This window comes from Frankia sp. BMG5.23 (assembly GCF_000685765.2).
Classification (GTDB): domain Bacteria; phylum Actinomycetota; class Actinomycetes; order Frankiales; family Frankiaceae; genus Frankia; species Frankia casuarinae.
Map to the genome: position 1 here is coordinate 20789 of NZ_JDWE01000012.1, position 57671 is coordinate 78459.

General features: G+C 70.9%; 45 protein-coding genes, 1 tRNA gene and 4 pseudogenes. 28 read left to right on the top strand and 22 right to left on the bottom strand.

Translation table 11 applies throughout. The features are described from left to right. The coding region (locus tag BMG523DRAFT_RS07985) for a type I polyketide synthase (RefSeq protein ID WP_083494767.1) at positions 1 to 5434 on the bottom strand (5434 nt) is incomplete at its 3' end. Between the two features lie 1476 nt (positions 5435 to 6910). Next, complete coding sequence (locus tag BMG523DRAFT_RS07990; RefSeq protein ID WP_235462948.1) at positions 6911 to 7990, bottom strand: LuxR C-terminal-related transcriptional regulator; 1080 nt, start codon at positions 7988 to 7990, stop codon at positions 6911 to 6913. 749 nt (positions 7991 to 8739) lie between these two features. On the opposite strand from BMG523DRAFT_RS07990, the gene BMG523DRAFT_RS24315 reads away from it, so the two are divergent. Next, positions 8740 to 9213, top strand: coding sequence for a hypothetical protein (locus BMG523DRAFT_RS24315; protein WP_011435376.1), 474 nt, complete (start codon positions 8740 to 8742; stop codon positions 9211 to 9213). Between the two features lie 72 nt (positions 9214 to 9285). On the opposite strand, the gene BMG523DRAFT_RS26340 is transcribed toward BMG523DRAFT_RS24315, so the two are convergent. The 3 genes from BMG523DRAFT_RS26340 to BMG523DRAFT_RS08010 all read right to left on the bottom strand — a co-directional run bounded on the left by BMG523DRAFT_RS26340 (position 9286) and on the right by BMG523DRAFT_RS08010 (position 14229). After that, positions 9286 to 12963 carry a LuxR family transcriptional regulator gene (locus tag BMG523DRAFT_RS26340; RefSeq protein WP_235462949.1) on the bottom strand — a complete coding sequence of 1226 codons (3678 nt, stop codon included), beginning with the start codon at positions 12961 to 12963 and terminating at the stop codon, positions 9286 to 9288. Positions 12964 to 13107: 144 nt separating this feature from the next. Beyond that, the gene (locus tag BMG523DRAFT_RS08005) at positions 13108 to 13407 is read right to left on the bottom strand and encodes a DUF4193 family protein (protein ID WP_011435374.1); all 300 of its coding nucleotides are present in this window, start codon (positions 13405 to 13407) and stop codon (positions 13108 to 13110) included. A gap of 432 nt (positions 13408 to 13839) precedes the next feature. Then, positions 13840 to 14229, bottom strand: coding sequence for a co-chaperone GroES (locus BMG523DRAFT_RS08010; RefSeq protein WP_035908101.1), 390 nt, complete (start codon positions 14227 to 14229; stop codon positions 13840 to 13842). Between the two features lie 422 nt (positions 14230 to 14651). On the opposite strand from BMG523DRAFT_RS08010, the gene BMG523DRAFT_RS08015 reads away from it, so the two are divergent. Beyond that, complete coding sequence (locus BMG523DRAFT_RS08015; RefSeq protein ID WP_043590791.1) at positions 14652 to 15317, top strand: hypothetical protein; 666 nt, start codon at positions 14652 to 14654, stop codon at positions 15315 to 15317. 879 nt (positions 15318 to 16196) lie between these two features. Here the strand turns inward: BMG523DRAFT_RS08015 and BMG523DRAFT_RS08020 are convergent. Continuing rightward, the gene (locus tag BMG523DRAFT_RS08020; RefSeq protein ID WP_023841029.1) at positions 16197 to 16454 is read right to left on the bottom strand and encodes a hypothetical protein; all 258 of its coding nucleotides are present in this window, start codon (positions 16452 to 16454) and stop codon (positions 16197 to 16199) included. A 376-nt stretch (positions 16455 to 16830) separates the two neighbouring features. Between BMG523DRAFT_RS08020 and BMG523DRAFT_RS26980 the strand changes: the two genes are divergently transcribed. The 3 genes from BMG523DRAFT_RS26980 to BMG523DRAFT_RS08030 all read left to right on the top strand — a co-directional run bounded on the left by BMG523DRAFT_RS26980 (position 16831) and on the right by BMG523DRAFT_RS08030 (position 19096). Next, complete coding sequence (locus BMG523DRAFT_RS26980; protein ID WP_023841030.1) at positions 16831 to 16959, top strand: hypothetical protein; 129 nt, start codon at positions 16831 to 16833, stop codon at positions 16957 to 16959. Positions 16960 to 17260: 301 nt separating this feature from the next. Next, complete coding sequence (locus BMG523DRAFT_RS08025; RefSeq protein ID WP_011435370.1) at positions 17261 to 17689, top strand: ATP-binding protein; 429 nt, start codon at positions 17261 to 17263, stop codon at positions 17687 to 17689. Between the two features lie 63 nt (positions 17690 to 17752). Next, positions 17753 to 19096, top strand: a complete 1344-nt coding sequence (locus tag BMG523DRAFT_RS08030) for a YbhN family protein (RefSeq protein ID WP_011435369.1) — start codon at positions 17753 to 17755, stop codon at positions 19094 to 19096. Between the two features lie 60 nt (positions 19097 to 19156). On the opposite strand, the gene BMG523DRAFT_RS08035 is transcribed toward BMG523DRAFT_RS08030, so the two are convergent. After that, complete coding sequence (locus tag BMG523DRAFT_RS08035) at positions 19157 to 19582, bottom strand: DUF3618 domain-containing protein (RefSeq protein WP_011435368.1); 426 nt, start codon at positions 19580 to 19582, stop codon at positions 19157 to 19159. Positions 19583 to 20035: 453 nt separating this feature from the next. Between BMG523DRAFT_RS08035 and BMG523DRAFT_RS08040 the strand changes: the two genes are divergently transcribed. The 4 genes from BMG523DRAFT_RS08040 (at position 20036) to bcp (ending at position 22784) form a co-directional block, all read left to right on the top strand. Continuing rightward, complete coding sequence (locus BMG523DRAFT_RS08040) at positions 20036 to 20806, top strand: SCO family protein (RefSeq protein ID WP_011435367.1); 771 nt, start codon at positions 20036 to 20038, stop codon at positions 20804 to 20806. Next, positions 20803 to 21369, top strand: coding sequence for a MauE/DoxX family redox-associated membrane protein (locus BMG523DRAFT_RS08045; RefSeq protein WP_011435366.1), 567 nt, complete (start codon positions 20803 to 20805; stop codon positions 21367 to 21369). The genes BMG523DRAFT_RS08040 and BMG523DRAFT_RS08045 overlap by 4 nt, the downstream gene beginning before the upstream one ends. Next, positions 21326 to 22138: a thioredoxin domain-containing protein gene (locus BMG523DRAFT_RS08050; RefSeq protein WP_043590792.1), complete on the top strand. Its 813-nt coding sequence runs from the start codon at positions 21326 to 21328 to the stop codon at positions 22136 to 22138. Before BMG523DRAFT_RS08045 ends, BMG523DRAFT_RS08050 begins: the two co-directional genes overlap by 44 nt. A 154-nt stretch (positions 22139 to 22292) precedes the next feature. Continuing rightward, positions 22293 to 22784 (top strand): thioredoxin-dependent thiol peroxidase, encoded by a 492-nt coding sequence (gene bcp / locus BMG523DRAFT_RS08055; RefSeq protein ID WP_011435364.1) that lies wholly within the window; start codon positions 22293 to 22295, stop codon positions 22782 to 22784. A 71-nt stretch (positions 22785 to 22855) separates the two neighbouring features. Here the strand turns inward: bcp and BMG523DRAFT_RS08060 are convergent, their stop codons facing one another. Further along, entirely contained in the window at positions 22856 to 23368 is a 513-nt protein-coding gene (locus tag BMG523DRAFT_RS08060) for a hypothetical protein (protein WP_011435363.1), read from the bottom strand. 427 nt (positions 23369 to 23795) lie between these two features. Here BMG523DRAFT_RS08060 and BMG523DRAFT_RS08065 point away from each other — a divergent pair. Beyond that, positions 23796 to 23876: transfer RNA gene (locus BMG523DRAFT_RS08065), tRNA-Leu, on the top strand. Between the two features lie 355 nt (positions 23877 to 24231). On the opposite strand, the pseudogene BMG523DRAFT_RS27285 reads toward BMG523DRAFT_RS08065, so the two are convergent. From BMG523DRAFT_RS27285 to BMG523DRAFT_RS27290, 3 genes and pseudogenes are all read right to left on the bottom strand, one after another. Further along, positions 24232 to 24846: pseudogene (locus tag BMG523DRAFT_RS27285) on the bottom strand (site-specific integrase); the annotation flags it as partial. Between the two features lie 113 nt (positions 24847 to 24959). Continuing rightward, complete coding sequence (locus tag BMG523DRAFT_RS08080) at positions 24960 to 25322, bottom strand: Arm DNA-binding domain-containing protein (RefSeq protein ID WP_011435330.1); 363 nt, start codon at positions 25320 to 25322, stop codon at positions 24960 to 24962. 10 nt (positions 25323 to 25332) lie between these two features. Then, positions 25333 to 25566: pseudogene (locus BMG523DRAFT_RS27290) on the bottom strand (IS256 family transposase); the annotation flags it as partial. Positions 25567 to 25691: 125 nt separating this feature from the next. Here BMG523DRAFT_RS27290 and fxsT point away from each other — a divergent pair. The 3 genes from fxsT to BMG523DRAFT_RS08095 all read left to right on the top strand — a co-directional run bounded on the left by fxsT (position 25692) and on the right by BMG523DRAFT_RS08095 (position 30447). After that, complete coding sequence (gene fxsT / locus BMG523DRAFT_RS08085; protein ID WP_023842100.1) at positions 25692 to 28469, top strand: FxSxx-COOH system tetratricopeptide repeat protein; 2778 nt, start codon at positions 25692 to 25694, stop codon at positions 28467 to 28469. A gap of 654 nt (positions 28470 to 29123) precedes the next feature. After that, complete coding sequence (locus BMG523DRAFT_RS08090; protein ID WP_011435328.1) at positions 29124 to 29444, top strand: putative quinol monooxygenase; 321 nt, start codon at positions 29124 to 29126, stop codon at positions 29442 to 29444. A 130-nt stretch (positions 29445 to 29574) separates the two neighbouring features. Further along, entirely contained in the window at positions 29575 to 30447 is an 873-nt protein-coding gene (locus tag BMG523DRAFT_RS08095) for an NAD(P)-dependent oxidoreductase (protein WP_011435327.1), read from the top strand. A 132-nt stretch (positions 30448 to 30579) separates the two neighbouring features. Here BMG523DRAFT_RS08095 and BMG523DRAFT_RS25870 read toward each other — a convergent pair whose 3' ends face one another. Continuing rightward, positions 30580 to 31149 (bottom strand): hypothetical protein, encoded by a 570-nt coding sequence (locus tag BMG523DRAFT_RS25870; protein WP_011435326.1) that lies wholly within the window; start codon positions 31147 to 31149, stop codon positions 30580 to 30582. An 831-nt stretch (positions 31150 to 31980) separates the two neighbouring features. On the opposite strand from BMG523DRAFT_RS25870, the gene murI reads away from it, so the two are divergent. The 4 genes from murI to rdgB all read left to right on the top strand — a co-directional run bounded on the left by murI (position 31981) and on the right by rdgB (position 35111). Beyond that, positions 31981 to 32883: a glutamate racemase gene (gene murI, locus BMG523DRAFT_RS08105; protein ID WP_023842099.1), complete on the top strand. Its 903-nt coding sequence runs from the start codon at positions 31981 to 31983 to the stop codon at positions 32881 to 32883. Then, positions 32880 to 33629 carry an MBL fold metallo-hydrolase gene (locus tag BMG523DRAFT_RS08110; protein WP_023842098.1) on the top strand — a complete coding sequence of 250 codons (750 nt, stop codon included), beginning with the start codon at positions 32880 to 32882 and terminating at the stop codon, positions 33627 to 33629. The genes murI and BMG523DRAFT_RS08110 overlap by 4 nt, the downstream gene beginning before the upstream one ends. A 79-nt stretch (positions 33630 to 33708) precedes the next feature. Beyond that, a complete protein-coding gene (rph, locus tag BMG523DRAFT_RS08115; RefSeq protein WP_011435323.1) occupies positions 33709 to 34452 on the top strand; it encodes a ribonuclease PH in 744 nt (247 codons plus the stop codon). Further along, positions 34449 to 35111, top strand: a complete 663-nt coding sequence (gene rdgB / locus BMG523DRAFT_RS08120) for an RdgB/HAM1 family non-canonical purine NTP pyrophosphatase (RefSeq protein ID WP_023842096.1) — start codon at positions 34449 to 34451, stop codon at positions 35109 to 35111. Before rph ends, rdgB begins: the two co-directional genes overlap by 4 nt. Before the next feature lie 163 nt (positions 35112 to 35274). Here the strand turns inward: rdgB and BMG523DRAFT_RS08125 are convergent, their stop codons facing one another. The 5 genes from BMG523DRAFT_RS08125 to clpS all read right to left on the bottom strand — a co-directional run bounded on the left by BMG523DRAFT_RS08125 (position 35275) and on the right by clpS (position 38377). After that, positions 35275 to 36222, bottom strand: coding sequence for a PLP-dependent cysteine synthase family protein (locus BMG523DRAFT_RS08125; protein ID WP_011435321.1), 948 nt, complete (start codon positions 36220 to 36222; stop codon positions 35275 to 35277). 22 nt (positions 36223 to 36244) lie between these two features. Beyond that, positions 36245 to 36655, bottom strand: coding sequence for a MoaD/ThiS family protein (locus tag BMG523DRAFT_RS08130; RefSeq protein WP_043590796.1), 411 nt, complete (start codon positions 36653 to 36655; stop codon positions 36245 to 36247). Positions 36656 to 36895: 240 nt separating this feature from the next. Next, positions 36896 to 37300 carry a Mov34/MPN/PAD-1 family protein gene (locus BMG523DRAFT_RS08135; RefSeq protein WP_011435319.1) on the bottom strand — a complete coding sequence of 135 codons (405 nt, stop codon included), beginning with the start codon at positions 37298 to 37300 and terminating at the stop codon, positions 36896 to 36898. A 52-nt stretch (positions 37301 to 37352) separates the two neighbouring features. Beyond that, positions 37353 to 37889, bottom strand: a complete 537-nt coding sequence (locus BMG523DRAFT_RS08140) for a DUF2017 domain-containing protein (RefSeq protein ID WP_232235102.1) — start codon at positions 37887 to 37889, stop codon at positions 37353 to 37355. Positions 37890 to 38086: 197 nt separating this feature from the next. Next, complete coding sequence (gene clpS / locus BMG523DRAFT_RS08145) at positions 38087 to 38377, bottom strand: ATP-dependent Clp protease adapter ClpS (RefSeq protein WP_023841213.1); 291 nt, start codon at positions 38375 to 38377, stop codon at positions 38087 to 38089. 258 nt (positions 38378 to 38635) lie between these two features. Between clpS and BMG523DRAFT_RS08150 the strand changes: the two genes are divergently transcribed. Together BMG523DRAFT_RS08150 and BMG523DRAFT_RS08155 are read left to right on the top strand one after the other, a co-directional pair. Beyond that, complete coding sequence (locus tag BMG523DRAFT_RS08150) at positions 38636 to 40921, top strand: molybdopterin oxidoreductase family protein (protein WP_011435316.1); 2286 nt, start codon at positions 38636 to 38638, stop codon at positions 40919 to 40921. Positions 40922 to 40944: 23 nt separating this feature from the next. After that, a pseudogene (locus BMG523DRAFT_RS08155) lies at positions 40945 to 42417 on the top strand (FAD-dependent oxidoreductase); the annotation flags it as partial. An 86-nt stretch (positions 42418 to 42503) separates the two neighbouring features. Here BMG523DRAFT_RS08155 and BMG523DRAFT_RS22830 read toward each other — a convergent pair. Then, positions 42504 to 43199: an NUDIX domain-containing protein gene (locus BMG523DRAFT_RS22830; protein ID WP_011435314.1), complete on the bottom strand. Its 696-nt coding sequence runs from the start codon at positions 43197 to 43199 to the stop codon at positions 42504 to 42506. Positions 43200 to 43402: 203 nt separating this feature from the next. After that, entirely contained in the window at positions 43403 to 44812 is a 1410-nt protein-coding gene (locus BMG523DRAFT_RS08165) for a nicotinate phosphoribosyltransferase (protein ID WP_083494768.1), read from the bottom strand. A gap of 358 nt (positions 44813 to 45170) precedes the next feature. Here BMG523DRAFT_RS08165 and BMG523DRAFT_RS08170 point away from each other — a divergent pair, with 358 nt between their 5' ends. The 7 genes from BMG523DRAFT_RS08170 to BMG523DRAFT_RS08200 all read left to right on the top strand — a co-directional run bounded on the left by BMG523DRAFT_RS08170 (position 45171) and on the right by BMG523DRAFT_RS08200 (position 52891). Continuing rightward, positions 45171 to 45365: a hypothetical protein gene (locus BMG523DRAFT_RS08170; RefSeq protein ID WP_035732600.1), complete on the top strand. Its 195-nt coding sequence runs from the start codon at positions 45171 to 45173 to the stop codon at positions 45363 to 45365. 169 nt (positions 45366 to 45534) lie between these two features. Next, positions 45535 to 47028, top strand: coding sequence for a helix-turn-helix domain-containing protein (locus BMG523DRAFT_RS08175; protein WP_011435311.1), 1494 nt, complete (start codon positions 45535 to 45537; stop codon positions 47026 to 47028). A gap of 8 nt (positions 47029 to 47036) precedes the next feature. Beyond that, positions 47037 to 48041, top strand: a complete 1005-nt coding sequence (locus BMG523DRAFT_RS08180; protein ID WP_011435310.1) for an NAD-dependent epimerase/dehydratase family protein — start codon at positions 47037 to 47039, stop codon at positions 48039 to 48041. A gap of 439 nt (positions 48042 to 48480) precedes the next feature. Further along, on the top strand, positions 48481 to 48981 hold the full coding sequence (locus BMG523DRAFT_RS08185; protein ID WP_011435309.1) for a hypothetical protein: 501 nt from the start codon (positions 48481 to 48483) through the stop codon (positions 48979 to 48981). 120 nt (positions 48982 to 49101) lie between these two features. Further along, the gene (locus BMG523DRAFT_RS08190) at positions 49102 to 51420 is read left to right on the top strand and encodes an ABC transporter permease (protein WP_043590798.1); all 2319 of its coding nucleotides are present in this window, start codon (positions 49102 to 49104) and stop codon (positions 51418 to 51420) included. Then, positions 51417 to 52220 carry an ABC transporter ATP-binding protein gene (locus BMG523DRAFT_RS08195; RefSeq protein WP_011435307.1) on the top strand — a complete coding sequence of 268 codons (804 nt, stop codon included), beginning with the start codon at positions 51417 to 51419 and terminating at the stop codon, positions 52218 to 52220. The genes BMG523DRAFT_RS08190 and BMG523DRAFT_RS08195 overlap by 4 nt, the downstream gene beginning before the upstream one ends. Next, positions 52217 to 52891, top strand: a complete 675-nt coding sequence (locus BMG523DRAFT_RS08200) for an ABC transporter ATP-binding protein (protein ID WP_011435306.1) — start codon at positions 52217 to 52219, stop codon at positions 52889 to 52891. Before BMG523DRAFT_RS08195 ends, BMG523DRAFT_RS08200 begins: the two co-directional genes overlap by 4 nt. Positions 52892 to 53015: 124 nt before the next feature. Here the strand turns inward: BMG523DRAFT_RS08200 and BMG523DRAFT_RS08205 are convergent, their stop codons facing one another. Both BMG523DRAFT_RS08205 and BMG523DRAFT_RS08210 read right to left on the bottom strand, forming a co-directional pair. Beyond that, a complete protein-coding gene (locus BMG523DRAFT_RS08205; RefSeq protein WP_011435305.1) occupies positions 53016 to 54371 on the bottom strand; it encodes an ABC transporter substrate-binding protein in 1356 nt (451 codons plus the stop codon). A 116-nt stretch (positions 54372 to 54487) separates the two neighbouring features. Next, positions 54488 to 55483, bottom strand: a complete 996-nt coding sequence (locus BMG523DRAFT_RS08210; protein ID WP_023841206.1) for a hypothetical protein — start codon at positions 55481 to 55483, stop codon at positions 54488 to 54490. Positions 55484 to 55633: 150 nt separating this feature from the next. Here BMG523DRAFT_RS08210 and BMG523DRAFT_RS27295 point away from each other — a divergent pair. After that, positions 55634 to 55830 (top strand): annotated as a pseudogene (locus BMG523DRAFT_RS27295) (transposase); the annotation flags it as partial. Between the two features lie 202 nt (positions 55831 to 56032). Further along, positions 56033 to 56485 carry a hypothetical protein gene (locus tag BMG523DRAFT_RS08215; protein WP_023841205.1) on the top strand — a complete coding sequence of 151 codons (453 nt, stop codon included), beginning with the start codon at positions 56033 to 56035 and terminating at the stop codon, positions 56483 to 56485. 117 nt (positions 56486 to 56602) lie between these two features. Here the strand turns inward: BMG523DRAFT_RS08215 and speB are convergent, their stop codons facing one another. After that, a complete protein-coding gene (gene speB, locus BMG523DRAFT_RS08220; protein WP_011435301.1) occupies positions 56603 to 57625 on the bottom strand; it encodes an agmatinase in 1023 nt (340 codons plus the stop codon). Positions 57626 to 57671 lie beyond the last annotated feature (46 nt).

The following is a 57671-nucleotide window of genomic DNA, read 5'->3' on the forward strand; positions in this document are numbered from 1 at the left end:
CCGGCACGTCGTCAGACACGACCCCCGGCCGCGGCCGCACAAGGTCCGCCGGCCGCCCCTCGGGGAGCTGGCCGGGCCGGGCCAGGCCGGTCGGGTCGATGCCCAGGTAGCCCAGTACGACGTCACGTTGCGCCGCGACCAGTTCCCGGGTGGTTCGCAGAAACTCCAGCACCACGGCGTCCACCGGTCCGTCACCTCCAAGTTCGGCCAGTCCGGCGGGCCCCGCCGCAGGGTCGTCGGTCGTCTCGCTGTGGTCGGTCACGCCGGCGCGGTCGAACGGGGGAGCCGGCGCCACGGTGTCCTCGACGAACCCGCGCACGCCGACGATCTCGGGCACGGATGCGGCCCCGGGCACGGAGGCGACCCCGGGTGACGTCGTCCGCACCGTCAGCCGGGTCGGCGGCCGCAGCCCACCAGGAAGGAACCGGCCGTCGGGCGTGCGCACATAGGCCCCGTCGATGAGCCAGCCGGGACGGCGCGGCAGGTCCGTCGCGCTGACCACCCGGGCGTCGCGGCCGGTGAACAGCGCGGAGGGGTCGAGCTCGACACCGACGGCGGCGAGCTCGGCGAGGGCCAGCAGCAACCGGCGCAGCCCCGGCTCGCCGGCGACGTCGGTGGCCACCACCCGGTGCGGTCGACCGGCCAGAATTCTGCCGACGAGTTGCGCCAAGACGCGGCCGGGCCCGGCCTCGACGAAGGTCCGCACCCCCGCGGCGTACATCGCCTCGATCTGCTCGACGAACCTGACCGGCGCCGCCACCTGACCGGCGAGCGTCGCCCGCACCTCGTCCGGGCTGCCGGGGTAGGGCCCGGCGGTCGTGTTGGACCAGACCGGCAGGGTCGGCGCCTCGACCTCGACCTCATCGAGCCGGGCGGCCAGCGCCGTCGCCGCTTCCGTCACCACCGGGCTGTGGAAGGCGCACGCGACCGGGATCGGCTTGGCGCTGATGCCGGCCCGGCCGAGAGCCGCCACGGCGGCGGCAACGGCGTCCGTCGGCCCGGAGATCACGCTCTGCCGCGGGGCGTTGTGGTTGGCCACGACGACCCGGCCCGGTCCGGCCTCCCCACCCGTAACGGCCCCGTCGAGCGCGGCGCGGACCTGCTCGACCGACGCGGAGACCGCCGCCATCGTGCCCGGGTCGTCGCCAGCGGCTGCCAGGATCGCCGCGGCACGGGCCTCGCTCAGGCCGATGAGGTCCCGCCGGTCCAGCGCCCCGGCGGCGCACAGCGCGACCAGTTCGCCGTAGGAGTGCCCGGCGACGTGGTCCGGGCGCACCCCGAGGCTGGTCAGCAGGTCGTGGACGGCAAGCCCGGCGAGCCCCAGCGTCGGCTGGGCCGCACGGGTGTCGGTGATCGCGGCCGCCTGGGCGGCCTTCTGCTCCCGGGAGAAGGCCGCCGGCGGGAACATCGTGTCCGCCCACCGGGGGGCGAGGTCCAGCACGGACCGCAGCCGTGGGAAGGCGATGAACAGGTCGGCGAGCATGCCGGGCCGCTGACTGCCCTGACCGGGGAAGAGGAACGCGGTGGCACCCGGATCCGCGTCCTGGTCCCGGACGAACAGACCCGCCCGAGGGTTCGACGTGAACGTGCGCGCCTGGTCGATGGCGGTGGGCAGCGCGTCGAGGTCGCCGGCGACGAACGCGAGCTGGACCGGGCCGCCGCGTTCCGCGCAGACGGTGGAGGCGAGGTCACGCAGACGGAACGGCCGTCCGGCCGCGTCGTTCGCGACGATCAGCTCGGCCAGCCGGTCCAGCGCCCGGGTGGCCGCCACCCGGTCGGTGCCGCGGACGACGAACAACTCCGCGGGCCAGCTGTCGAGGCCGTGGGCGGGCTCGGGCCCGCCGTCATAGGCGGACAGCACGACGTGGAAGTTGGTGCCGCCGAATCCGAAGGCCGACACGCCGGCGTGGCGCCGCTCGGCCGGGGCAACCCACGGCTTGGCGACGTCGTCAAAGTAGAACGGGCTGCTCTCGGCGTCCCAATAGGCGTTCGGCGTGTCGATGTGCAGGGTCGGCGGCCGTACCCCGGTCTCGACGGCCTTGGCCATTTTGATCAGACCGGCCAGGCCCGCCGCACACTTCGTGTGCCCGATCTGCGACTTCACCGAACCCACCGCGCACTGGCCCGGCGTCGCACCGTGGTTGGTGAAGACCTCGGTGAGGGTGGCGAGCTCGGTGCGGTCCCCCACGACCGTTCCGGTCGCGTGCGCCTCCAGCAGACCGATCTCGCTGGGCGAGATCCCCGCCCGCCCGTAGGCCCGTTCCAGGGAGAGCACCTGGCCGGCCTTGCGCGGCGCGGTCAGCCCCAGGGCCCGCCCGTCGGAGGAACCGGCGACGGCCCGGATGACGGCGTGGATCCGGTCGCCGTCCCGTTCGGCGTCCGCGAGCCGCTTGAGCACGACGACGGCCACCCCCTCACCGAGGCTGGTGCCGTCGGCGCCCGCGTCGAAGCTGCGGCACCGACCGCCCGGAGACAGCGCATGGACGGAGGAGAACAGCAGAAAGTCGTGGGCGCCCGCGTGGGTGTCCACGCCGCCGCACAGCACCATGTCCGAGGTGCCCGCGACGAGCTCCTTGCAGGCGGCGTCGAGGGCGGCGAGCGACGACGCGCAGGCCGCGTCCACGGTGAAGTTCACCCCGCCGAGGTCCAGCCGGTTGGCGACCCGGCCAGCGATGACGTTCGCGAGCATGCCCGGGAACGAGTCCTCGTCCAGCTCCGGCAGGAACTCCTCCAGCTCGGCCGGCAGGTCCCCGAGCAGCGCCGGCCACAGGGAGCGGAAGCTGTAGGCACCGGAGAGATCCGTCCCGGCCTCCGTGCCGAAGACCACCGACGTGCGGGAGCGGTCGAACGCCCGACTCTCGCCGGCGGTCTTCTGGCCCACGTCCTTCTGGCCCGCGTCGTACCCGGCGCCGCGCAGCGCGCGGGCGGCGACCTCCAGCGCGAGGAGCTGGCTGGTCTCGATACTGCGCAGCGACTTCGGCGGGATACCGTAGGCCAGCGCGTCGAACGGCACCTGCGGGAGGAAACCGCCCCATCTCGACGGCGTCCTGCGGCCAGCGTCCCTGAGCACCGCGTCCGGGTGGTAGTAGACCTCGGCATCCCAGCGATCGGCCGGGACCTCGCGGATGGCGTCGTTGCCGGCGACGATGTTCGCCCAGAAGCTGGCCAGGTCCGGGGCGTCCGGGAAGATCGCGGACATCCCGACGATCGCGATGTCGAGCGGCCGGGCGGCCGGGCGGCCGGGCGCCGCGCTCCTGTCGGCGGGCCGCGGCTCGGCGGAGCGCAGCTCGGCGGAGCGGGCGGCGAGCCCGGCCGTGGCCTGCGCGGTGACCTCGTCATGCAGCTCGGCGATGCTCGTCCGCCGCGAACGCAGGGCGGCGACCTGTCCGATCATGTACATGCCGTCCCGGGCCTGGGTCGCGGGATCGACCGTGACGACCTCGCTGCCCTCACGGCGCAGGCCCTTGCTCGCGACCCGCAGCCGGCCGAGGTTGAGCGCCTCGAGCTCCTCCCACATCTGCTGGCGGGAGTTGCCGGCGGCGATCAGCTCACGGCGACGGCCCAGAAAGGTGTGGACGTACGCGGACTCCACGCACCGGGTGGCATGACCGGGAGAGGTCTCGAGCAGCACGGTGCGCTCGCAGTCGAGAGCGGCCTGCTGGAAACCCGGCAGGATCGCCCCGGACGCGACGGCCTCGGCGGTGAACAGGTACGCGGTGCCCATCAGCACGCCGACGCTCGCGCCCCGCTCGGCGAGCGGCCCGGCCGCCGCGGCGACCATCGCAGCGGAACGGGCGTCATGCACGCCCCCGGCGAACAGCAGATGCAGGCCCGCGAAGAAGTCCGGACCGGCCTGATCGGTCGTGCCGAACTCCAGCAGGCCGGCGATCTGCGCCTCCCACAGCGGGAAGCTCGCCCGCGGCCCGACGTGCCCGCCGCATTCACGCCCCTCGAAGACGAACTTGCGCGCGCCGTCGGCCAGGAAACGGTTCAGCAGCCCCGGGGACGGGACATGCAGGAACGTGTCGATGCCGGCGGCCTCCAGCGGGGCCGCCTGTGCCGGGCGACCTCCGGCGACGATCGCGCAGGCAGGACGCACGTCATGCACGGCGGCGAGTTGGGCGGCCCGCAGCGGCGCCGGGGCGAACCCGAGGACCCCGACCCCCCAGGGCGCGTCCCCGAGCAGGTCCGCGGTCTCCTCCAGCAGGGCGCGGCTGTCCTCGCCGCTCATCAGCGCCAGGGCGAGGAAAGGCAGCCCGCCCTCGTCGGCGACGGCATGAGCGAACGCCGCCCGGTCGCTGACCCGCGTCATCGGTCCCTGCGCGACCGGGTGGCGCAGGCCGCGGGCAGCGGCGAAGGGCGCACCGGGGGCGAGGGGACGGGTACGGGCGGCGGCAGCGATGCCCTCGCGGATGCCCTGACGCACGGCCCGTACGACACCGCCCGCGGTCACGTGGCGGTCGGCGAGATCGGCGGCGAACGCTCCGTCCTGGCCGACCGGGAGAAACTGGTTACGCAGATCACGCGCACCCAGCCGGAACGGGATCGCCGTGGCAGCGCCGGCCATGGCGGCGCCCGTCATGGCGGCGCCCGTCATGGCGGCGACGGGCAGATCGGGGCGGGTGTACACCCGGTAGCCGGCGAGGAGGGTGGTCTCGCTGCCGTCCATCGCGCGGATCGCCGCCGCGACCTGTGCCGGCAGCTCCATCTCACGCACCAGGGCGAGCTGGGAGTCCAGGACCACACCGGCCGCGCCGCCGGCCACCGCGGCCGCCGCGGTGGCCGGACCGATCCCGCCAGCGGCAAACACGGGCAGCGGCGCGCCCTCGGTGGTGACGAACGCCTGCGCGAGCAGATGTTGCAGGAGGGTGAAGGTGGTGAGGTCGCCCACAGGCCCCCCGGACTCGTTGCCTCGCGCGATCAGTCCCTCGACCCCCGCCGCCACCGCGTCGCGCGCCTGCGCAACCGAGGTGACCTCCGCCCAGACCCGGCGCCGCGCCTCTCCACGCGGCCCGCTCGTCCGCCACCGGCTCGTCAGCGCGCCGATGTCCCAGCGGCTCCCCGGGCCCGGCCCGGCATCCGCCCACGCGACGGGGCCGGATCGGGGATCCGGACCGGATCGGGCGACGAGTACGACGGTCCCGACGCTCGCGGGCAGCTCGTCGGGATCGAGGGGGCAGCCGGGGGCAGCCCGCACCCCGAACCGGCCCGGCGCCCACCGCGCGGCGTCCCGCAGCGCATCACGCGCCGGTCCGGCCAGCAGCCCGAGATCCAGCACCCCGAGCCCTCCGGCCCGCTGCACCGCGGCGACCAGGGACGCGGACGGTTCGGCGAACGGCGTGATCACCACGACCAGCTCGCGGGCGTCGAGCGGATCGCGGTCGGCGGGATTGGCCGGCGAGGCCACGGGTGACGCGCTGGGTGCAGTGGTCATCGGCTGGTCCTCCCGACCGGTCCCCGCCTGAGGCAGGGCGCTGAGGGGGCAGAGGCTGAGGGAGCTGTGCTGGTCCGCATGGGCGGGCAATCGCTGGTCCGGATGGGCGGGTAATCGCTGGTCCGCGTGGGCGGGCACCTCAAGGGCAGGCGGGCAGCCGGCAGACCCGTGGCCGGCAGCGCGTCCGCTGCCGCACGATCGTCGCGGCGGCGCATCGAGGCCATGGAACTCACCCACCGAACCAGCATGATCGACTTGTTTCGGACGACAGGACCGCCCGCACCATCCAGACCTCCTGGTCAGTGCCGTCGGGACGGCAGACATCCGGGAAGCCGCATCCGCCCTGAGTATGCGAAAAACGAACCAACCCCCAACAGGCTGTCGCGGAACTGGTGTCCCCCGGTCCCACGGCGGCCGCATCCGATTAGCCGACACGGGATTGCCAACGTGCGCGGAATACTAGCCGGCTCGGTTGGGATCATTGCGCGGTGCCGGACCACAGCGGTGATCGTGGGCCCATCGGACCACTGGCGCGGTCGCCGTGACCAGGTTCGGACGACATCCAGTCGCCGGCTCGCCCACCGCCGGACATCGATGACGATGTCGCGGATCGGGATTACACAGAGCCCGCAGGGGTGTGCACCGGGCGACGTCATCAATCGCTGCGGCCATCGATGGAGGTTACGAATGAGTATCACGCAGGTCGCTATCCCGGTCGCCGGTCGCGGCGGTTTCTCTTCAGAATCGATCATCTAATGCGGCGATGAACAGATGTGGCTACTTTCCGGCAACACACGCCCGCACGCGCAGGGCCTGGAGAAATCGGATGCGAGGACGACGCCCCGGGAGGTATGGAACCACGGGCGGACACCGTCCTGAAAATCGATCGTGGTCGCCGCCGGCCGGGTCAGGCGCTGACGGACGGAGACTGACTCCTTCAGACCCCATGCGGACCAGAAGGGACATCGGCCAACCTAGTCACAGCGCGCCGTCGATCGCAAGCTTATCCGATCAACTTTCCGGCAACGACCTCAATAGGGATGCCAATGGCAACATTTCAGCCACAATAAGCGACAGTCGTCGCGGGGCGTGCAGGACATGACCCTCGGGACCGGTCAGGCGAGGCCAGATCGATTACCACGGACCGGCTTTGTCACCCGGGTGGGATCATCGGCACGCGGCCGTCGGCACCGGGAACGGACACGCAGGGTGTCCGTTCCCGCCACTGCTCGATCATCGGGACCGGCCTCTCGCCTCATCCCTTCGCGCCGAAATGCCGGCGGCCCCGATGGAGAGGTCGATCATGATCGCCGTCATCGGAGGATCAGGTGCCGGCGACCGCGTCCCGCGCGGTGGCGCACCGGGGTTCGCGGCTCGAATCTGAGGTCGTAGATCATCGGCACCGCCGCGGATCCCACGGATCCCACCGATCGAACATCCACGGCAGCGGCCTCATGACCTTATGACGTCACAGTTTCAGGGCCGCGGGTTGCCGGGGGCCGCGAACGCGCTCGTCTCCCGCTGCCACGCGATCGCCAGCTGGGTCCGGTTCGTGCACCCCGTCGCCACGAGCGCATGGGTGAGATGGTGCTTGACCGTGTCGATGCTGATGCACAGCGCCTCGGCGACCTGGCGGTTGGAACGGCCTTCGGCGACGAGACGGACGACGTCGCGCTCGCGCGCCGACAGCTTGCCCGCGACCGACGGGCCCGGGTCCGCCCGGATGTAGAAACGCAGGAGATTACCGAGATGCCGCCCGAGAACTGCCCCGACGGCGCGGTCCCGCGGTCCGAACGCGCCCGGCCGAGAATCCAGCAGGGACACCACGGCGCCCACGTTCGACGGACCGAACAGGCGGATGAGCAGCTTCGCGTGGATGCCGTGTGCCCGCAGAAACCGCTCCAGGCGCATCCGCACCTCCGGGCGTTCCGGGACGCCGAGATCGTCAAGGGTGGCGAGCCCCCGCTCGCGGACCGAACGCAGGCTGTCCGGATTGCTGAGGGCCTCCAGCTCCCGGTAACGCTCCAGGTAGGGGCCCGCGAGTCGAAGCGCCAGCCCGCGACCGGTGGGCCGGGCGTCCTGGAAGGCGGTCTCGAGCGAGGAGCCCAGGAAGAAGGCGGAATGCCGGTAACCGAGATGCCGGGCCATGCCGTCCAGGGCGAGCTCGCGGAAGGATGCCAGCGACGACGCCCGCTCGCAGTCCTCCACCACGCGCAGGATGCCGCGCAGCTCGGCCGCGCCGAGAGCCAGGTCCCGCGGCATCGGCGCGGTACGCGCCACCGGAGCGGACCGGACGGGCGGGCCACCGGCCGGGACCGCGCGGCCGGTGGCGCTCGGCACGTCGCCGCGGCCCATCGGCGAGCCGCCCATCGGCACGCCGCTCCCCGGCGGGCCGGAGCGCTGGTGCAGCGGTCGCCCCGCACCGGCGCCGGTGGCGGCGGAATGCCGGGTGGCCGGCGAGCGGTGCGGCGGGGTCAGCGGTGCGGGTGAGCTCGCGGAGACACGCCTCGCGACCCGGCCCGCCGCAGCGGCCTCGGCGGATGTGTCGACGGTCACGCCAATTCGCGGCCGATGTAGTGCGTCCTCACCGATAACATCATGCGGGCGGGAAACTCGGTCGGTCACACGTGCCTCCGGGGGGGTCAGAACTCAGAACCGACGCCAGGCCTCGTCCGCTAGGGACGATGCCGCCAGGTTGATTTCCGGCGAAGTTGGACAGGTTCGGCAAGCGTAGGGCCCACCTCCCTCGCTACGCCAGCAGTCGCCCACGCCCCCCCGATCACACTCACCCCGCATCTTCGGCTCAGCCGGGGAAAACGCGACCTTAACGCACGTAAACGTTTGGGATGACGGCGTCCGGCGGCCCCCCGGCAGTGGCTCGAGGTGATTTTTCCCTCCCGCTGGCACCGCCCGTCGGGGCTACCTCACAAGTACGAGATTGGCTCCCCCGGCCTCGATCGCGGCCGCGAAAGAAGCCGGAAAACGTCCTCCGGCGCGGGTGAGCCCTGGATCCCGACCGACATCGACAGCATGAACATTGGTCACGCAGGGTATCCACGGCGGCAGTGCACGGTTTCGCCAGCGGTCCGCGGCCCGCCCCGGAGGGGTGGAGTTCTCCGCTCCCCGCACGGACCACCCATCCCATGGTGCCGCTCCACGACGACGACACATCGAGCGCGGACACCATCGAGCGCGGCCGGGGCGCGATGTGGCCATGCACCGATCATCGACCGGCCGAAGCCACAGGTCGAAGCCACAGCAGGAGACCAAAGCCACGGTAGGAGAGAGGCGGAGGTACGAAGGCGATGACCTTGGGGCGGTCGGTCTTCCTGGTCGTGGTGGGTGCCATCCTGCGCTACGCGCTCACCTGGCACACCACCGGAGTGGATCTCCAGGTTCTGGGTCTGATCCTGATGATCACGGGGATCGTGACATCGATGATCTGCCTGCTCCGCGCCTTCCTGCCGGCACCGGCACGGGCCACCGCACGTACCCGCGGAGCGGGGCGGACACCGATCGGGCCTGGTCCCGGCCCGATCGGGCGGCGCATCGAACGAACGGCGGCGTTCGGCACATACCGGTACGGCCCACCGCAGCCCGGGTCCAACAGGATCCAGAGGGATGCCGGCTACCTCGATGCCGGTCACACGGGCCCCGGTCACACGGAGAGCGACCGCACCGATGCCGGCTATGCGGACGCAGTGGACGACGGACCCGGCTCGGGGGGAGGGTACCCACCCCCGTGCCCGCCGCGATTCACTGAATCACCGTCATCCTGATCGCGGCGCCCCGACCACCGGACCGTTGACCTCCCACCTAAAATTTATTTTTACGATAAACGGTATGACTATTTACAATAGACGCAATTCGCGCGCGCGATGTACAGCGTCGCGACGCCGTGGCACGTCGAGCTTGCGGTAGATGCTCTTCAGGTGCGTCTTCACCGTGTTCACGGAGACGAAGAGCTCGGCGGCGATCTCGGTGGTCGTCAACATCGTCGGCAGATAGCTGAGGACCGCGAGTTCCCGGTCGCTGAGCCGGCCACCCGCACCGGGTCCCCGCCCGTCCCTGGAACCGGGTGAGCGCTCACGCGCCCCCGGCTGCCCTAGGGAGATCGGACTTGTTCCCGTCCCAAGGCCGTAGCCCGCCGGACCGGAGGGGCCGGAGGGGCCGGAGGGGCCGCGCGGGACGTCGGCCCCCTGCCTGTCACGGTCAGGCGGCGCCGAGCGCGCCGCGGGGGTCATGAGGGCCGGACGTGCCATTCGCCCGCTCATGACGGATCGACGTGGGGTGGCCGGCCACGCGGGCGCGGGCACCGCCACCTCTCCGCTCGGCATCCCCCCGCTCGGCGTCCCCCCGTTCGGCACCTCCAGGCCGGCCGCCCCCAGAGGCGGCACCCCCAGAGGCGGCACCCCCGCCCCGGATACGGCCATGACCGGTCCGCCGTTGGTCGGCGTCCGCGGGTTCACCGCGGCGGCGGACTCCGTCGTGGCCATGGCCCGCAAAGTCGACACGAAGAACGGATGTGCGGCGGAGAGGCCGGGATGGGCATCCAAGATCGCCAACGGTTCGCCGCCGAATTCGAGGAACGGGCCAGCGAGTCCCTCGTCCTCGGCGAGCGCGAGGGCACGCGCCAGCAGGTCGGTGGCCCGCGCATGGTCATCACGCCGCGCGGCCGCCACCGCTGCCACCACACATGCCGACACCACCGAACCGCCTCCGCCACCGTCCGCCCGCAGCAGAGCCGCCACCGCGTGCTCCGCTCCCTCTAGATCAGCGCACGCGAGGTTCGCCCGGGCCGCCGCGAGCGCGAGAGCATGGTCCGGCCGGCGGGTGTCGGCCAGCTGGCCCAGCAGCTGCCGGGCAGCCTGGGCGTTCCCGACGGCGATCAGCAGGTCGGTCTCGGCGGCGCGCCACAGCGACAGACACAGCGGCGGTCCGGCCGGCCGTCCTCGCGACGCCAGGAGACGGCGGGCAGCCCGCACATCGTCCGCCTCCCCACGCCGGCATCGCGCCCTCGCCTCCAGCACGACGATCAGATCGAGCAGGTAGGGAGGATGCGCCGGGGTGAAGGCCATCCGCGCGAGGTCGAGATGGTGCGTGACACGCACGTCGTCGACCCGGGCTGCCGCCACCATCGCATGGGCGAGATGCGCCTCGACCAGGCCTGCCGGCATGTCGGTCCGACCATCCGAGGATGCGGGGACGGCCGTGGGATCGACCGGGCTGGCAGTGATCACAGCGGCGGTGGCGACCGCCGCTGCCGCGCTGGACTCGGCCTGCCGCAACCGACCCCGTAGCACGTAGGCGAGAGCCATCGCCCCGGACGCCGATGCCTCGACCGTCCGCAGACCGGTATCCCGGGCCGCCGTCATCGCCTCCCGCAACGCCTCCAGCGCCAGGTCGGGACGGCCGAGCCAGAGCTCCGCCCGCCCGCGCGCACACCAGGCCACGGCTGCCGCGATCCTGTCGGAACCATCCACGCCCCCATCCACGCCACCACCGGTCGATCGCGCGACGATCCCGGCCGGGCGGTCCGGCGGGGCCCCACCGACGACGGAGCCGGGGCGGGCCACGTCTCCCCCGACGTGATCACGTCGAACACCGCCCGGCTCCCGTCCGGGACCTTCGGCGCCCCCGACGGGGCCGGCGGGCAGGAACCGGGGATCTCCCGGCGGCCGCATGTCGGCGGGCGGTCGTGGCCGGCCCTTCCCCGCAGCCTCCGCCCGCCCCGTCACACCGGCAACCACCGGACCAACCGGCTGCGGCACGGCGCCCGGCCTGCCCGGGGACCGTAGCAACCGGCGGGTGATGCTCAGCATCTCCTCGCACGCCCCGGCGAGCTCCGCCCGGCGCAGGTCGACGAGATCGGCCCGGACCGCGAGCGCGCGACGACGGGACACGACCGCCGCGGCGATGCTCCCCCGGGCCACCTGCAGGTATCTGGTGGCCGCCCCCACCTGTCCCCGGCCCAGCCGGCCCACGGCGGCGACCAGTGCGCACTCCGGCGACCACGAGGCCGGGGAGTCCGGCATCCCCGTCATGATCGGGCTGAACCCCGCGACGCCGCCATGCAGGGCGTCCACCATCTCGGTCCCATCGACGAGCAGGCAGGCCGCGTACCACCAATCCCCGGCATGCGCGGCGTGATGTACCGCGTCCGTCGTCCGACGGTGCGCGGCGAACCAGATCGCGGCTCGCAAGTGGAGCTCAGCGGTGTCCTCGTCGCCGTCCGCGGCCAACGCGGAACGCAGCACCGCGGCAAGCAGCCGGTGAAAGCGGAACCATCCGCCGTCGTGGTCGAGCTCGACCACGAAGCCGTCGGCATGCGCGAGTGCCGCCAGAACTTCCTTCCCGCTCACCCGTGCGCCCACCGTGGGTGCCGGCGCGGCACGCGAGCCGGTAGCCGCCGCCAGGACGCCCGCGTCCATCCGCTCGGCCGCGACGGCGTCCGCCAGCGGCCCGGTCATGCGCTCCAGGACACTGGTCCGCAGGAGGAAGCGGCGTACCGGCGACGGCTTACCGGCTAGCACCTCGGCCCGCAGGAAATCGGCGATCGCGGGATGGCCGGCCACGGCGCCGGAGAAACCAGCCGTGTCACCGAGGCCACCGGACGGGGATGCGACGGCCGCTTCCCACCGCCCATCCGCCCCCGGCAGTGGTCGTCGTTCCCGTGCGGCGAGCGCCCCGGCCGCCAGCCGCAGCCCGGCCGCCCAGCCCTCGGTGACGTGCACGAGACCGCTCACCGTCGCGGGCGACGCCGTGATCTCCTGCCGGCCCGTGATCTCCTGCCGGCCCAGGAGCGCGGCGGCCTCCGCCCGGGTGAAGGCGAGATCTGCCGGACCGATCTCGGTGATCCACCCGGCGGCCCGCAGCCGGTGCAGCGCCACGGGCACCGTCCGGCCCATCAGAATGATCCGGGCCCGATCCGCGGCCCCGTCGATCAGCAGTTCGAGGCCGTCGAGGTCCGAACGCCGGGTGATCAGATGCACGTCGTCGAGGATCAGTATGAAGGACGTCGGGAGGTCGGCGAGGATGTTGGCGAGCCGTCGGTAACGCCGATCATAAAGATCGTCGGCCGCGGGACCGTACCGGCTCCCAAAGCCCTCACCGGCCGGGAGCAGACCGTGTCGTCCCAGCCCGTGCAGCAGCTGCGGCCACAGTGGGAGGCCCGGCCCCCCGCCACGCGGGCCGGGGACGACCGCCGGATCGACCCGCACCCACACGATCGGCGTCTCCCCCCGCCGGGCCGCGGCCCAGGCCGCGACCAGCACCGTCTTGCCCGAGCCGGCCGGAGCCCGCACCACCGTGAGGGGCAGGACGGTGGCGGCGTCGAGTGCGTCGAGCAGCCGTGGTCGATCGACATGACCCGGCGGGGCCGGCGGGGGGACGAACCGGTTCAGGAGCAGCGGCAGGCTTTCGGGACCGTCCGCGGGATCCTCCTCCCCGGGACGGGGAGCGGCATCCTCCGGGCGGAGGGGCCGTCGACCCTCAAATGCGGCGGGACGGGACCGGACGGAACCGGACATCGGTGACTGTTCGTCGAGCATCCGCACCACCCCCAGCGACAAACTCGCGCTAGGTAGTGGTACGCCTACTCAGACGACCGGGCAACCGGGCAACCGGTCCGCACCGCCCGCCGTCGAGGGACACCCCGCCCCGGGACCCGGCCCTCAGGCCGCGCAGTCCGAACAGACGACGTGACGGACGTCTGCGAGCTGGCTGCGGTGCTGCACCAGGAAGCATCGAGTGCAGGTGAACTCGTCGGCCTGCCGGGGAAGTACCCGCAGCGACAGTTCCTCGTCGCGCACCTCCGCATCCGGAAGGTCCAGCTCGGCCTCGAGGGCGTCCATGTCGTCCCCCAGGTCCGCCGCCGCACCGGCGCGCTGCGCCTTGAGCGTCTCCAGGCTCTGTTCCTGGAGCTCGTCCTCCTCGACATCCGTGCTTCGCCGAGCGTCGAAGTCACGAGCCATGCGTCTCCTTCCTTTCCCTGCCGTCGTTCACCCAATGGGTATGCCAACCCATCGGTCTTGGGTTCGACCGAGCGTGAGGAGCCATGAAACACTGCACCTCAGGACATCGGCTGGTTACAGTACGCAGTGACCCCAAAGATTGAGGTGACGCGATGCCCTGTGTCCGCATTTCCGGGTGCCTCCACCACATCCAAGGGTCCCGGCCGGAACGCGGATCTCCAGAGCCGAGCGAAGGATACGGGGCGGAACCGCGTCAGGCCAGGCAGCGCCTGGCTGGCGCGGTGTCACTCCCGCCACAGCCATGATCAAACATCACGACTCCGGTGGACCGCCCGCATCTCGATCGATGCGGCACCGTACACCACCTGGACGCCGCGCCGTCATCGGATGGTCGGAAAGGGCCACGCAAGCCTGGGGGCCGACCGGCCGGATCTAGAGATACAGACCCGTCAGGCCGTCGTCCAACCGCTCCGCCGCGACGGCGTGCACGTCCCGCTCCCGCAGCAGAACGTAGGTGGTCGAGTGCAGCTCCACCTCGGCCCGGTCCTCGGGGTCGAACAACACCCGATCGCCAACCTGGATGGTCCGCACGGCCGTCCCCACCGCGACGACGTCCGCCCAGGACAGGCGCTTCCCCATATGCGCGGTCGGGGGGATGACGATGCCCGCCTTCGACCGCCGGTCCACGGAATCCTCACGCGGCTCGACCAGCACGCGGTCGTGCAGGAGCCTGATTGGCAGCGCGCCGGACTGCATGACACCCGATTGCGTGCCCACCCCAGCCGCGCCGACCCCGTTGACACCGCCGGACACAACGTTCACAGGGTCGGACACTACCCGCCTTCCAATCACCGGTGACACCCCAGGCGGCATTTCACGACCGCCCGATCGACCGACCACGTCCGCCGGCCGAGACTTTCCACGCCTCCCGGCCGGCATCCACGCACCCCACACCTCCTCACCGGAGGGGCCAGCCCGGCCGCCCTGATTCCCCGCCAACGTTCCGCCCGGGAATGCCCTCGGGTGACGGGACGCGACGAAGAACGCGATACCCCCACTTCGCCTTATCGGAGCAGAGCCAGCCGAACCTCCCCGGATGGGGAATGGTCTCCCAACGCGGTATAAGCTGCCGCCCATCGCCGCCCGGGCTGGCGCTGACGGGGGCGAGCCGGTCACCCCTCGATCGTCCGTTGGCGCCCAGGTAACCGTCGGCACGTAACGAACCTCAGGGATGGGGCACGATCATGGCACTGCGTATCAGCGTCGACCTCGATGGGCTACGGTGGGCCGATCTGTTCCGCTTCGTCGATCTCGCCCGCAGCGGCGGCATCAGCGCGGAGGACCAGGTTGACGTCATCACCTACGGCAGTGACCCGATGTCGGTCAGCCTGTCGGCCCGCATCTACCCGGCATCCGAGGGGTTCCTCTCCACGGAGCAGCCGGACACCTCCGGCGACAGCATGCGCGGCGCCCCGCTCTCGATCAGCCCCGGGGCCGGCAGTCCCAACGGCTCGGGGTTCGCCTACGACGGTCCCACCGACCGCGCGGCCTCGGCCAACGGTGCCCACTACCCGGCGTTCGACAACGCCGCGGACCGTGCGGTCCCGCAGAGCAGCAACGGCCTGCCGTCCTCCTACGGACCCGGGTACGACGGACCCGCCGAGCGGGGCGCTCAGGCGGCGGGGGGTGGGCACTATCCCGCGTTCGACGGCCAGCCCGACCGCATGCCGCCGGGTGCCGGCGGGCAGTTCGCGAGTTTCGAGCCGTTCGACCGGTCCGCGCCGGGCAAGGAGCCCGGAGGTGCCCCCGGGCAGGTCGAAAGTCCCTACATCGAGGAGTTCGCCAGGCTTCAGGAGGGTCTGATGCGGCAGGTCCGCCGCACGGACGAGGTCCGGCCGGACCGGTCCTGATCTGCGATCAGCGCCTCCCCGCGGCCACGCCGTCCGGACTCCGGCTCGGCATGACCATGCGGCCCGTCCCGGCGAACCCACTTCCCGCCCTCACCGCACGTAAGGGAGAGGGAACCATCAGCGGCGTCTGGCACCGCGAGTCAGAAACGGAACGTGAGTCAGCGGTGACGGTGAACCCGAACGGGCTACACCCTTCGTGCCCGCTGGCCCGCTATGGTGCATGCTGCCGGTGATGGAGGATCCGCGCCTTGCTGACGTCGAGCAGTATCACGGGCGACTGCGCTCGGAGCTCGACGTCATCGCCCGTGGGCCGGTCCTGGTCGGCCCGAAGATCGTCGAGCATATTCACTCGCTGATCACCCTCATCGACCTTCATCAGCCGAATGAGTTCGACCTCTGCCTGAGCTGCGACCGTCTCTGGCCCTGCGCGTCGATCATCGCGATCACCGGCATGTCGCCGGGCGCCGCACCGGACAGCCGGGCGGTTGACGAGGCCAGGATGTTCCCTCCGGCTCGCCCCGCGGCCAGACCGCCCGCACCGCAGTCACCCCCGCCACCACAGTCACCCCCGCCACCACAGTCACCGGTCAGGCCGCCTGTCCCGGTTCCTGGACAGTTCCCCGAGCCGATGCCCGGGGCGGCTGCCCACCTGCCCATGGGGTCCCCGGCAGACTCCGACCACCCGCCGTCCGGCGGATACTCCGACCGTTCGGGCTACCCGCCCCCGGCTGCCCATCCCGCCCAGCGGGGTGCTCCGCGGCCAACCGGTGCCCGGCCACGACTGCCCGGCGGGCGGCAACATGCTCCCAACGGATACTCCTCGGACCGGTATCCGACGGGCGGGTACCCCACGGACCGGGACCGGTCCGCCGCGGACGGCTACCCGCCGGCCGTAAACCCGTCGGTGGCCCGGGACGATGTCGTCGTGCCGTCATCCCGGCCCGCTCCCTCGATCTCCGGTCCGGTCGAGATGGCCACGGCCAGGGTCGAGACGCCGCGCTCGATGACCGGCACCGGAACCGGGCCAGGCGGCCCGTCGGACCCCGGTCCCGCGCTGCCGGGGCCCGGACGCCACCAGGGCCGGCCATCACCCCAGCCGGGGCCGACGCCGCCGGAATCCACCCGGTCGGGATCCATGCAGCCGGGATCCACACACCGCGGACAGCCCGACCGCGGACGGCCGGGCCCGGCCGAGTCCCCGGGACGCCCCGCGGGGAACGGGGCGAGAGCCTGGGCAGACCGTCCCCGAGCACCGCAGCGGCGCGCGGAACCGGGTGGGCAGCCGACGAGGGACCAGCCCGGCCCACGGCCCATCGGCCGTCCCGACCACCCCGGGCCGGCCTTCGATCGGAACCCGACCCCGCCCGACGGGCGCGCCCCGGACGGAACCGGTGGTGTACCGCATGGCTCCGGTAGCCGGTACGCGCAACCTGGGATCGACCCGCCGAACTCGTCACACCCCGGTCGGGCTGCCATGCCGCGAACAGCCGCGCGAGCGGATGCGGATGCGGACATGGTGCCGTCCCCCCGCAGCGATCTGTCGGCGGCGGCGGCCCGCATCGACCAGACCGCGGTCGACGAGGTCACGCGGGCCTGGATGGCTCGCCGCGAGTCGGTGCTGGACGGCATCGACGTCATCTGACGCCATCCCCGACGCGGTCACCCGCCCGGCCGTCCCAGCGGGGCAGGCCGACCCGCCCCGCTGGGACGGCCTGCCACCCCGGCCCGGCACCCCGGCGGGGGAAGCGCCGATGCCGTCCTCGGCGCGTCGCGTCGCCCGGACGTCCCGGTCGCGGTATCCAGATGCGTCGCGTGGCCGTTGCCCGGCTCGACGACCACAGAGGGTCAGGTTTGGGGGGGCGGTCATGGTGGCAGTAACGCGACGCGGCAGACCCCCGCACCGGAACGACGACCGTGACTGACAACCCCCCGGAAGGTGAGGCGTGGCCGAAGCTCTCAGCGCACGCTTCGACCTGCCCGCCGATCCCCGCGCCGCCAGCCGAGCCCGCCGGCTGGTCACCGAGCTGCTCGCCGCTTGGGGCCGCCCGGAGACCGTCGAGGTCGCGCAGCTACTCGTCAGTGAGGTCGTGACGAACGCGGTGCGCTTCGTCGGCGCCCGCGCCGCCCTGTGCCTCACACTGTCCCTGCGCGACGACCGGATCCGCATCGCGGTCGACGACGGAAGCTCGCTGTGGCCGGTGCTGAAGCCCGCCCACGACGACGACGAGTCGGGCCGGGGCCTGCATCTGGTCGCCGCGCTGGCAATGCAGTGGGGTGTCGTCGAGGTACCGGACACCCGGGGGTCAGGCAAGCAGGTCTGGTTCGACCTGCCACGCCAACAGGATCCGATCGAGGCGGTCTGCGGCTCCTGACCAGGGCCGCCGACCGATTCCTCCCGAAGCGTCGTCGCGCGACTTCCGGTGGCCAGGTTGGCAATGAGACTGCTTCAGCTGCTGTTCAGCCAAGCCGCATACCGTCAAGCCGCGTACCGTGACGTACGTCTCCTCTGCATCACGACCGTGATCGCGCCTGTCGATCCTACGGGGGTAGTCATCGAGACTCCGGTCCTGCTCGGCGCTGTCAGCGCCGAGAGCGCCGCCGCGCCCGCGCCCCCGCTTCCACCGCCGGTGGTGCTGACCCGGCAGCTACTACGACGCCCCGGTGCCCACCCGGACGACAACTCCGACGACGTGGCTGCAACGACACCGAGCTCTACAACGAAACCGAGCTCTACAACGACACCGAGGGGCGAGCTCGTCGCATCCCCGGCCGGTGACGTCCACGTCTTCGCCGAACCGCTCGCGCTCCGTCTCGGACCGGTTCGATCGTCCCGGTCCCGGCGGCGCAACGTCCTGCTCGCCGGCGTGCTCGCCGTGCCCCTCACCATCCTGGCCGTGCGCTTCCGCGGCGACATGGCCTCACGGCTGGCCGGCGTTCCCACGCCCCGCTGGCACTGGCTCGTCATCTGCGCGCTCTCCTCGGTCCTGTTCTACTTCGCCAACGGCCTGTCCACGCGGGCGGCCAGCGGCCTGCGGATCGAGCTACGCACCGTGACCGGCCTGCAGGTCGCGGCAGCGGCGGCGAACCGGATCGTGCCCGCGGGTCTCGGGGCCATCGCGATCCATCTGCGTTTCCTGGAACGGCGCGGGATGACGCGTCCCGCGGCCCTGGCGGCCATCACGTCGATCAAGGTGGCCGGCGGGGTGGCGCACCTCGGGGGCATCGTCCTGGTCGCCGGCACCCTCAGCGACTCGGGCATCGGGGCTGCCGTGGCCAACCCGCTGCGGTCCACTGTCCAGGGGCTCGGGCCGGGGCCGTTCGTGCTCGGCTGTGGGGCGGTCTGCGCGCTCGTGACGGGCACCGTGGCCCATCCACGGATCCGGTCGAAGGCCCGGCCGGCGGTGCGGGCCTTCGACACCCATCTGAAGATCCTCGCCCGTTCCCCGTGCCGGGCTCTGCTGCTGCTGCTGTCCCAAACAGGGACACGCTTCTTCCAGATCCTCGCGCTCGCCTGCACGGTCTGGGCATTCGGCACCAGCATGACGTTGCTGTCCGTTGCCGCGGTCTACCTCATCGGCTCGATGGTAGCCGGCGCGGCGCCGACAGCCGGCGGCATCGGCGCGATCGAACCGGCACTGGCCTTCGGGCTCGCGGCCGCGGGCGGTACGGCGGCGTCCATGTTCACCGCGGTCCTCGTCTACCGCCTGATCAGCTTCTGGCTGCCGGTGCTGCCGGGGATCCTCATGCTGGCCTGGCTGCGCCGCACCGGCGACCTGTAGGCGGGGGCAGGGAGTCGGCGCGACCGGCCCGGGAGCGGCCCAGGCGGGCGGGCGGGCCGCTCACCCGCGCCGGGACGACCGGCGACGACGGCGATGACGGATCCCACCCACCAGGAGCAGCACACCTCCACCCACGAGAACGACCCGCTCCCAGCGCACCACCCGGACCACGGTGGCGCCGCCAGAGGGGCCGGGCACCGCCCTGCCGTCCAGCGCACCCCCGGTCAGCGTGCCCGCATCCCCCCGCCGGTCCACGCCATCGGCTCCGACGCCGGCTTCCAGTTCGGGAAGCGCCGGCCCCGGGCCGATCCCGAGGGCCGGACCGTACCTGTGGCGCAGTTCGGCGGTCTTCACCCGCAGCTGCATCTGGGCCCGCTCGGCGACGCGGCGCGGGCTGACGATCTCCGTGATGGAATCGATCGTCTCCGCCAGTTCGGCGCGGGTCTCTTCGATCTGTTGCTGGATCACGGCCGGGTCCTGCGGCACCGATGTCGCCCTCTCGTCCGTTGCGAATGGCGGACGCGCTCCCGCGGCTGGCGTCGATCGGCGTCGATGGACGCCACGGACATCTCCGTCGGGTGCGACCGGCCTGCAACGATCGTGCCAGACACATCACCGCCCGGCGAGACCAAACCGCCAGTGGCGCGACACGTCACGCGGGCGCCCTGACGCGCGGCGTCTCGCCCCGTCCGGTCCCGGTCTCCGTACCGCGCAGCTGGCGCCGCAGACACCGCGCAGCTGGCGCCGCAGGCGGAAGCAACCGCACACCGGAATCCGTCCGGCGGGACATTACGCTGAACGCTGTGCGCGACGGCCAGCGGTGCTCTGGCCCGGGTGGGAGTCGCCCCGGGCGACTCCCACCGTCAGCACCTGCCGCAGTCAGGCGGACACGTTTTCCGTGGCCCCGATCCGTCCTGCCCGGCCCTGCCCTGGAGCGTCATGTCCCCAGTCCACCATCCTCGTCACGACACGGGTTCCCGTCACGACGCCGGTTCCCCGCCTGGACAGTTCCCCCCGTCGCGCTCCCGGCGGCGCCGTCCGGCGCTGGCCGGAACCATTGCCACGGTCCTGGTCGCTTCCTCGATGGCGCTGCTCACCGCCTGCGCCGGCTCGGGAACCGACACCGGAGTGAAGATCGTCGATGTGGGCAACGGCGGCGACGGCAGCCTGCACGGCACCGTCCCGGCCAGGCGGCTGGCCAAGCCGGCCCTCAACCTCACCGACGCCGACGGCCGTCCCTTCGACCTGCGCACACGCACGCAGGGGAAGATCACTATGCTGTTCTTCGGCTACACCCACTGTCCGGACGTCTGCCCGACCACGATGGCGGACCTCGCGTCGGCACTCGGCGAGGTGAAACCGGACGTGCGTGACCAGGTGACGGTCGTCTTCGTGACGACCGACCCTGATCGGGATACGGGGGCGGTCCTCAGCCGTTGGCTTAAACAGTTCAACGCAACCTTCATCGGCGTCCGCGGCCCGTTCGACCGGATCCGTACCGAGGCCGAGGCCTTGGGCGTTCCCCTGGAGAAACCGGAGGTCCAGGCCGACGGCTCCGTTCTGGTCACCCATGGCGCCCAGGTCATCGTCTTCTCTCGGGATGACAGGATCCGCGCGCTGTACCTGGCGGGGACCAGCGTCCAGGAATACATCGACGACCTGCCCAAACTGACCGCCGAGCGGTCCGGATCAGAAGAAGCACGGTCTTGAATCCGATCACCTACAGCCTTGTCACCCCCATGCAGCCGGCCAGTCGCGCCGTCTCCACAGTGTTGCGCCTCGGCCTCGGCGTGGTCTGGCTGGTCGCCGGGCTGTTGAAGGTCAACGACCCGGACGGGATGGTGCGCTCCGTGCGGGCGTTCCGCATCCTGCCCGATGCCCTCGTGCAGCCGATCGCGTACGGCGTCCCGTTCCTGGAGATCGCCTTGGGGATGCTGCTCGTCGTGGGGCTCGCCGTGCGGCTGTCCGCCGTCGTGTCCGCGGTGATGTTCGCCGTCTACATCGCAGCGATCGCGTCGGCCGCCACCCGGGGGCTGCGGATCGACTGCGGCTGCTTCTCCTCTGGGGGTGATCTCACTGCCGACGCCCCGACGCACTACACCTCCGAGCTGATCCGCGACAGCCTGCTGCTCGCCGCCGCCGGGCTGCTGGCCTGGCGGCCGAGCGGCTACCTGGCGGTGGACCGTCTCCTCGACCAACCAGTGAACGATCTTTCCGGGAGTACCGCTGATGGCTGCGAAGTCGAAGAAGGCACCGTTGACGACCGGCGGTAGGGCCCCTGGCGGCGGCGCAAGGCCCGACGCGACCCCCCCGGCAAGTGGAGGCAAGACGGTCAGCGGACAGGAGCGACGGGCCAAAGCCGCGGCGGCGCGGGCCGCGGCGGCAGCGCGGGAACGGCGACGGCGGCGCGGCATCATCACCGGCGTGGTGCTGGCCGTTCTCGTCCTGGTCGGCGTGATTGGCTTCGCCGTCCAGAACTCCCGCGAGGAGTCGAAGCCGGTGGTCCTGCCAGCGAGCGCCACCGGCACCGATCACGGCATCGTCGTCGCCAAGGCGTCCGCACCGGTCACCGTCGACCTGTACGAGGATTTCCAGTGCCCCATCTGCGGGACGCTGGAGAAGACAACCGGGCCGACCATCGGCAAGCTCCTTGACGACGGCAAAATCAAGATCGATTACCACATGATGTCGTTCATCGGGCCGGAGTCGAAGCGGGCAGCGAACGCGGCGGCGGCAGCCGCCAACGAGGGCAGGTTCCGGCAGTTGCACGATGTGCTGTACGCGAACCAGCCCGAGGAGCGCACCGGCGGCTTCACCAACGACACGCTCATCACGCTCGGAGCGAAAGCGGGGCTGACCTCGCAGGCGTACCGGAAAGCGGTCAACGAGGGGACCTACGACGGGTACGTCGCCAAGGTTGACGAGGACGCATCGAAGGCCGGCGTCACCGGCACGCCGACCGTCTTCGTCAACGGCAAGCGGCTGTCCGGGGAGCAGCTCACCCCGGAGGGCTTCCGCGCGGCGGTCGACGCGGCAGCCTGACCGGGCTCCTGAGCAGGGCAGCCTGAGCAGATGGGGGACCTGGGCACGGTCCACGGTGCACAGACCGTGCCCAGGTCCCCCGAACCTCGCCACGTTGGGGATCTGTCCGCCGGGGGTTTGCCGTCCCGCGCGGGCCACGGCTACTTTTCGGGCCATGACTGAGACCGCCAACGCCGCCCGTCTGGTCCCCGGCGACATCGCACCCGACTTCACCCTGCCCGACTCCGAGGGGAACGAGGTGTCCCTGGCGTCCTACCGGGGACGGCGGGTCGTCGTCTACTTCTATCCGGCCGCGTCGACCCCGGGGTGCACGAAGCAGGCCTGCGACTTCCGGGACAGCCTCGCCCAGCTCGACAACGCCGGCATCGACGTGCTCGGGATCTCTCCCGACAAGCCCGCCAAGCTGGTGAAGTTCCGCGACGCGGAAGCCCTGACGTTCCCGCTGCTTTCCGACCCGGAGCGGAAGGTGCTCGCCGCGTACGGCGCCTTCGGCGAGAAGACAATGTACGGGAAGAAGACCATCGGCGTGATCCGCTCGACGTTCGTGATCGGCACGGACGGCACGATCGAGGTGGCGCAGTACAACGTCCGCGCGACCGGTCATGTCGCCAAGCTGCTGCGCGACCTGGGCCTCGCAGCCGCCTGACCGGGACCGTCCCTGAGGCGCCTGGCCGACCCATCCCGCAGGCTTCGTCGGCCGCTTCGTTGACGGCTTCGTCAGCTCGCCGGCCGCAGATCCCAGCCCAGCAGCACGTTCTCCGGACGGTGCGGATCGACCAGCACGGGGATACGACGCGGGCGGCCCGACGAAGCCGTCGCCGCCTCGCTCAGGTCGACGTCCGGGTCGGGAAGGACCGTGCTGCGCACCACCGGATACACGTTGCCCCACGCGCCGGGGCGTTCGATGAGCAGATGAACCTCGGCGACCGGCCTGCCGTTCACCCGCAGGCCCGTGTCACGGACCGCGCAGACGGCCGCGGTCGTCGCCCGACCGGTGTCGATGAGCTTCAACGCCCGGTTCCGTTCGAGGAGGGCACGCTGGGCGGCGTGGCGGGGGCCGGGGCCGACCAGCCGTTGGGCCTCGTTCCCGGTCTCGTTCCCGGCCCTGACGTTGGCCTCGGCCCTGATCTTGGCCCTGATCTTGGCCGGCGGGCTCTCGACCTGTGCCGGTGCCTCGCCGGTGGGCGGAACATCGGCGGGGGCGGAGCGCGGGACCTCGGTGAGGGTCATATGAATCGTCTCCCAGTCGTCCTGGCCAAACCGGCGCGAAACAACCCTGCCGCCGGTCGGATAGCCGTGCGAGTCAGGCTGACGACAACGGCCCTCTCACGGTTGTCGTCCCGACGACCGCGGGACGAGCCTCGGCGACCGGCGGCGTGAGCCCTCTGGACTGTCGATATCTGTCCGCCCTGGCGTCCACCAAACCCGGCCGATACCGGTAAACCTCGTGAATGGCTCACTACGAAGGTTCGTGGCCGGACTGGGGCAGCCTCCATGGCTACCCGCGGCTGCCCACGGTCGTCCACGGCTGCCCACTGTTGTCCGCGGTTGTCCACTGTTGTCCGCGGTTGTCCGCGGTCCTGGTGAGGATGCGGGGCATAACCCGGCGGGAGGCGGAGCGCCCCCCAGGTGAGGCGATCGCTACTCTGGAGGTGACGCGGGAGTGGCGGAATGGCAGACGCAGCAGACTTAGGATCTGCCGCCTTCGGGCGTGGGGGTTCAAGTCCCCCCTCCCGCACCCGTTGAACGGCAGCGTTCTCGCAGGTCAGATGCTCGCCCACCGTTCCTCCTCTGATCGTTTGGGCCCGTTTGGTCACAGATTGGTCACGACCGGGCCGTGACCGAAGTGGACGGACGAGGAGTCCGCGGGCCGGTGGCCGGGCAGTCTGACGCAGGCGCACCCGGTTCCGCATCGTCATCACCCAGGCCATCGGAGTCGTCCGAGTCGGTCGCGTCGCCACCGCCGTCGGGCCGGTCCGCCTGGTCCTCGTCGGCCTGCCCGCCAGTGCCGAGGATGAGCCCGGCGACGACTTCCGCGGCATCGGAGTGCATGCCGGGCAGAACGTGGCTGTAGATCTCCAGGTGATCGTGATGCTGGCGTGCCCCAGCCGCTCGGAGACGACCTTGGGATGCACGTTGCTCGCGAGCGCGAGGGTTGCCCAGGTGTGCCGCAGGTTGTGCAGCCGGATGACCGGCAGGCCGAGGCGCCTCACCCGCCGGAGGAACGCGCGGGAGTTCCGTTCCGGGTGCATGGCCCGGCCGTCCCAGTGGGTGAAGACAAGATCGGCCTCTGGCTCCCTGCCGAGCAACGCCAGCTCCTTCAGCTTGCTCTCGCGCAGGTCACGCAGCGCCGTTACGGTGGCCGTGTCCAGGGCGATGACCCGCGTGCCGCGTACGGTCTTCGGGTCGCTGAACACCGGCACCCGGCCGGTGTCAGACGTGGTGACGTTGACGAGCGTCCGGCGGATCGAGATGCGCCCCGCGTCCAGATCCACCGCCGACCAGGCGAGCCCCAGCGCCTCACCTCGCCGCACGCCGGTGGTGGCGAGGTGAGGCGCTGGGCGTAGGTCGGTTCGTCGCGGGTGGCGTCGAGGAAGGTCCGGAGTTCGGCGTTCGTCCAGGTGCGGATCTTCGTGTGCCGCTCGGCCTGGGCCTTCCGCCGCGGCGGCTTGGTCCGGTCCGCCGGGTTGCGTGGGATCAGGTCCCATTCGACTGCCGTCTTCAGCGCATCCCGAAGGATCGTGTGGATGTAGAGCACGGTCCGCGGCGACAGTCCGTGCCCCCGGGCATGGTCAGCCCGGCCAGCCCGGAGCAACTCGGCCTAGAGGGCTTGCAGGGTAGCCGTGTCAAGGAGCTGGAGCCGCACCCCGCCGAGCCGGGACAGGACATGCAGCCGCAGGTTCCGCCGGCATGACGCCAGGGTCGACGGCCGCAGCTCACCTTCCACTGCCGGGAGCCAGCGCGTCTCGATGAACTCCCGAACGGTCAGCCGGGACGGCTCGACGTACGTGCCGGCCGCGAGCTTGCCGAGAAACCCCGTCAGCGCCGCCTGTGCCGCCTTCTTGGTCGCGAACCCACGCCGTCTCGCCTGCCGACGCGGCCCACCCGCTGCGGTGATGTCGACGACGAAGAACCACCTGCCGGAAGCGTCCTTCCGGACGCTGCCCTGACGGCCGGCACTCACGAGGCCGCCCGGTGATCTCGCCCTCGAGGGCGGACTCCAGCACGACCTTCGTCAGCTGCTGGAGCAGGCCACCCTCGCCGGACAGCCGCACCCCCTGCTCACGGGCCTGGGTCACCAGCTGCGCGACCAACGCGGGATCGATCCCCGCTGGCGCAGCCTTCGCCTTCGACGCGCGGGGCCGTCCAGCGGCCGACTCCTCCAGGGACACCACAGCAGTGTCCGCTGCGTCTGTGGTGATCGTCATCAGGTGTCACTCCTTGATCGGGGTTACACCGTTGTTCTTACACACCCCGGGTGTCAGCCCGTTCGGCTGTCCGGTACGCGCCTGGGTTGTGACGATCCGTGGCTACTGTGGCAGGCTGTGCGGCTATGGGCACGAGGGTCCCGGCGTCAGGCGGCGGCGCGGTGCAGGGTGCGGCAAGGTCGCCATCGTCGGGGGTGGATTTCTTCGTCTCCTACACCGGGGCCGATCAGGGATGGGCGGAGTGGATCGCCTGGGTGTTGGAGGACGCCGGCTACCGGGTGCGGATCCAGACCTGGGACTTCAACGCGGGTAGTCATTTCGTCACCGAGATGCATCAGGCGGCACAGGTCGCGGCCCGCACGATCGCGGTGCTGTCGACGGCGTACCTGTCCTCGGCGTTCGCGGAGGCGGAGTGGCAGGCCGCCTGGGCCGCCGACCCGTCCGGGCGGGCGCGCAAGCTGCTGGTGTTCCGAGTGGAGGAATGTGATCGGCCGGGGCTGCTGGGTCAGCTGGTCAGCGTGGACCTGTTCGGCCTCGACCGGGACATCGCGGCCGGGCGGCTGGTGGCCGCGGCACGTGGGGAGCGGAGTAAGCCGGCGGTGGAGCCGGTCTTTCCCGGCGGGCCCGCCCAACCGATGGTCACCGCGACGGGGATGGAGCCGACGTTCCCCGGGCGGCTGCCCGATGTGTGGAACGTGCCGAGTCGCAACCGGCATTTCACCGGCCGCCAGTCCCAGCTCGACCAGATCCGCACCGAGCTGGGGTCGGGGCCGGTGGCGGTGACCACCCTGCACGGCATGGGCGGGGTGGGCAAGACCCAGTTGGCCGTCGAGTACGCCCATCGGCACGCCGCCGAGTACACATTGGTCTGGTGGATCGACGCGGAACAGACCCTCCTGGTCGGCGAGAAGTTCGCCGCGCTCGCGGGCCCGCTGGGTCTGTCGACCGATGGAGCGGTATCCGACATCGCGGCCATCGTGCTCGCAGCCCTAGGCCGTCGGGTGGGGTGGCTGGTGGTGTTCGACAACGCCGAGGATCCCGTCGCCTTGCGGGACTGGCTGCCAAGCGGACCGGGCCATGTGCTGATCACGTCCCGGAATCCGGGCTGGGAGGCACTCGCCGCCGCGGTCGACGTGGACGTGTTTGAACGGGCTGAGGCGGTGGCGTTCCTGACCCGCCGTCTTCCCGGCCTGAACGCGGCGGTAGCCGACGCGCTGGCTGCCGAGTTGGGTGACCTGCCTCTGGCGTTGGCGCAGGCCGCCGGCTACCTCACCACGACCCGGACGGATCCGGCCAGTTACCTTGCGAAGTTCCGTACCCGGCGTACGACGCTGCTGGGCAAAGGGGGCGATCCCCTCTATGCCGGCACCATCGCCACCGCTTGGTCCATGGCTCTGGAACGGCTGCGGGCCGACGCCCCGGCCACCGTGCAGCTGCTGACGCTGTGCGCGCTGCTGGCTCCCGAACCGATCCCGTTGGCCCTGTTCGATGACCATCCCGATCTTCTCGACGGCCCGTTGGCGCAGGCGTGCGCCGGTACCCATCCCCGGCTCGACCTCGACGATGTGGTCGGTGACGCGCTGGCCTACTCCCTGGCCCGCCGGAGCGGGAACACGATTCAGCTGCACCGCCTCGTCGGGGCAGTCATCGCCGGTCAGCTGCCCGAGGAACGTCGCGACGTCCTGCGCGGCGTGGTGGTGGCCCTGGTGGAGGCCGCACTGCCGGATGAACCCCACCGGTCCGGGACGTGGCCTGTCTACGCCATGCTGGTCCCCCACGCACGTATCGTGTTCCGTCCGGACCGTCCCGGCGTCCTGAAACTGCTCGAGTATCTCGACGCCAGTGGTGACTACCGGACGGCGAAGATCGTGCAGGAGGACGTCCACAACGACACCGTGGCACGGCTGGGCGCCGAGCATCCCGCGGCTCTGCGTACGCGTGCCGCCGTCGCCAACTGGACCGGGGAGGCGGGGGATCCGGGAGGCGCGCGCGACATGCTCGCGGCGTTGCTGCCCGTCTGCGACCGAGCCCTGGGCGCCGACGACCGGCAGACCCTGCTGGTCGCGGCCCGTCTCGCGGACTGGACCGGGCAGGCCGGCGACTGGCCCGGCGCGCGCGACCTGTGCCTGTCCATCCTGCCCCGGTGGCGACGCGTCGCGGGTGAGGATGATCCGGAGACCCTGTATGTCTGGGCGAATCTCGGGTTCTGGACCGGGCAGGCCGGCGACGTGGCGGGCGCGTGCGCTCACTACGCCGCGTTTCTGCCGATCAGGGAACGGGTGCTGGGACCGGAACACCCGGATGTTCTCGAATCCCGTGACCAGTACGCCCGTTGGATCGGGGAGGCCGGGGATCCCGCGGCCGCGCGCGACCTGTGCTCGGCGCTGCTCACCGTCCATGAGCGGGTGTCCGGCGCGGAGCATCACGGCACGCTGTGGGTCCGCACCAACCTCGCCTGGTGGACCGGCAAGGCGGGTGACCCGGCCGCCGCCCGCGACCAGTACGCACAGTTACTGCCGATCCGTGAGCGGGTCTCGGGTCCCGAGCATCCCGCGACCTTGGTCGCCCGGGGTAACTTCGCCTACTGGGTGGGTCAGGCGGGAGACCCCGCGATGGCCCGTGACCAGTACGCCGCCCTGCTCCTGATCCACCGGCGGGTCCTCGGCCCCGACCATCCGGACACGTTGCTCGACCAGCGCAACCTCGCCCACTGGACCGGGGAGGCGGGGGATCCCGCGGGTGCCCGAGACCAGTTTGCCGCGGTACTGGCGCTGTTCGAACGGGCGTTGGGACCCGAGCACCGCGAGACCGTGGCCGCCCGCACCGAGCTCGCCGTCTGGACGGCCGCCGCACCCGACTGGGCTGCCGCGCCACCCGGATCCGCGACCGCCGGAAGGCCGTAGCCAAGCCCGACGGTCAGGGCTGTCGCGGCCACAAGCGCAGCCGAACGGGACCATGTGAGACGAGATTTCACTCCGCGCCATCCTCGATTCCGCATTGTCGGTCCGACGCCGTATCGAACCGCGAAGAGACCACGCCCGGCGGAGTCGACAGCATACGGCTGGACGTAGACCATGCAAGTCTCCTGAATCATCAGAGCAACAGGGCGCCGACCTTGCCTACATCCCGCCGGAGTGCGGTGCAGCGGCCAGCCGTCAAGGGATTTCCATTCACAGGTCGGTGAACACGAGTCGTCTCGAATTTGAACCACGAGTCGATGGAAGAAATCAGGCTGTGGCCCGCCGGCCGCGAATCGCTAGGCCGGCCGGGAGACCATGCCCGTCATCCACCAGATCCAGCCTTGAAGGAATACCATCGGGTACCGTTCATGACGTCCATATCGTCTTTGGTCGACAGAATCTGCTGTACATCGGCCTCCTGCCGTCAAGGTCCGGATGGCCCGTCCCGGACTACACAAGGCGGCCGATCTCAGGCCGCATCGATGTGGCCGGGCTCTCAGGCCACCATTAGAGTGATCTCCCGGATACGGTGACAGTACGTCGCGAAGCGACAGCGCCCCGCCATGTCCCTGTCGCAACACCCTGAGGAGGAGATCCATGTTCGGTCTGACGGTGCGGTTCGAGGTACGCCCGGACACGGCGGACGCGTTCGACGCGTTGGTGGCCGAGACGGTGCCGCTGATCGCCGCCCACGAACCCGGGACCTTGATCTACACTACCCATCGGGTGGTCGGCGACGACAATGCCCGGCTCTTCTACGAGCTCTACCGCGACCGCGAGGCGTTCGAGGATCATGAGAACCAGCCGCACATCCACCATTTCGTCGCCGAGCGGCAGGATCTGCTCACCGGTCCCCCGCGTATCGAGTTCATCACACTGACCTCGGGCACCGGGCTTCCTACGATGACAGGCGCCTGAGGACCCGGCACCTGCCGGTCCGTTCTTCACCCGCCCTGGGCTGGAGCGGCCGATGCCACTTGGCCCAGCCCAGCCGGGCAGGAAACCCGCGTCGGCGGACCGTCCGCCGACCAGGCCAGGAGGGTGACGCATGAAAATCGGTTTCATCGGACTTGGCGGAATGGGCAGCGCCATGGCGCGCAATCTGATCGACGCCGGCCACACCGTACTGGCCTGGAACCGCTCACCGGATCCCGTCACCGAGCTGGCCGCCGCCGGTGCGGTGCCCGCCAGCATCTCCGAGGCGTTCGCCACCGGAATCGTCCTCAGCATGTTGGCGGACGACCAGGCCGTCACCGACCGCCTGCTCGATCCGCGGGTACTGACCGCCGCGCCGGCCGGAGCACTGCATGTGAATATGGCCACCGTCAGCACCGCGCTGGCGATCCAGGCCCGGCGTGAGCACGCCGAGCACGGGCTGCGCTACCTCGCGGCTCCCGTCTTCGGCCGGACCGACGCCGCCCGCGCCGGCAACCTCACCATCGTGACCAGCGGCGATCCGGACACGATCGCCGAGGTTCAGCCCCTGTTCGACGTCCTCGGCCGGCGAACCTGGACGGTCGGCGATGCGCCGGAGCACGCCAACCTGGTGAAGATCCTGGGTAACTATCTGATCGCCTGCAGCATCGAGGCGATGGCGGAGGCGAGCGCCGTCATCGAGGCCGGCGGGATGAACCCGGCCACGTTCATCGAAGTGCTCACCGACAACCTGTTTACCGGCCCGGTCTTCACCGGCTATGGCCGCATGATCGGAAACCGGGACTACGAGCCCGTCAACTTCCGTCTCCCGCTCGGGTTGAAGGACGTCCAGCTCGCGCTGGCCTCAGGGCTGGAACGGAACGTTCCGCTGCCCTTCGGCGGCGTGCTGCGGGACGCCTTCGTCGACGCGCTGGCGCATGGCCAGACCGACCAGGACTGGGCCGCGGTGACCGAGACGGCCCGCCGGCGCGCCGGGCTCGCCTGATCCACGGTGCCGGGCCGCCACCGCACCGCGCTGCACCGTACCGACCTCAACGACCGTACCGAGCACAGCACGGACGGGATGTGCCCGGCCGGAGGAACGCCGCCCTGGCCGGTCAGTCCCCACTGGGCATCGCTACGGCTGGCGGCTGTCGTCGTGGTGCTTCTCTGGCTCCGCCGGCACCGGGCCGGACTGCGTGGCCCGGTGATGCTGTCCGGTGTCGGCGGACAGCAGGCCGGACATGGATACTCCGGTAAGAGCGGGCGGCGGGAAACCCGCGCCACGGCGGACCGCGGAGCCATACCAGCGGTCGTCGTCGAAACCGCTCTCGTCGTCGCTGCCGTCCGGACCGTCCCCGCCGGCGTAGTCCCAGCTCGACGACCAGTTGTCCGACGAGGACTCGACGGAGGCATCGGATGCGTCCGAACGCGCCCAGTCGAACTCACCACGACCGAACACGAACGAGCCACCCATCGGACGATTCTCCGGTATCGAGCGGTGCACGGACGCCGACGCCGACGCCGACGCCGGGCCGACGACACGCGGGATCACAAGCCAGGCAGTGATGTTGACCCCCACGACAACGAGGATAATGACAATCGGAACCAGATAGCCGTACTCGGGCGGCAGCATGACGGCAAGCGCCGTCAACCCTCCCACCAGGAGGGCGACGCCCGTGGAGATCGCCGCGAGGAGCCGGGCCATGGACATGTTCCTATCGCCGTACGGCCAGCGATGCCCCCGATCGACGTCAACCCGACAAGGCAGAGGACAGTTTGGTGCCGTGTATCCCGCTTACACCGTCCGTCCTCACGCCATGGGACGATCTTGAGTGCTCGAAGAGCCACCCGACCGCGACCCTCCGTGCGTGGTCACGTGCTGACGTCCCCTGATCTCCCTGGATGACTGCACGGCCGGACGATGGCAAGACCACCGCGTGACGTCATCGTAGAAGCGCGGGGAGACGTCGGGAACCACGTTGCGTCGACACCCCGGGGACGGCTTGGAGGCGGCCTGGAAGACGCCTGGAGACATCGAGGATGCGACTGGGGTGCCTCGAATCGGGGACGGATGGGAACGACCCGGACACCTCAGCCGCGTCCTCAACATACCTGTTCGATAGCTAGTAGTCACTGATCGATTACAGGCAGTTCTAGCCTACACTCCGTTTGGCGTGCCTGTACCCGTATGGCATACCCACCCGGGCACGGCTCCTCGTGGACGATCGACAGACGGACCACGCATTTCCCGCGATACATCGATGAAAGATCGCGTTCCGGACCAGGCGAAGGTCATCGGATGATCCAGCAGACCGGGACGATCCCCGGATGTCGAGCCGGCCACACCTCGGCCCCTCGCGGCACGCGGACGCCTTCACCTGGGTAAACAACGAGGTATGACGCACAGCGATGCGCCCAGCTCAGCGAGGCGAGATGGTCCTATGTCGGACGCGCGAGGACTGTCCGGGACCGGACAATGGTTCCGTGACAACAGCCACAGGGTGAGCATCGGGTTTCCGGCTTAGTCTGATCGCTCATGAGCGGCGCGCCGATCGGGGTGTTCGACAGCGGGGTGGGCGGTCTGACTGTGGCGCGCGCCATTTTGGACCAGCTTCCGCATGAGCCCCTGATGTATCTCGGGGACACCGCTCGGGCACCCTACGGTCCGCGGCGGATCGCCGAGGTGCGTCGCTACGCCCTCGATGCCCTCGACCGGCTCGTGGACGAGGGCGTGAAGCTGCTGGTCATCGCCTGCAACACGGCAAGTGCCGCCTGTCTGCGCGACGCCCGGGAGCGTTACGACATACCAGTCATCGAAGTGATCATGCCGGCGACCCGCCGAGCGGCCGCGGCGACCCGCAGCGGGCGGGTAGGCGTCATCGGCACGCTGGCGACGATTGCCAGCCGCGCCTACGACGACGCGTTCACCGCCGCCGCGGGCGTGGAGTTGACCGGTGCGGCCTGCCCGGCGTTCGTGGACTTCGTTGAGCGGGGTATCACCTGCGGGCGGCAGTTGCTCGGTCTGACCGAGGCGTACCTCGCACCATTGCAGGAAGCCAACGTGGACACGGTGATACTCGGATGTACACATTACCCACTGCTGACGGGGGTCATCGGCCTCGTGATGGGAGAGGGCGTCACTCTGGTGAGTAGTGCCGAGGAGACGGCCAAGGACACCTACCGGGTACTTGTCCGGCATGGACTCTTCCGCGATCCGGACCTTCCGCCGCCCACCCACCGGTTCCTCACCACGGGTGATCCAACCTTGTTCAGCCGGGTGGGACGCAGGTTCCTCGGCCCCGAACTCGTCGGCGTCGCGGCGGTGTCCCCGCCCGTTCCCGCCGCGCGGGCCACAGTCACGCCTCCAGCCGTATGGGCCGCCCGAACCGGGGCGGACCAGGAACCCTCCTCCCAGCAGAGCCCGGTGGTGCCACGGTGAAACTGACGATCCTCGGCTGTTCAGGCACGTATCCCGGCCCGACGTCGGCCTGTTCGTCCTACCTCGTCGAGTCGGACGACGGGTTCCGGCTCGTCCTCGACGCGGGCAACGGGTCCATGGGCGAACTGCAACGGCACTGCGACCTGCGTGAGATCGACGCGGTGCTGCTCAGCCACCTGCACGGCGACCACTGCCTGGACCTGGTGGCCAACTCCTATGCGCGGCGGTACCACCCGGAGGGCATGCCGCCCAAGCTCCCGGTCTACGGCCCGATCAACACCCAGGAACGGCTGTGCGGAGCGTTCGAGAAATGGCCGGACGACAGCCTGGCCGACATCTACGACTTCCGGACCATCGGCGCCGGCCGCCTGCACATCGGGCCGTTCCGGATCGATCTCACCCGGGTGGCCCATCCGGTGGAGGCCTATGGCATCCGCCTCACCGCCGACGATCGGGTACTGACCTACTCGGGCGACACCGGGGCGTGTGACCGGCTGGTCCGCCTCGCTACCGACAGCGATCTCTTCCTCTGCGAGGCGTCGTTCCTCGATGAGGAGGACAACCCCCCTGACCTGCATCTGACCGGCCGGGAGGCCGGCGAGCACGCCCGGCGAGCCGGCGTGGGTCAGCTCGTGCTCACGCATCTTGTCCCGTGGGGGAACGCCGCCCGTTCCGAGGAGGAGGCGGCTGGCGTCTACGACGGCCCGCTGACCCTCGCGAGCCCCGGCACCGTCTATGAACTCTGAGAGCTCTGGGAGCTCTGACGGACCGCACCTCCGCACCTCGGCGCGCGGCCGGGTCACCCTGGGCCGATAGTGTCGCGACGTGATACGAGCGGATGGCAGGAGACCGGACGAACTCCGGCAGGTGACGATCCTGCGGGGATGGCAGGAGCACGCGGAGGGATCCGCGCTGATCAGTGCGGGCCGGACCAGGGTGCTGTGCGCGGCCTCGGTGACCACGGGGGTCCCGCGCTGGCGCAAGGGCAGCGGCCTGGGCTGGGTGACCGCCGAGTACTCCATGCTTCCACGGGCCACCGACACCCGTAACGATCGCGAGTCCGTGCGCGGCCGCATCTCCGGGCGGACCCATGAGATCTCCCGACTGATTGGCCGCAGCCTGCGTGCCTGCATCGACCTGAAGGCCCTCGGCGAGAACACCATTGCGATCGACTGCGACGTGCTGCTCGCCGACGGCGGCACGCGCACCGCCGCGATCACCGGCGCCTACGTCGCGCTGGTCGACGCCGCCCGCTGGCTCGGCCGGCCCGATGCGATCATCACGAGCGTCAGTGCGGTCAGCGTCGGCGTGGTCAAGGGTGAGGCGATGCTCGACCTGGCCTACAGCGAGGATTCCACCGCGGACACCGACATGAACGTGGTGTGCACCGGGGCGGACGGTTTCGTCGAGGTCCAGGGCACCGCCGAGGGCACCCCGTTCGACCGGACGATGCTCGACAGCCTGCTCGACCTCGCAGTGCGTGGATGCGCTCAGCTCACCGCGATCCAGACCGAGGCGTTGCGCGGCCCGGTCCCGGCGGGGCCTCCCCGCCCGGGAGGTGCTCGATGAGCGCCGAACACCACGGATCGGCCCGGACGACGAAGGTGGTCCTCGCCAGTCGCAACGAGGCGAAGCTCGCGGAGCTGCGCCGCATCCTGGCGGCCAGCGGCCTGGCCGTGGAGCTGGTGGGCCTGCCGCCAGGCGAGGAGGTGCCCGAGACCGGGACGACCTTCGCCGAGAACGCTCTGATCAAGGCGCGGGCGGCGGTCGCGGAGACCGGGCTGCCCGCGGTCGCCGACGACTCCGGGCTCGCCGTCGACGAGCTGGCCGGGATGCCGGGGGTGCGCTCGGCTCGATGGTCGGGCTGGCGCGACGGCACCCGGGTCGAACGGGACACCGCCAACAACACCCTGCTGCTCGCGCAGCTTGACGACGTCCCGGCCGACCGGCGCGGCGCCGCCTTCGTCTGCGCGGCGGCCCTGGTCACCCCGGACGGCGTCGAACAGGTCGCCCACGGCGAGCTACGTGGCACCCTGCTGACCGAACCTCGCGGCGTGGGCGGCTTCGGCTACGACCCACTGTTCCTGGCCGACGGTCAGACCCGGACGAACGCCGAACTGTCCGCGGCGGAGAAGGATGCGATCAGCCACCGCGGCCGAGCCTTCGGCGAACTGGCCCTGGTCCTCGGCGAGGTCCTCGCCGCCCCACCCACCCCCGCCACCGACTGAACCGCCGCATCGCGGCGAAGCCCCGGGGTCCCCGCATTGCGGCGAAGCCGCCAACCACCCCCGACGGCTCCCCCAGGAAGCTCGCCGAAGGCGAGCTGACGGAAACCCCGAACGGCGCCCAAGGCCAGGGGTCCCCGCATTGCGGCGAAGCCGCCATGCGGGGCTAGGCCCACAGCTGCCCTTCCAGGGCGGCTTCGGCTTCTTCGAGGGTGCCGGCGTAGGCGCCGGTGGACAGATACTTCCAGCCACCGTCACAGACGATCAGGACTATATCGGCCGACTTGCCCTCCTTGACCGCCCGCTCGGCCTGCGCAAGCGCCGCGTGCAGGATGGCCCCGGTGGAGATCCCGGCGAAGATGCCCTCCTCCTGCACCAGCTCGCGGGTACGGCGCAGCGCCTCCCGCGGACCGACCGAGTATCGCGAGGTGAGCACCGACGGGTCGTACAGTTCGGGAACGAACCCCTCGTCGATGTTGCGCAGCCCGTACACCAGCTCGCCGTAGCGCGGTTCGGCCGCGACGATCGAGATGTCCGGCACCCGTTCCTTGAGGTAACGACCGGTTCCCATGAGGGTTCCGGTCGTGCCGAGGCCCGCCACGAAGTGCGTGATTTCGGGCAGGTCCTCGAGAATCTCCGGCCCGGTCGTCTCATAGTGCGCCTGGGCGTTCGCCGGATTGCCGTACTGGTAGAGCATCACCCAGTCGGGATTCTCAGCGGCCAGCCGCTTCGCGACGGCGACCGCCTCATTCGATCCGCCGGCGGCGGGCGAGAACCTGATCTCGGCGCCCCACATCTGCAGGAGCTGACGGCGCTCGATCGAGGTGTTCTCCGGCATCACACAGATCAGCCGGTAGCCCCGCTGACGGCAGGCCATGGCCAGCGAGATCCCGGTATTACCGGACGTCGGTTCGAGCACGGTCGCGCCCGGAGTGAGCAGACCGCGCTTCTCGCCGTCGGCGATCATCCACAGCGCCGCCCGGTCCTTGATCGAACCGGTCGGGTTGTCCTGTTCCAGCTTCGCCCACAGCCGGGCATCCGGCGACGGCGACAGTCGCGGAAGCCCGACCAGCGGGGTCCGGCCGACGGAGTCGGCCAGGGAGGAGAAGCGCATGAGTCGGGACCCGTCGCTCGCGTCAGTGCCGCCCGGGCGACATGCCAGGCGACAGCACGGCCAGCCCCTCGCTGCCCGGAACTTCGGCGCTGCCCGGAACTTCGGCGCTGCCCGGAACTTCGGCGCTGCCCGGAAACTCCCCGACGTCGACGGAGCCGCCGGCGACGGCGGGAAGGATGGTGACCTCGTCGCCGTCGCTGAGCTTGGCGTCGAGACCGCCGAGGAAACGAACGTCCTCGTCGTTGACGTAGATGTTGACAAAGCGGTGCAGCTCGGAACCGTTGTCACCGGTCACCAGCCGGCCCCGCAGCCCGGCGTACCGGGAGTCGAGATCGAGGAAGAGCGCGGCGACCGTGTCGCCCGTGCCCTCGACCAGCTTCGAACCTCCCGTGTAGGTACGCAGGATCGTCGGCACACGGACCTGGACTGCCATGGTGCTCCTTTCGCGGGTGCCACCGGCCGGGCTCGGCGGTGGCGCCGCCCGGATGGGCGGGGTGTCACGTCAGCGGGTTCTACCTCAGGCGGACAAGCGGACGAGTCGTGGGTGCCAAGGCTCCGCAGTCATCATCTTCCCGGACCGTGTCCACCATCTTCCCGGACCATGTCCCTTCCCGGACCATGTCCGTCGCCGCGTCATCGTCCGTCGCCGCGTCATCTGCAACACCAGGTCGTCTCAGACGATTTCCACCGGCTCCTCGGTGACCACGCCATCGACGATCCGGTAGGACCGGAACTCGGTCACGTCCGGCTCCCGGGTGGAGGCCAGTACGTAGTGCGCGCCCGGCTCGGCCGCGAGGGACACGTCGGTTCTGGACGGGTACGCCTCGGTTGCGGTGTGCGAGTGGTAGATGATGACGGGCTCCTCGTCCCGGTCGTCCATCTCCCGCCACACCTTGAGCTGCTCCATTGGGTCGAAGCGGTAAAAGGTCGGCGAACGCTCCGCGTTCTCCATCGGGATGAACCGCTTCGGCCGGTCCGACCCCAGGGAGCCGGCGACGATGCCACAGGCCTCGTCGGGATGATCTCGACGGGCATGGGCGACGATCGCCTCATAGCAGGCACGGTCGATTCGCAGCACGAGCCCACCGTACGACGCCGAAGGGGCGGTTCGGGTCGGCCTTCGCCCGCGACTACCCCAGAGCTCGGGTCAGATCGTCGAGCAGCTCGGTCAGGAACGCGTAGACCGCGACGAGCGGGCGGCGGGAATCGTCCGGGTCGAGGTGTTCGAGTTCCGCGGTGGAGTCGTCGTCGGTGAGACCGAGGCGGGTTCCCAGCACCAACCGGAGGTCGTTCAGCGTCGTCAGCCAGTCCTGAGCGGCCTCCTCATCGAGCAGGAGCGCCCTCCCAGGCGCCGGCACAGCGGACAGCACCCGCCGAGCGGCGTCACGCTTGCGGGCGAGCAGATCGTCCGTCCGGCGGCGGCGGAAGTCCCCGGAGGCCATCGGATCGTCCGGGTAGGGGTCGGGAAGCAGACGAGCGATCGCCGGATCGTCCGGCGGCGGCGGCGCGGTGTCACGCAACCCCACCAGCGCCTCCAGCGGGTCCTCGACCGGCGGCGGTTCGAGCAGGGACTCGATCTGGCCGACGAGCTCGATCAGCAACGCCGCCTCGAGCCGGGGAAGGCGCAGCTCGATCCCGGCACGCGTGCGGCGGAAGCCGTCAGCCACGTCCCTCCGTTCCCCCACTCCCACGCTCCCGGCGACGGTGCGCCCGGGACGACCGCCCCACATGACCGTCTGAACCGTCCGACCACGGACGCAGCCAGCCTACCCAGGGCATGCCGCACGGGCTGCTCCGGGCGGCAGGGCACCGGTGCGACGGAAAGAGCCCCGGGTCGGGCACCGGTCTCGGGTCACCGGTCGGGTCAGTCCTGGGCGATCGTCGCCCACAGGCCGTAGGCGTGCAGGCGCTCGGCGTCGGCTTCCATCTCCTCCCTGGTGCCGACGGCCACCGAAGCCCGCCCCTTGTGATGGACGTCGAGCATCAGCTTGGTGGCCTTCGGCTTGCTGTAGCCGAAGAGCTTCTGGAAGACATACGTCACGTATGACATCAGGTTGATCGGGTCGTTCCAGACAATGGTGACCCACGGCCGATCGTCATCGAGGGTCTCGTCGACTTCCTCGACATCGAGAGGCGACACGGCGGCGACAGACACGCTGCCTATTGTTACGCCATTCCCACGACAGTTCTCCTCGACGGGTCGTGTGCCGTGGCCGGCAATCACCTCTCAGCAGGCGGCCCAACGCCGGGAGACGACCGAGCGCCGCAGGGTGGCATCGTCGGGGCCGCAGCCGCACATCGGGGGGCCGCACATCGGGGGGCCGGCCAGGATGAGAACCACTTTGCCGCCGCGAAACGGCTCCGACCCGGCCGAGACACCCCCTCGCCGCACGCTCGGTGCGTGACCACGACCATGCCGGTGCCGGCCGCGCCCCTTGCCGAGGCTGCGACACACTGCCCGTACTGCGCCCTGCAGTGCGGAATGATGCTGCGCGCCACCCCGGAGAGCGCCGCCAAGGAAGGCACCGGAAAAGACGACGGCCCGGAACCCGCAGGTGGAAGGTCTCCGGGGCCGGTTACCGTGCTCGCCCGCGAGTTCCCCACCAACCGGGGCCGGATGTGCCAGAAGGGGTGGACCTCCGCCGAGCTGCTGACCGCCGCGGACCGGCTCACCACCCCGCTGATGCGGCCGCGACGCGACGCCCCCCTCGAGCCGGTGAGCTGGGAACGGGCACTCGACCGCATCACCGAGGGGATCATCCGCCTCCAGCGCGAACACGGCCCGGACGCGGTCGGCGTCTTCGGCGGCGGCGGGTTGACCAACGAGAAGGCCTACGCCCTAGGCAAGTTCGCTCGGGTGGCGCTGCGCAGCTCCGCGATCGACTACAACGGCCGGTTCTGCATGTCGTCGGCGGCCGCCGCGGGCATCCGCTCGTTCGGGCTGGACCGGGGCCTGCCCTTCCCACTGGAGGACATCGCGCACGCCGGGGCCGTCATCATGGTCGGCAGCAACGCGGCCGAGACCATGCCCCCGTTCATGCAGTATCTGACCCGCCAGCGGGAGAACGGCGGGGCGCTCGTGGTCGTCGACCCGCGGCTGACGGCCACCGCCCGCGCCGCGGCCCTACATCTGCAGATCACCCCGGGAACTGACCTGGCCCTGGCCAACGGGCTGGCCTACATCGCCCTAACGGAGGGGTACGCCAACCGCGACTTCCTCGCCGCTCGGACGACGGGCCTCGCCGAGCTGCGAGCAGTACTCGCCTCCTACTGGCCCGAACGGGTGGAGCGCATCACCGGAGTGCCGGTGGCAGACCAGTACGCCGCCGTGGACCTGCTCGCCCAGGCCGAACGGGCGATGGTGCTCAGCGCCCGCGGTGCCGAACAACACAGCAAGGGCACCGACACCGTCACGGCGCTCATCAACCTCGCCCTCGTACTGGGGCTGCCCGGCACCCCCGGGTCGGGCTACGGCTGTCTCACCGGCCAGGGCAACGGGCAGGGCGGCCGGGAACACGGGCAGAAGGCCGACCAGCTTCCCGGCTATCGCAAGATCATCGATCCGGTGGCCCGGGAGCACATCGGTCGAATCTGGGGCGTCGACCCGACGACCATCCCCGGTCCGGGCCGCAGCGCCTACGAGATGCTGGACGCGCTCGGCACGCCGCAGGGCCCGAGGGCGCTCCTCATCCTCGGCAGCAACATCGCCGTCTCCGCCCCCCGGGCCGGTCGGATCACCTCGCGGCTGGCCGCCTTGGACCTGCTCGTCGTCGCCGACTTCGTGCTCAGCGAGACGGCGGCCATGGCCGACATCGTCCTGCCGACCGCCCAGTGGGCGGAGGAGGAGGGGACGATGACCAACCTGGAGGGTCGGGTACTGCGGCGGGAACGGCTGCGGCCTCCTCCGGCCGGGGTACGCACCGACCTGGAGATCATCGCGGCGCTCGCCGCCCGACTCGGCCACGCCGAGCGCTTTCCCGGCGAACCACGGGCGGTCTTCGACGAGCTGCGCCGGGCCAGCGCCGGAGGGATCGCCGACTACGCGGGCATCAGCTACGAGCGGATCACCGCATCGGACGGGGTGTTCTGGCCCTGCCCGGACGAGACGCACCCGGGCACCCCCCGGATGTTCCTGGATCGCTTCGCCACCCCGGACGGACGGGCCCGGCTCGTGCCGGTCGAGCACCGTCCGGTGGCGGAGGACATCGACCCCGAGTACCCCTACTACCTGACCACCGGGCGGGTGCTGGCTCATTACCAGAGCGGTGCGCAGACCCGCCGGATCGGACCCCTCGTTGACGCCGCGCCGGAACCCTTCGTCGAGATCCATCCCGACCTCGCCGAACGGCTCGGGATCGCTGAGGGGGCGCCGGTGCGGGTCACGAGCCGACGAGGCACCTGCGAGGTGCCGGCGAGGCTGACCGACACCCTCCGATTCGACACCGTCTTCCTGCCCTTCCACTGGGCCGGGGCCGGACGGGCGAACTCCCTGACCAACGACGCGCTCGACCCGACGTCCCGGATGCCCGAGTTCAAGGTGTGCGCGGTCGCGGTCGAGCCGATCGACGACCCGGACGACAACCCGGACGACGATCGGCATGCCACCGGGTCCGTCCCCACCGCGACGGTCGGGGCTGCCGAACCCGTCCGAGCCATGTTGACGGGCCGCAGCCAACCGAGCGGAAGGCACCAAGGGTGATGACCGCAAGACCCCGAACCATGATGCACGACGCCGCGCCCGCGTCGGACTCCACAGGGGCCTCCGGGCCGCGCCGCGTAGTCATCGTGGGGCATGGGATGGCGGGCTCCCGGATGATCAGCGAGCTTCGTTCCCGAGATCCCAACCTGATCATCACCGTGTTCGGGGAGGAGCCGCATCCCGCCTACAACCGCATCCTGCTGTCGAACGTCCTGGCAGGAAAGGCGGATCTGGCCGACATCACCCTGGTCGACCATGCGGCGTCCGGCGACAGCGGTGACGGCACGCCCCCGCGCGCCCTGGTCGACGTCCGGGCCGGCGTGGTGGCGCACCACATCGACCGTACGCGTCGCACCGTCACGGCCGACGACGGCAGCGTCGTCGCCTACGACGTACTCATCCTCGCCACCGGGAGCCGGGCGTGGCTGCCACCAATCGAGGGACTGACCCGACCGGATGGGACGCTGCTACCCGGAGTGGCGGCGTTCCGCACCCTCGACGACTGCCGGCACATCCTCACCCAGTCCGAACGGGCCACCCGCGCGGTGGTACTCGGCGGCGGCCTACTCGGCCTGGAGGCGGCCCGCGGCCTGGTCCGCCGCGGTCTGGACACGACGGTCCTGCACGCTGCGGGTCACCTGATGAACCGCCAGCTCGACCGGCGGGCCGGACAGGTGCTGGTCCGGACGCTGGCCGGGCTCGGGGTGCGGTCCCGGCTCGAGGCCAGGGTCGTCCGGATCCATGGCGACGAGCGGCTCGCCGGCGTGGAGCTGGCCGGCGACGAGGTGCTCGACGCCGATCTGCTGGTGGTCTCGACCGGCGTCGTGGCGGTGACCGACCTCGCCGCGGCGGCCGGCCTGCCGGTCGAAGCCGGGATCGTGGTGGACGATCAGATGCGCTCCCCCGCCGATCCGGCCGTGTTCGCGGTCGGTGACTGCGCGCAGCACGACGGGACGGTGCAGGGGCTGGTGGCGCCGGCGTGGGACCAGGTCCGGGTGGTGGCCGACGTTGTCACCGCCGCCGACCCCGCCGCGCGCTACAGCGGCGCCCGACCCGTGACCAGGCTCAAGGCGTCGGGAGTGGATCTCGCCACCATGGGCGAGGTCGACGTGGACGAGTTCGACGAGGACGCCGAGGTGCTGCAGTTCGTCGATGTCACCCGGGGCACCTTCAAGAAGCTGGTGATCCGCGGGGACCGACTGGTGGGCGCGATCATGCTCGGTGACAACCCGACGGTGGGGACCGTGACGCAGCTGTTCGACCGGCAGGCTCCGGTGCCGGCCGACCGGCGCAGCCTGCTGTTCCCGACCCGGACCGAGGTCACCGTCACCGACAGTCCGGCGACCCTGCCCGACCGGGTCACCATCTGCCGGTGCAACAACGTGACCAAGGGCGGGATCACCCGCTGCTGGTTGGACGGGGCACGTGACCTGCCGGCGATCGTCACCGGTACCCGGGCGACGACCGGATGCGGCACCTGTCGGGACGCCGTCGCGGGCATCGTCGAGTGGCTGGCCGCGGCCGACCCGGACCCGTCGGCCGCGGCAGGCGACAACTGCGCGGCCGGTCTGGAGGAATCTCCTCAGACCGACCGGCGCAGCAGCGGCGGGTGCAGCGCGACCGCCGAGCCACGCCGATACAGCTCGGCGGGCCGACCGCCACCGCGCGGGGAGGTGCGCTGGCCCAGCGGTACGACGAATCCCGGCGTGGACAGCACCTTGCGGCGGAAGTTCGGCGGATCCAACGCGACGCCCCACGCGGCCTCGTAGACGCGGCGCAAGTCGGCCAGGGTGAACTGCTCCTCGCAGAAGGCGGCGGCCAGCGGGGTGTACTCCAACTTGGCCCGGGCCCGCTCCACGCCGTCCCCCACGATCCGCGGATGGTCGAAGGCCAGCGTCGGGCCGTCGGTCGAGTCCAGGTCCTCCACCGGCCACCAGCGGGCCCGCGGTCCATCCCGGCCGGGCTGTGGCTGCGGCTGCGGGAGATTCGGCAGCAGGGCCAGGTAGGCCACGCTGACCACCCGGACACGCGGGTCGCGGTGCGCGCCGCCGTAGGTCCGCAACTGCTCGAGGTGACCGGTCGTCGTGACGCCCGTCTCGGCCGCGAGCTGCCGCAGGGCCGAGGCGTCGAGATCCTCGTCGCGGTCGACGAAACCACCGGGCAGCGCCCAGCATCCGCCGAACGGGGGATCGTCCCGGCGGATGACCAGGACACAGAGCCGACCGGCGCGCAGGGTCAGCAGAACCACGTCCACGCTGACGGCGAGGGCGGGCGGCATGACAGCGTCACCGTCATGCCGCCCGCCCTCGCCGTCCAACGGACCGCGGATCCGGTTCGGTGGAGAGGCGGGCGCCACCCCTCCAGTCTGGCCATCCCCGCGCCGGCACACACGGGCCCCTCCTCGGCCTCCCGCCGGAAACGGCACCTCAGTGGGCGACGCCGCCCGACGGCCCGGGACGGCTCAGGGAGGCCCGGGACGGTTCAGGGACGGCCCTCCGCGTGGACGACGGGCAGGCACGGCGGGCCGTAGCCCACCTCCCGAGCGGTGTGGGGAAGGGCCGCGAGGGCCAGACGATGGTGCTCGCGGGCGCGCCGGGTGCCGGCCGGCCCGGTCAGGCCACCGACCGGCTCACCGGCCTTCACCAGCGGACGCAACAGGTCCCGGTCCCGGGCCGGGTCGGGCGGTCGCGGCGACGCGGGGAGCGCGTCGCCGGAGCCAGCGGGATCCACCCCCGGGCCGGACGGACCGGACAAGCGGTCCGGGGCCGACGGCGAGCCCGGCGGGCTCGGAAAGATGACATCAGCGACGGCCCGGCCGTTGAGGTCATGGCGGCGGACGACCCGCTTGCGCCCCCCACGGGTGCTCTTGCCGACCGACCTCTTCGCCACGGGTTCGCCGTCGACCTCGACCAGCTTGTAGACGAACCCCGCGGTGGGCGCCCCCGCACCGGTGACTAGGCTGGTGCCGACACCGTAGCCGTCTACTGGGGCGTCGCCCAACCGGGCTATGGCGTGCTCGTCCAGATCCCCGGTCGCGATGATCCGTGTTCTGGTCGCGCCGAGGCCGTCAAGCTGCGCGCGGACGGCGCCGGCGACCCGACCCAGGTCCCCGCTGTCGATCCGGACGGCCCCAAGCTCGGTGCCCGCCGTCGCGACGGCGGCTGCGACCCCCGCAGGGACGTCGTACGTGTCGACGAGCAGCGTTGTGCCGACACCGAGGGCTGCGACCTGCGCGGCGAACGCCTCGGCCTCGCTTGGATGAACGAGTGTGAAGGCGTGCGCGCTGGTACCGACGCTGGGGACCTCGTACGTCCGGGCAGCCTCCAGGTTCGACGTGGCCGCGAAACCCACGAGGTAGGCCGCGCGGGCGGCGGCCACGGCGGCGGCCTCATGGGTGCGCCGAGATCCCATCTCGAGACAGGGCCGGTCCCCGGCCGCCCCAACCATCCGGGCCCCAGCGGCCGCGATCGCGCTGTCGTGGTTGAGGATGGCGAGCACGAGTGTCTCGAGCAGCACGGTCTCAGCGAAGGTGCCCTCGACGGCGAGCACGGGCGTCTCGGCGAAGAACGGCTCGCCCTCGGCGAAGCCATGGATGTCGCCGCCGAAGTGGTAGTCCGCCAGCCACTGTGCCGTGGCCTCGTCGATGACATCGGCGGCCCGCAGAGCAGCTAGCTCGGGCGGCCCGAACCGGAAGTCCGCCAGCGCATCGAGCAGCCGACCGGTGCCGGCGAACACACCAAAACGGCGACCCGGCGGCAACGATCGGGTGAAGACTTCGAAGACCACACGGCGATCCGCCGCGCCGGACCGGAGCGCCGCGCGCAACATGGTCAACTCATAGTGATCGGTCAGGAGTGCCGTCGACATCCGGAACACGGTAGGGACGAGCAGGCTCCGATGCGCGCCGACCGGCGATTTGGCGGGCGAGGAAGGGGAGTGAGTTCATCCCGTCGGGGTGCGTTGATCTTACAGTGGGTGAACGTCGATTCCAACACGGCATGCACTACACGTTCCATCGACCTTCAGTAGCACATGAGAGAGCCTCGACGTGACCACGTTGATCAGCGCTAGGCCGATCAGCGCTAGGACGATCGGCACCAGGCCGATCAGCGCAACCCCGACCGGCCCGACGGCGAACACGGGGAGGATAACCGCGAGAACGGTCGGTCACCTTCGGTCGCGACCCGAACAGAAACACTCTCCGGGGATCCCCGGGGATCCCCGGGGTCGGCGTGCGATCGTCTTGACCGTGGACCACAGCAATGCCGGGATCTTCCTCGTCACGGTCGGCGGGGCGCTGTTCGCACTGCTGGTGCTCGGCGGCCGGGCGGGCCGGGGCATCGCGCGCGAGGTCTGGAGCCGTATCGGCTTCTTCCGCTGGATACTCCTCCTGATCATCATTGTGATCGTCCTCGACCTCGCGGACGGACTTCCCAACCAATGAACATACATTCGACGGGAACGCCCTCGCATAACACATGGCACCGAGGATGTTGCTGGAAGCCGCAAAATTACACCCACACGAGATGTTCGAATTATGTCACTGCACCCCTAGATGCCCGGCTCGTTATGCTCACTTCGCGTAACACGATTGTCGGACGAGAGGGTTGCGGGTGACCGGTCACACTTGGCTATGGACGCCGCCGCGTTCTACTCCCACCAGCGTTGGTGTGGGCCAACTCCTACGCGCGTACCGGCAGGCCCACGGCCTCACGCAGCAGCAGCTCGCCGACCGTCTGGGCTTCGACCAGTCCTACGTATCCAAGGTGGAGAGCGGCCGGCGGGCTATCCACGACATCTCGACGCTCCGTCACATCGCCCGCAATCTGGCGCTGTCCCCCGAGGACGTCGGCCTGGCCCCGGGATCGATGACGGACCGTCGCCGGGAGACAGCGCCGCGCAGTCCGGCGGCCGAGCAGGCCGCCGCGAGCCAACGCGCGTGGCGGCTCACCCGCGATCACCTCAACCACCATCGGATCAGCCTCGCCCGCGCGGCGGTGCGGCTCTACCCGGAAACCGACCGACTCGGCAGCGGGCTACTGGCCCGACCCGGCTGGGTGTGGGACACCCCGGTGGACATCGACGATGTCACCCTTGGGTGGCACGATAGCGCCGAGGCCCCCACGATCAGGGGAGACGAACCCGAGACGGCCGGTAGCCGGCCCCTGCTCGGTGGAGGCGGTCAGCAGAACCGCTACCAGCGCTACACGCGGGCGATGCGGGACCTCGACCGGCCGACCCTGTTCGAGAACCGGCTCAGTTTTCGCCTGCTCGATATCGGCGGTGACGGGACCGCGGGACCGTCAACGGACAACCATCCGTCGCTGAGCTTCGCCCACACGACGTACTTCGACGCCGTCGACGTCTGCGAGACCGTCGCACACGAGACGGCGGCCGCGATGGCCGGCAGCGGACTGTCCTGGCCCGCGCTGCCCTTCCGGGCGCGCATCGGAGATCCGTTCGACTTCACCCGGCGGGCGGCCCTGCCGTCCATCAACACGCTCACGATCCGCCACGATCGCGGCGGCCAGGCGAGCTTCTTCCTGCACCGGCGCAGCGCGGGCTCGGTCGCGACCGCGGGCGGGGTGTACCACGTCATCCCGGCCGGGGTCTTCCAGCCGTCGGGCATCACCCCGTTCCACCATGAGGCCGACTTCGACCTGTGGCGCAACATCATGCGTGAGCTGAGCGAGGAGCTGCTGGGCAACCCGGAGCACGACGGCAGCTCGTCCAGCCCGATCGACTATGACACCGACGAGCCGTTCCGTTCGTTCGAGCAGGCGCGTCGGTCCGGCGCCATGCGGGTGTCGTACTTCGGGATCGGGCTGGACGCGCTCACTCTGTTCGGCGAGATCCTCACCGTCGTCGTGGTGGACGCCGACGCCTTCGACCGGCTTTTCGGCAGCATGGTCCAGACCAATGCCGAGGGATCGGTCGTCACCGCGGGTCCGAACCGGTCGGTGACCGAGGGCATCCCGTTCACCCACTCGGCGCTGCGCCGTCTCGTCGACACCGAGCCCATCGCCCCGTCGGCCGCCGCCTGCCTGGAACTCGCCTGGCGCCACCGGGAGACCCTCCTCGGGATGCGCATGCGGGCCGCATCCTGATCCCGGACATGCGCGTCCTTGTCACCGGCGCGGCCGGCTTCATCGGCGGAGTGGTCACGGACATGCTCGCCACCGCCGGACACCAGGTTACGGCGATGGTCCGCGAGCCGATGACCACGCCGCGGTTCGCCCCCGATGTCGAGGTGGTGGCCGCGGACCTGCTCGATCCCCGCCAGCTGGCCGCGGCGGGGGTCAGCCGGGGATTCGAGGGGGTGTGCCATCTCGCGGCCCTGACCCGGGTGCGGGAGTCGCGGCTGGATCCCGTGCGCTACTTCCAGACAAACCTGACCGGCACCATCAACCTGCTGGCCGCCCTGGAGGAGGGCGCCGAACACACCGGGGTCGCACCCGCGTTCGTCTTCGGATCCACCTGCGCGGTCTACGGCAACGTCGACCTCGCCCGGATCCCGGAGACCTGCCCACCCGACCCGGCGAACCCCTACGGAACCTCCAAGTTCGCCGCCGAGCGGCTGCTGTCCCACCAGGCCGGCACCGGGCTGCTCGGCGCGGTGATCCTACGTTCCTTCAACGTCGCGGGTGCCGTCGCGGGACACATCGACCGCGACGGCAGCCGGATCATCCCGGCGGCGATCGCCGTGGCGAGCGGGTGCCGGGACGTGTTCCGGGTCAACGGGGACGGCCTCGCGCTGCGGGAGTACGTCCACGTCGTGGACATGGCGACGGCCTACCTGACGGCGCTGGTCGCCGCGCGCCCCGGGCACTGCGCGGTGTTCAACGTGGGCAGCGGCGTCGGGGTGAGTGTCACCGACGTGCTCGCCGCGGTCGGCCGGGTCGCCGGGCGCCCGGTCCGCCGCGTCCACTGTCCGCCGGTCTCCGAACCGAGGACGCTGATCGGTGACAGCACCCGGATCCGCGCCGATCTCGGCTGGAGCTCTCCGGCGTCGAGCATCGACCGCATCGTCGCCGACGCGTGGCGCTGGGGCCGGGGGCCGGCACCGGCCGGGGCCACCGCCCTGCCGCCACGCCAGCGGATCGCTCCGAGCATCACCTGAGGCCCCGCGGTGGCCCCGCGGTGGCCCGCGATGCGGCAGGCATCGGCCCGCGGTGCGGCAGGCTGCGGCTGGCATCCCTCCCGGCCCTTCCCCCTGGCCCGACAGCCAGCCGCCAGCCGCCAGCCGCCAGCCGCCAGCCGCCAGCCGACATAGAGTAGCAGACTGGTTGCAGACGGGCATACTTCGCAAGGCCTTCCATCGGCCGGCTTATCCTCGTATACCTAATGCGACGGAGCTTCCCGTGCCGCCGGAGCTCGCCGGGAACAGCCGTGGGCCACCCGACGGAGCACCTGTTCATCTCCGCACACTAATCTGACGCCTGTCGTGACCCGGATCATCTCGGGGGCGGGCTCCACGCGGAGGCTCCGCCGCACGACCGCGCCGCCCGCACGACCGCGCCGCATGACCGACGACGACATGCTCCTTGGGGGAGACGAAAGTGGACGAGCAGACCGCTGGGACCGATAACCCGCGGCCCACATCGCGCCTGGTGGTCGACGTGGTCCGCGCGCTGCGCGGATGGGTGGTGATGGCCGCCGGCGGCGTACTTCTGCTCGGCTGCTACCTGGGTGTCTCCAAGGAGACGGACGTCGCTTTCCAACTACCCTACGTGGTTTCCGGCGGTTTTGGGGGCCTAGCACTCATTCTGGTGGGAAGTGCGCTGCTGGTGGCCGACCGCTTCGACGCCGCTCAGGCCGCCCAGGCCCACACCGCCGGCCAGGTCGACGACCTACACTCGCTGATCATCGCGGCGGCGGGCGCGGGTGCCGCACCCGAGGCCGGTCAGCCGGCCACCCGCCCCCAGGGCTCGTACCAGCAGACCGGCTCGTACCAGCAGACAACGGCCACGCACCAGCAGAACTCGCGCTTCGCTGTGACGGACCCCGGGGGCGGCCAGGCACCCGCCGCGAATGCCACCACACCCGGCCAGCACGCCTGACAGAGCCTGCGTTTCCAACGATGCCACGGTGCGGAAGGCGAGCAGTTCCGTGATCACATGTGACCCGGCGGACGGCGACGACCGGACGGCCGGCGGCGACCGGCTCCCAGGGAGTGCCCGGTGACCAGCATCGACCTGGGACTGGCGGGGATCTCCCTCGGGGCGATCGCCGCCCTGTCCGGTATCGGCCTGCTGGTCACCTACCGCACCAACGGGGTCCTCAACCTGGCCCAGGGCGGCATCGCCACGCTGGTGGCGTACGTCTTCCGCGAGATGGTGGTCGTGTGGGGGCTGCCGATCTGGCTGGCCGCCATCATCGCGCTCGCCGTGGTGTCCCCCGGGATCGGCCTGCTGCTGGAGCGGTTGGTCTTCCGGCCGCTGGCCCGTCGCCGCGCATCGGCGGCCGAATCCCTGGTCGCCAGCCTCGGTGTGCTGGTCCTCACCCTCGGGATGACGGCGGGCATCTGGGGTCTGGGCTCGCGTAGTGACGCACCAAGCATCTTCCCGAACTCGTCGGTGAAGCTGTTCGGTGACACCCGGATCGGTGTCGACGCGCTGGCCGAGCTCGCGATGGTCGTGGTGTTCTGCGCGGTCATCGGCGTCATCGCCACCCGCACGGTGTTTGGCCGCCAGATCCGCGCGGTCGTCGACGACCGGCAGCTCGCCGAGCTGTCCGGTGTTCCCGCGGACCAGGTCGCCGCGGCTGGCTGGGCGGCGGGGACGACGCTCGCCGGCCTCACCGGCATCCTGCTCGCCCCCCGCTTTCAACTCACCCCGTACGGGCTGACCCTGCTGGTGCTGGAGACCTTTGCGGTGGTGGTGGCGGCCCGGCTGTCGAGCATGCCGGTGGCCGTCCTCACGGCCCTGGGCGTCGCCGTCCTGCAGAGCGAACTCAAGCAGTTCACCCTCGACGGTAACGCGGGCCAGATCCTCACCGTCCTGCAGTCGAACCTGTTCATCGTCGCCCTGCTGGTCCTGCTGCTCGCGGTGCCGAAGCTGCGCGAGCTCGGCACCGGCGACTCCGGGACCACCGCCAGCTTCTCCAGCCGCGGCGCACCGCCGTCGGGCCCGGCCAGCCAGACCAAGGCCCGCCGCGACTTCCTGGGCAAGCTCGGCGGTGCCGCGCTGCTGCTCGCACCGCTCACCTTCGCCCCGTCCGATCTGCGTTCGGCGTTCATGGTCCCGGCGCTCGCCCTCATCTTCCTGTCGATGGTCATCGTCACCGGCTACAGCGGCCAGCTCTCCCTGGGCTCGGCCGGCTACGCGGGCCTCGGGGCGCTGCTGTCACTCAAGCTCGCCAACGGTGACCTGTTCGGACTGCCGAAGCTGCCGGGCGTCGCGTCGATGTTCATCGGCGCCCTGCTCGTCGCCCCGATCGGTCTGATCACCGGCTACCCAGCGATCCGCCGCCGCGGCCTCACCCTGGCGCTGACCACCTTCGCGGTCGGCGCCGTGGTCAGCCGTTTCGTCTTCGAACAGCCCACCTTCGCGACCGGCCTCTACCTCGACCCGCTGACGTTCTACGGCTGGGAGCTGCCCGACGAGGCGTTCTACGTCCTTGAACTGGTCTGCCTGGGCCTCGGCCTGTTCTTCGTGGGTAATCTGCATCGCGGTCGGCTCGGTCGGGCGCTGCTCGCCGTGCGTGACCATGCGGAGGGTGCGGCGGCGGTCGGGGTTGACGTCCGCAACCTCAAGCTGCTGGCCTTCACCGTCTCCTCCGTCGTCGCCGGGCTGGGTGGTGCGCTGCTGGTGCACAGCAGCTACTCGTTCTCCGCCGACGACTTCGCACCGTTGCAGAGCCTGCTGTGGTTCACCGCCGTGGTCGTCTTCGGCGCCGACAGCGCGGCCGGCGCGATCGTCGCCGCGGCGTTCATCGTCACGATCGACGTACTGGCGCCGGCCGGATCCTCGATCCTCGCCATCGGCATCCTCGCCCTCGCCCTCGGCTGGATGCCCGGCGGCCTGGCCTCGGCCGTCCGGGGTCTGCTGCGGCTGCTCGCCCTCCACCTCGCGGACGGCTTCGTCGATCCCAACCATCGGGCACCGCGTCCGGTGCCGGTGCGCATCTCCGCCGTCGGATACCTGCCAGCGACCACTGGCATCACCGGCGTCACCGGGATCTCCGGGATCCCCGGGATCGGCGCGCCGCTGGGGGCCGCCCAGCCCGGGCCATCCGCGAGCTGGCCTCCGGGCCGCTCCTCGCCCGTGCTGCCACCGGGCTCGCCGCGGCCGACCCCGTTCGGGGCCAGCCTGCTGACCCTGGTGCAGGAGTATGCGGCCCGGTCGAGCGGCGCACCGCTGCTGCCCCCCGCGCCCCGCGGCGAGCGCGGTGGCCTGCCCGCCGACGTCTACCCCACCTCACCAGGTCACGTGGGCCACGAGCAGGGGGGTTCGGGACCCGCGGCGGCGACCTCCCTGCGGGACGGAGGTCGGGTATGAGTCGGCACGTGCTACAGGCCGTTGGCCTGGTCCGCCGCTACGGCGGTCTGACCGCGGTCGACCACGTCGACCTTGTCGCCCCCCAGGGCGTGATCACCGGCCTCATCGGCCCGAACGGTGCCGGGAAGTCGACGCTGTTCAGCCTGCTGACCGGGGTCGAGCAGCCCGACGAGGGCAAGGTCCTGCTCGACAAGAGCGACATCACAAAAATGCGGCCGGACATCCGGTCCCGGCGTGGTCTGGTGCAGACCTTCCAGGTTCCCTCGCTCTTCCCCACCCTCACGGTCGCGGACAACCTGCTTGTCGGCGCGGAAAACCGGCACCGGGACTATGCCGGCGGCCTGCTGGGCCTGGCGTCCAAGGGCCGAGGACACGTCAGCCGCCTCGTCGAGGAAACCCTCGGCTCCCTCGGCCTGTCCGACCTGCGGGACACCATCGCCGGCACGCTGCCCACCGGTGCCCTGCGGCTGGTCGAGTTCGCGCGGGCGCTGTGCGCCCAGCCGGACATCTTGCTGCTCGACGAGCCCGCCAGCGGTCTGGACAACGACGAGACCGCCAGGTTCTCGCAGCTGCTGCGCCGGACCGCCGACGACGGGGTCGGCATCCTGATCGTCGACCACGACGTCGACCTGGTCTTCTCCGTCGCCGACCAGGTGTACGCCATGGTCGGCGGTCGGGTCGTCGCGTCCGGCGATCCCGGGCACGTCCGCGACGACCCGACCGTGCGGTCGGTGTACCTGGCCCAGGCTGCCCATCGCCACGATGAAACGGTCCTGAAGCAGCCGCAGGAGGCACGGTGACCACGGCGACGGCCGAACTCGAACTGACCGGGGCACGGGCCGGCTACGGGACCGTGGAGGTCCTGCACGGTCTGGACCTTGCCATCCCCCCCGGCAAGGTCACCGCCCTGCTCGGGGTCAACGGCGCGGGCAAGAGCACCACCCTACGGGTGCTGGCCGGGCTGATCCCACTGCGTTCGGGCAGTCTGACCTGGCGCGGCGAGGACATCACCAAGGTGTCCACCGTCGACCGGGCCCGCCGAGGACTGATGCTCGTGCCGGACGAACGGGCCGTCTTCGCCACCCTGTCGGTCCGGGACAATCTGCAGATCATCGCGGAGGCCAGCGGGCACCCCGACATCACCCCCGCGCTGGAGTCGTTCCCCCGGCTGCGGGAGCGGCTGACGCAGCGGGCCGGATCGATGTCGGGCGGTGAGCGGCGAATGCTGGCACTCGCCCGCGCCCTGCTGGCCCGCCCCTCGGTCCTGATGGTCGACGAGCTGTCGCTCGGACTATCCCCGAAGGTCGCCGCGGACCTGTTCGGCTGGCTTGCGACGGTCGCATCGTCGGGCACCACCGTCGTGCTCGCCGACCAGTACACCGAGCAGGCCCTGGCGATGGCGGACCTGGTCTACGTCCTGCACCGGGGCGAGCGGTCCTTCGCGGGCGGGCCGGAGGAATTCCGAGCGTAGGGCCGCGAAAGGCCTCGGTGAAAGGCCCCCCGATGTGAAAGGCCCCGGTCGAGGTTCCCTCCGCGGTGCCGTGGAGGGTTGCCCCGACCGGGGCCCGGGATCACGCAGGCGGTCCCGCGAGAGATCAGCCGGCCGGGTAGGGCAGATCCGGGACGGTGAAGCAGTTGGTGTTCATGTCCTTGACCTGGGTCACCCAGCCACCCTGGTTGCCGTTCGCCGAGTCCTGCCAACGGGCGACGTTGAGGCAGTTCTCCTCCTGCGACGGCGGTTCAGGCGACTTCTTGAAGTTCCGGCCGGTCGGGATGAGCAGGCCGTGACCGTCGTAGTCCTTGCCGCTGTTCATGTACGCCTCGACGCAGGCGCGGGTGACGTCGGCGCCGCAGGAGCGGATCGCGTCGGTCAGCCACTGGGCCGAGGCGTAACCCTCGAGCATCCACAGGTTCATCTTGGCCACCCGATCGGGCGCGGCCGCCTGCAGATCCTTCTGGAACGTGGCGACCGCGGGAATCTGAGTGTCCGCATAGTTGGCGGTGCCGCCGGTGGAGTAGATCGTGTTCCGGCAGTTCGGGGAGGCGCTGTAGACCTGGCGGATGTTGTTGGCCCAGCCCTGCGGCGGGGTCACCTTCGCCGTGATCGGCAGTTTCTGGGACTCGATGGCGTTGCACAGCTGAGCGTTACCGCCGTCGTCCATCGCGTCGAAGACGATCTGGACGCCGCGCCGCTTGAGGTCGAGGACCGTTGCGTCCCAACTCGGGGCGCCGAGATTGATCTGCTCCTCGACGACCGTGTAGCCCTCCTTGCGCAGGCCGTCCGCGATCGACTTGGCGTACCGCTCCGACGGGGCGACGTTGTAGTACACAACCCCGGCGACGTTGGTCTTCAGATTCTGCTTGAACCAGCGGTAGATCTCGGTCCCCGCGTAGAGCGTGCCGTTGTAGCCGGGACGGCTGCCGGTGCGCGGATAATAGCTGCCGTAGATCGAGTACAGGTGCGGATACTGATCGTAGGCGGCGGACACGGGCTGGCCGCCGATATCCGGAACACCCTTGGAGTTGATGTACTGCGCACCCGTGTAGTCGAACGCCGTCACCCCGGCGAGCGCGAAGACCTTCTCGTCGTCGACGAGCTTGTGCGCGCAGTTCGCATTTCCGTCCCCGCTGCCCTTGTCGTCACACTCGACGAGGTTCACGGTGCGCCCGTTTACTCCGCCCGCGGCGTTGAGCGCCTTGAAATAGGCCCGCGCCCCGTACAGTGAGGCGGAGAACGTGTCCGGTCCGAAACCGCTGCTCAGGCCAGCGATTGTACCGATCTTGATCTCGGTCGGCGTGACGCCGATATCCGAAGCTGTATTGTTCGACACCCCGGCCGGTTTGTTGCCGGCCGAGGTCGTTCCGCTGCTACTGGCCCGGCTGCCGCAGGCGACGAGCGCCAGCGACGACAGCACAATGGCGGCGGCGGCGACGAGCGATCTCGCTCGCATGGACATGCTCTCCCCTGGTAGATCGGTGACGCTCGAAACGTTATTGCCGATCAACATCGTCGACGCTTCAGCTGACGACAGCCGGTCCCACTGCCGACTATGTACCGCTAGTTACATCAATGGGCGTTACGGACAAACATTCGGCGCCACCAGCTTCGACGCACCGGTGCGGTGCTCGCGCGATCGGCCGGTGCCTTCTCCAAAGTCGGGGTGCTCCCCCCGGCCCCGTCTTCCCCGCCTTCCCGGCGTGCGGTACCCCCGCTCGCCGGCTCGTGGGTCTCCCGGCTCGCGGCCGTCCCTGTGGGCAGGGGCGCACCGACTACCGGCCGGCTGCCACCCCCGACGCCCTCGGCGCGCTCCGTGGGAGCCCCCTGCTCCCCGGAAAGCTCGGTTACCGTACCGCCCGGCGACGGAGAGGCATGCGACGCACCACCTACCGCATCGAGTGAGGCCGGGACGATCGTGCTGCCCAACACGGACATCGCCTCGTCCAGGGCGGCCAGGGCCTGGCCGATCACCGTGACCGGATCCTCGGCGCGCCCCGGGGCCGGCACGGCCGGCGCCGCACCCGCCTCGGCGACCGGGTCGGGCTCGACGACCTCAATGACCTCGACGACCTCGGCGGCCGGCTCGGCGGGCACGTCCACCGGCTCGCCATCGACCGCCTGCTCATCGGCGCCTGTGGCCGTGACCGCCTCGGCTGCGGCGACGGCAGGCTCAGACCCCGCAGAAGCACGTTCAACCGACGCGGAGACGTCGGGAACAGGCTGGGCCGACGGGAACTCGACCGACGCGGACGCATCGGGAACAGGCTCGGCCACGGCGGGAGAAGTGACCTCCTCGACGAGCGCTGAGGGGACGACATCGGCCGAGGGGACGACATCGGCGGATTCCGACTCCTCGGGCGGCGAGGTCGCCGCGAGCGTCAGACGGTTGAGAATCAGGCCGTCGGGACCCTGCCCCCGGTCCAGCCGCCCCGCCTGCGCGAGCTTCCGGCAGACCTGGTTCACCGTGCCCCGGCTCGCCCCGATCGCCGCCGCCAACCTGCCGTCGTCCAAACCCGCGGGAACTTTGGCAAGCTGGTCGAGTATCCGGTCAGCAACAGTAGCCACAAAGCGGGACGGTATACGCCATCTCCTATTCGCCGACAAGCGGGGTCACCCCACGCGGTAACCGTGTCCGTCCCGCTGCCGATGGCACTCGCAATGCCACTCTCGGCGGGCACCCGGTCCGCGGCGGCACACACCCCCACCCGGTCGCCTGATCCACGTCGTTCACGCCGCGACCGGCAGCGCCTCGCCCGGGCGCAGCGGGAGCTGTCCCGCACGCGGCAGGGTCGGTGAAGCGGACGAAGGCCCGGGCGAAGGTGGCGCGGATCCACGGCCGGATCCGCGACCGGCGCCGGGATCATCCGCACACGCCGTCCACGAGGATCATCCGCGAGAACCAGACGGTGGTCGAACCATGGGGCCACGGCGAGCAAGGACCACGGCGGCGGGCTTAGCCCGGCCGTCGCCGGGAAGGTCATGCGGCGAGGCGTGCCGGGAGCGGCCCGGGACGCACCGATATCAACAGTGGCCGGACTCGCTTTGCTGGGCGGAATGTTGCGGGATGTCCCAAGCAGGCCGCGCCGCGTCCGTGGGCCGGTCAGGGAGACAGCCATGGCGCAGCCAGCCTCGGGTTCCGAGCAGTTCGACCCTGGTTCCATCACAGCCGACTCCGAACAGCCGTGGTACCGCGAGGATGCTCCCCTGGAACCCGCGGAGATGCTCGACAGCGACGATCTCGGCTCGACGGATGCCGGCCGAGATCCATTGGACGACAGTTGGGACGCGCCCGACAGACCGAGTGCCGGCGTCCGCTATCCGAGCACACCGCGTGAGGAGCGTGCGGGGCCGTCCTTCGATCGGCAACTCGCCGCGGAAACGCCGGACGCCGACCCCTACCTGGAAGCCGAGCGGCGGGAGTCCGGGGCTGTTCTCGATGCGGACGCGTACGGCGAGGGGACGACGACCCTCGCGGAGGATTACGACGCGAACTTCGCCATTCCCAGCATCGTCACGCCGGACGTGGATGCACGCACGGCTGAGGAGGGCGCACTGCACCTGGAATAAGGGCGCTCTGCGTACTCGCGGGAATACGAAGCACTCGCGGGAATACGAAACGCCGATGGTTCGGTCGACGGTCCAACCGACTCCCGGTTGCCACGGACGGTTACCACGGAGGGCGGCTCAGGCCGGGGCCGACCCGGGCAGGTCCGGAACGCCACCGGCGGCTTCCCGCCTGCGGTAGGCAAGTCCCGCGAAGACCTCCATGGCGACGCGATGGGCGCTGTTGACCGTCGTTTCCGCGTGGTCGTACGGCGGGGAGACTTCGACGATGTCGGCGGCCACAAGCGGCGTGTCGAGCGCGATCTGACGGACCGCCCGCAGCAGGTCGGCCGGGGTCATCCCCCCGGGTTCCGGGGTGCCGGTGCCCGGCGCGAACCCCGGATCCAGGACGTCGATGTCGACCGACAGGTACATGGCCCGGCACCCGTCCGTGGCCTGCGCGATCGCGTCCACGACGACGTCACGGCTGCCCCGCTCCCAGATCTCGTGCATGAGATGCCAGGTCATCTCCTGCTCGCGCATCCAGGCGAAAACGTCCGGCGGCGGCCAGTAGCCGCGCAGCCCCACCTGGACAAAGTTGCGTCCACGCACGGCACCGGACTCGATGAGCCGTCGCATCGGAGTGCCGTGCGAGGCGAGGTTGCCGTCGATGACGTCCGCGGTGTCGGCATGCGCGTCGAAGTGCAGCAGACCGAGTTCACCCCAGCCCACGGCGTCGGCCACGCCGGTTGCGGCCGGCCAGGTGATCGAATGGTCGCCACCGATGACGAGCGGGATCGTGCCGAGCCCGGCGATCCGCGCGACCTTGGCCCGGATGTTGCGATGGGACGCCTCGGTGAGCCCATGCGGACAGTGCGCGTCGCCAGCGTCAACGACGTCGAGCCAGTCGAAGATCTCGATACCGAGGTCGAGATGGTAGGTGCCGGGGTTGTAGGCGTTGGCCCGCATCGCCCGAGGGCCGAACCGGGCGCCGGGACGGTGGGTCGTCGAGATGTCGAACGGAGCACCGACGACGGCAACGTCGGGCCGGCGGGCCGCCAGCGCCTCCGTCCCGGGCAGCCAGGGCAGTCCGCAGAAGGTCGCGAGCCCCGCGTAGCCGGGCGCGTCCGGACCCGGCTCACGATCGCCGTTTCGTGCCGTCATCCGTCCCTCCGATCGGGCCCTTCCACTGTCCCACGGTCCGCCACCC

What these genes read in the sequence shown, in the direction of transcription:
- BMG523DRAFT_RS24315 (WP_011435376.1), top strand. Translation starts at nt 8,740, where the DNA reads ATGACCTTGGGGCGGTCGGTCTTCCTGGTCGTGGTGGGTGCCATCCTG.
- BMG523DRAFT_RS26340 (WP_235462949.1), bottom strand. Translation starts at nt 12,963, where the DNA reads ATGTCCGGTTCCGTCCGGTCCCGTCCCGCCGCATTTGAGGGTCGACGG.
- BMG523DRAFT_RS08005 (WP_011435374.1), bottom strand. Translation starts at nt 13,407, where the DNA reads ATGGCTCGTGACTTCGACGCTCGGCGAAGCACGGATGTCGAGGAGGAC.
- BMG523DRAFT_RS08015 (WP_043590791.1), top strand. Translation starts at nt 14,652, where the DNA reads ATGGCACTGCGTATCAGCGTCGACCTCGATGGGCTACGGTGGGCCGAT.
- BMG523DRAFT_RS08020 (WP_023841029.1), bottom strand. Translation starts at nt 16,454, where the DNA reads ATGGATCCCGACCGGGTGGATTCCGGCGGCGTCGGCCCCGGCTGGGGT.
- BMG523DRAFT_RS26980 (WP_023841030.1), top strand. Translation starts at nt 16,831, where the DNA reads ATGGTGCCGTCCCCCCGCAGCGATCTGTCGGCGGCGGCGGCCCGCATC.
- BMG523DRAFT_RS08030 (WP_011435369.1), top strand. Translation starts at nt 17,753, where the DNA reads ATGAGACTGCTTCAGCTGCTGTTCAGCCAAGCCGCATACCGTCAAGCC.
- BMG523DRAFT_RS08040 (WP_011435367.1), top strand. Translation starts at nt 20,036, where the DNA reads ATGTCCCCAGTCCACCATCCTCGTCACGACACGGGTTCCCGTCACGAC.
- BMG523DRAFT_RS08050 (WP_043590792.1), top strand. Translation starts at nt 21,326, where the DNA reads ATGGCTGCGAAGTCGAAGAAGGCACCGTTGACGACCGGCGGTAGGGCC.
- bcp (WP_011435364.1), top strand. Translation starts at nt 22,293, where the DNA reads ATGACTGAGACCGCCAACGCCGCCCGTCTGGTCCCCGGCGACATCGCA.
- BMG523DRAFT_RS08060 (WP_011435363.1), bottom strand. Translation starts at nt 23,368, where the DNA reads ATGACCCTCACCGAGGTCCCGCGCTCCGCCCCCGCCGATGTTCCGCCC.
- fxsT (WP_023842100.1), top strand. Translation starts at nt 25,692, where the DNA reads ATGGGCACGAGGGTCCCGGCGTCAGGCGGCGGCGCGGTGCAGGGTGCG.
- BMG523DRAFT_RS08090 (WP_011435328.1), top strand. Translation starts at nt 29,124, where the DNA reads ATGTTCGGTCTGACGGTGCGGTTCGAGGTACGCCCGGACACGGCGGAC.
- BMG523DRAFT_RS08095 (WP_011435327.1), top strand. Translation starts at nt 29,575, where the DNA reads ATGAAAATCGGTTTCATCGGACTTGGCGGAATGGGCAGCGCCATGGCG.
- BMG523DRAFT_RS25870 (WP_011435326.1), bottom strand. Translation starts at nt 31,149, where the DNA reads ATGGCCCGGCTCCTCGCGGCGATCTCCACGGGCGTCGCCCTCCTGGTG.
- murI (WP_023842099.1), top strand. Translation starts at nt 31,981, where the DNA reads ATGAGCGGCGCGCCGATCGGGGTGTTCGACAGCGGGGTGGGCGGTCTG.
- rdgB (WP_023842096.1), top strand. Translation starts at nt 34,449, where the DNA reads ATGAGCGCCGAACACCACGGATCGGCCCGGACGACGAAGGTGGTCCTC.
- BMG523DRAFT_RS08125 (WP_011435321.1), bottom strand. Translation starts at nt 36,222, where the DNA reads ATGCGCTTCTCCTCCCTGGCCGACTCCGTCGGCCGGACCCCGCTGGTC.
- BMG523DRAFT_RS08130 (WP_043590796.1), bottom strand. Translation starts at nt 36,655, where the DNA reads ATGGCAGTCCAGGTCCGTGTGCCGACGATCCTGCGTACCTACACGGGA.
- BMG523DRAFT_RS08150 (WP_011435316.1), top strand. Translation starts at nt 38,636, where the DNA reads ATGCCGGTGCCGGCCGCGCCCCTTGCCGAGGCTGCGACACACTGCCCG.
- BMG523DRAFT_RS22830 (WP_011435314.1), bottom strand. Translation starts at nt 43,199, where the DNA reads ATGCCGCCCGCCCTCGCCGTCAGCGTGGACGTGGTTCTGCTGACCCTG.
- BMG523DRAFT_RS08180 (WP_011435310.1), top strand. Translation starts at nt 47,037, where the DNA reads ATGCGCGTCCTTGTCACCGGCGCGGCCGGCTTCATCGGCGGAGTGGTC.
- BMG523DRAFT_RS08195 (WP_011435307.1), top strand. Translation starts at nt 51,417, where the DNA reads ATGAGTCGGCACGTGCTACAGGCCGTTGGCCTGGTCCGCCGCTACGGC.
- BMG523DRAFT_RS08205 (WP_011435305.1), bottom strand. Translation starts at nt 54,371, where the DNA reads ATGCGAGCGAGATCGCTCGTCGCCGCCGCCGCCATTGTGCTGTCGTCG.
- BMG523DRAFT_RS08215 (WP_023841205.1), top strand. Translation starts at nt 56,033, where the DNA reads ATGGCGCAGCCAGCCTCGGGTTCCGAGCAGTTCGACCCTGGTTCCATC.
- speB (WP_011435301.1), bottom strand. Translation starts at nt 57,625, where the DNA reads ATGACGGCACGAAACGGCGATCGTGAGCCGGGTCCGGACGCGCCCGGC.